The organism is Bombiscardovia coagulans, assembly GCF_002259585.1.
Taxonomy (GTDB): domain Bacteria; phylum Actinomycetota; class Actinomycetes; order Actinomycetales; family Bifidobacteriaceae; genus Bombiscardovia; species Bombiscardovia coagulans.
Genome location: NZ_MWWS01000007.1, coordinates 57,672 through 108,065, shown reverse-complemented (window position 1 = coordinate 108,065; position 50,394 = coordinate 57,672). Strand labels below are relative to the sequence as shown.

General features: G+C 47.3%; 40 protein-coding genes and 2 pseudogenes (1 of these 42 cut by a window edge). 29 read left to right on the top strand and 13 right to left on the bottom strand.

Annotated features, from left to right (window positions below; all coding sequences use genetic code 11):
• Positions 1–1,669: InlB B-repeat-containing protein (locus BOCO_RS06295; protein ID WP_148140073.1), on the top strand; the 1,669-nt coding region annotated here is incomplete at its 5' end.
• Between the two features lie 219 nt (positions 1,670–1,888).
• Positions 1,889–4,615 (top strand): ATP-dependent chaperone ClpB, encoded by a 2,727-nt coding sequence (gene clpB / locus BOCO_RS06290; protein WP_094723338.1) that lies wholly within the window; start codon positions 1,889–1,891, stop codon positions 4,613–4,615.
• Here the strand turns inward: clpB and BOCO_RS06285 are convergent.
• On the bottom strand, positions 4,551–6,413 hold the full coding sequence (locus tag BOCO_RS06285; RefSeq protein WP_094723336.1) for an HAD family hydrolase: 1,863 nt from the start codon (positions 6,411–6,413) through the stop codon (positions 4,551–4,553). The genes clpB and BOCO_RS06285 overlap by 65 nt on opposite strands.
• A gap of 174 nt (positions 6,414–6,587) precedes the next feature.
• On the opposite strand from BOCO_RS06285, the gene BOCO_RS06280 reads away from it, so the two are divergent.
• The 14 genes and pseudogenes from BOCO_RS06280 to BOCO_RS06220 all read left to right on the top strand — a co-directional run bounded on the left by BOCO_RS06280 (position 6,588) and on the right by BOCO_RS06220 (position 21,171).
• Positions 6,588–7,946 (top strand): DNA recombination protein RmuC, encoded by a 1,359-nt coding sequence (locus BOCO_RS06280; RefSeq protein WP_094723334.1) that lies wholly within the window; start codon positions 6,588–6,590, stop codon positions 7,944–7,946.
• A gap of 121 nt (positions 7,947–8,067) precedes the next feature.
• The gene (locus BOCO_RS06275; protein WP_211278696.1) at positions 8,068–8,823 is read left to right on the top strand and encodes a type I phosphoribosyltransferase; all 756 of its coding nucleotides are present in this window, start codon (positions 8,068–8,070) and stop codon (positions 8,821–8,823) included.
• Between the two features lie 10 nt (positions 8,824–8,833).
• A pseudogene (locus BOCO_RS07700) lies at positions 8,834–9,287 on the top strand (RNA methyltransferase); the annotation flags it as partial.
• Positions 9,269–9,625 (top strand): TrmH family RNA methyltransferase, encoded by a 357-nt coding sequence (locus BOCO_RS07695; protein WP_476727132.1) that lies wholly within the window; start codon positions 9,269–9,271, stop codon positions 9,623–9,625. The pseudogene BOCO_RS07700 and the gene BOCO_RS07695, both read left to right, overlap by 19 nt.
• Positions 9,626–9,683: 58 nt before the next feature.
• A pseudogene (locus BOCO_RS06265) lies at positions 9,684–10,622 on the top strand (ATP-binding cassette domain-containing protein); the annotation flags it as partial.
• A 215-nt stretch (positions 10,623–10,837) separates the two neighbouring features.
• Positions 10,838–11,800 carry a hypothetical protein gene (locus BOCO_RS06260; protein WP_094723328.1) on the top strand — a complete coding sequence of 321 codons (963 nt, stop codon included), beginning with the start codon at positions 10,838–10,840 and terminating at the stop codon, positions 11,798–11,800.
• A gap of 131 nt (positions 11,801–11,931) precedes the next feature.
• Positions 11,932–12,228 (top strand): Asp-tRNA(Asn)/Glu-tRNA(Gln) amidotransferase subunit GatC, encoded by a 297-nt coding sequence (gatC, locus tag BOCO_RS06255; protein ID WP_094723348.1) that lies wholly within the window; start codon positions 11,932–11,934, stop codon positions 12,226–12,228.
• A 3-nt stretch (positions 12,229–12,231) separates the two neighbouring features.
• On the top strand, positions 12,232–13,770 hold the full coding sequence (gene gatA, locus BOCO_RS06250) for an Asp-tRNA(Asn)/Glu-tRNA(Gln) amidotransferase subunit GatA (RefSeq protein ID WP_094723326.1): 1,539 nt from the start codon (positions 12,232–12,234) through the stop codon (positions 13,768–13,770).
• Between the two features lie 24 nt (positions 13,771–13,794).
• Positions 13,795–15,291: an Asp-tRNA(Asn)/Glu-tRNA(Gln) amidotransferase subunit GatB gene (gene gatB / locus BOCO_RS06245; RefSeq protein ID WP_094723324.1), complete on the top strand. Its 1,497-nt coding sequence runs from the start codon at positions 13,795–13,797 to the stop codon at positions 15,289–15,291.
• Positions 15,292–15,381: 90 nt separating this feature from the next.
• Entirely contained in the window at positions 15,382–16,542 is a 1,161-nt protein-coding gene (locus BOCO_RS06240) for a GNAT family N-acetyltransferase (protein WP_094723322.1), read from the top strand.
• Positions 16,539–16,850: a DUF2469 domain-containing protein gene (locus BOCO_RS06235; protein WP_094723320.1), complete on the top strand. Its 312-nt coding sequence runs from the start codon at positions 16,539–16,541 to the stop codon at positions 16,848–16,850. Before BOCO_RS06240 ends, BOCO_RS06235 begins: the two co-directional genes overlap by 4 nt.
• Positions 16,851–16,983: 133 nt before the next feature.
• Positions 16,984–18,573: an NAD(P)/FAD-dependent oxidoreductase gene (locus BOCO_RS06230; protein WP_094723318.1), complete on the top strand. Its 1,590-nt coding sequence runs from the start codon at positions 16,984–16,986 to the stop codon at positions 18,571–18,573.
• A 258-nt stretch (positions 18,574–18,831) separates the two neighbouring features.
• Positions 18,832–20,679 carry a transcription termination factor Rho gene (gene rho / locus BOCO_RS06225; protein ID WP_094723316.1) on the top strand — a complete coding sequence of 616 codons (1,848 nt, stop codon included), beginning with the start codon at positions 18,832–18,834 and terminating at the stop codon, positions 20,677–20,679.
• A 153-nt stretch (positions 20,680–20,832) separates the two neighbouring features.
• Positions 20,833–21,171 carry a chorismate mutase gene (locus BOCO_RS06220; RefSeq protein ID WP_094723315.1) on the top strand — a complete coding sequence of 113 codons (339 nt, stop codon included), beginning with the start codon at positions 20,833–20,835 and terminating at the stop codon, positions 21,169–21,171.
• A 92-nt stretch (positions 21,172–21,263) separates the two neighbouring features.
• Here BOCO_RS06220 and valS read toward each other — a convergent pair whose 3' ends face one another.
• The 4 genes from valS to BOCO_RS06200 form a co-directional block, all read right to left on the bottom strand.
• Positions 21,264–24,017, bottom strand: a complete 2,754-nt coding sequence (gene valS, locus BOCO_RS06215; protein WP_094723313.1) for a valine--tRNA ligase — start codon at positions 24,015–24,017, stop codon at positions 21,264–21,266.
• 94 nt (positions 24,018–24,111) lie between these two features.
• The gene (locus BOCO_RS06210; protein WP_094723311.1) at positions 24,112–25,638 is read right to left on the bottom strand and encodes an ABC transporter substrate-binding protein; all 1,527 of its coding nucleotides are present in this window, start codon (positions 25,636–25,638) and stop codon (positions 24,112–24,114) included.
• 82 nt (positions 25,639–25,720) lie between these two features.
• Positions 25,721–26,425 carry an endonuclease III gene (gene nth, locus BOCO_RS06205; RefSeq protein ID WP_094723346.1) on the bottom strand — a complete coding sequence of 235 codons (705 nt, stop codon included), beginning with the start codon at positions 26,423–26,425 and terminating at the stop codon, positions 25,721–25,723.
• 65 nt (positions 26,426–26,490) lie between these two features.
• Entirely contained in the window at positions 26,491–27,303 is an 813-nt protein-coding gene (locus BOCO_RS06200; RefSeq protein WP_094723309.1) for a winged helix-turn-helix transcriptional regulator, read from the bottom strand.
• Positions 27,304–27,510: 207 nt separating this feature from the next.
• Between BOCO_RS06200 and BOCO_RS06195 the strand changes: the two genes are divergently transcribed.
• On the top strand, positions 27,511–28,329 hold the full coding sequence (locus BOCO_RS06195) for a hypothetical protein (RefSeq protein WP_094723307.1): 819 nt from the start codon (positions 27,511–27,513) through the stop codon (positions 28,327–28,329).
• 8 nt (positions 28,330–28,337) lie between these two features.
• Here the strand turns inward: BOCO_RS06195 and BOCO_RS06190 are convergent, their stop codons facing one another.
• The 3 genes from BOCO_RS06190 to BOCO_RS06180 form a co-directional block, all read right to left on the bottom strand.
• Complete coding sequence (locus BOCO_RS06190) at positions 28,338–28,994, bottom strand: DUF421 domain-containing protein (RefSeq protein ID WP_094723305.1); 657 nt, start codon at positions 28,992–28,994, stop codon at positions 28,338–28,340.
• 1 nt (position 28,995) lies between these two features.
• A complete protein-coding gene (locus BOCO_RS06185; RefSeq protein WP_094723303.1) occupies positions 28,996–29,442 on the bottom strand; it encodes a DUF3290 family protein in 447 nt (148 codons plus the stop codon).
• A gap of 84 nt (positions 29,443–29,526) precedes the next feature.
• A complete protein-coding gene (locus BOCO_RS06180) occupies positions 29,527–30,753 on the bottom strand; it encodes an ArgE/DapE family deacylase (protein WP_094723301.1) in 1,227 nt (408 codons plus the stop codon).
• A 973-nt stretch (positions 30,754–31,726) separates the two neighbouring features.
• Here BOCO_RS06180 and BOCO_RS06170 point away from each other — a divergent pair.
• The 3 genes from BOCO_RS06170 (at position 31,727) to BOCO_RS06155 (ending at position 34,123) form a co-directional block, all read left to right on the top strand.
• The gene (locus tag BOCO_RS06170) at positions 31,727–32,902 is read left to right on the top strand and encodes an MFS transporter (RefSeq protein WP_094723297.1); all 1,176 of its coding nucleotides are present in this window, start codon (positions 31,727–31,729) and stop codon (positions 32,900–32,902) included.
• Positions 32,903–33,743: 841 nt separating this feature from the next.
• Positions 33,744–33,944 carry a hypothetical protein gene (locus BOCO_RS06160; protein WP_094723293.1) on the top strand — a complete coding sequence of 67 codons (201 nt, stop codon included), beginning with the start codon at positions 33,744–33,746 and terminating at the stop codon, positions 33,942–33,944.
• Positions 33,944–34,123, top strand: coding sequence for a hypothetical protein (locus BOCO_RS06155; protein WP_148140072.1), 180 nt, complete (start codon positions 33,944–33,946; stop codon positions 34,121–34,123). The genes BOCO_RS06160 and BOCO_RS06155 overlap by 1 nt, the downstream gene beginning before the upstream one ends.
• A gap of 97 nt (positions 34,124–34,220) precedes the next feature.
• On the opposite strand, the gene BOCO_RS07605 is transcribed toward BOCO_RS06155, so the two are convergent.
• Positions 34,221–34,376, bottom strand: a complete 156-nt coding sequence (locus BOCO_RS07605) for a helix-turn-helix domain-containing protein (RefSeq protein WP_275542071.1) — start codon at positions 34,374–34,376, stop codon at positions 34,221–34,223.
• Between the two features lie 223 nt (positions 34,377–34,599).
• Between BOCO_RS07605 and BOCO_RS06145 the strand changes: the two genes are divergently transcribed.
• From BOCO_RS06145 to BOCO_RS06135, 3 genes are read left to right on the top strand one after another with little or no spacing between them, the layout of a single operon-like run.
• Positions 34,600–35,574, top strand: a complete 975-nt coding sequence (locus BOCO_RS06145) for an ABC transporter ATP-binding protein (protein ID WP_158520432.1) — start codon at positions 34,600–34,602, stop codon at positions 35,572–35,574.
• A complete protein-coding gene (locus BOCO_RS06140; RefSeq protein ID WP_094723285.1) occupies positions 35,561–36,325 on the top strand; it encodes an ABC transporter permease in 765 nt (254 codons plus the stop codon). The genes BOCO_RS06145 and BOCO_RS06140 overlap by 14 nt, the downstream gene beginning before the upstream one ends.
• A 53-nt stretch (positions 36,326–36,378) precedes the next feature.
• Entirely contained in the window at positions 36,379–37,089 is a 711-nt protein-coding gene (locus BOCO_RS06135; protein ID WP_148140071.1) for a hypothetical protein, read from the top strand.
• A 113-nt stretch (positions 37,090–37,202) separates the two neighbouring features.
• Here the strand turns inward: BOCO_RS06135 and BOCO_RS06130 are convergent, their stop codons facing one another.
• On the bottom strand, positions 37,203–37,694 hold the full coding sequence (locus BOCO_RS06130) for an inorganic diphosphatase (RefSeq protein WP_094723281.1): 492 nt from the start codon (positions 37,692–37,694) through the stop codon (positions 37,203–37,205).
• A 286-nt stretch (positions 37,695–37,980) separates the two neighbouring features.
• Here BOCO_RS06130 and BOCO_RS07485 point away from each other — a divergent pair, with 286 nt between their 5' ends.
• The 3 genes from BOCO_RS07485 (at position 37,981) to BOCO_RS06120 (ending at position 43,348) form a co-directional block, all read left to right on the top strand.
• Positions 37,981–38,178, top strand: coding sequence for a hypothetical protein (locus BOCO_RS07485; protein ID WP_158520431.1), 198 nt, complete (start codon positions 37,981–37,983; stop codon positions 38,176–38,178).
• Positions 38,179–38,215: 37 nt separating this feature from the next.
• Positions 38,216–39,001 (top strand): hypothetical protein, encoded by a 786-nt coding sequence (locus BOCO_RS06125; protein ID WP_158520430.1) that lies wholly within the window; start codon positions 38,216–38,218, stop codon positions 38,999–39,001.
• 120 nt (positions 39,002–39,121) lie between these two features.
• Positions 39,122–43,348 carry an LPXTG cell wall anchor domain-containing protein gene (locus BOCO_RS06120; RefSeq protein WP_094723277.1) on the top strand — a complete coding sequence of 1,409 codons (4,227 nt, stop codon included), beginning with the start codon at positions 39,122–39,124 and terminating at the stop codon, positions 43,346–43,348.
• 455 nt (positions 43,349–43,803) lie between these two features.
• Here the strand turns inward: BOCO_RS06120 and BOCO_RS06115 are convergent, their stop codons facing one another.
• The 3 genes from BOCO_RS06115 to BOCO_RS06105 are packed head-to-tail and all read right to left on the bottom strand — an operon-like array spanning position 43,804 to position 46,216.
• Positions 43,804–44,154: a hypothetical protein gene (locus BOCO_RS06115; RefSeq protein WP_094723275.1), complete on the bottom strand. Its 351-nt coding sequence runs from the start codon at positions 44,152–44,154 to the stop codon at positions 43,804–43,806.
• A complete protein-coding gene (locus tag BOCO_RS06110; RefSeq protein WP_244568771.1) occupies positions 44,151–45,017 on the bottom strand; it encodes an ATP-binding cassette domain-containing protein in 867 nt (288 codons plus the stop codon). The genes BOCO_RS06115 and BOCO_RS06110 overlap by 4 nt, the downstream gene beginning before the upstream one ends.
• A gap of 5 nt (positions 45,018–45,022) precedes the next feature.
• Positions 45,023–46,216, bottom strand: coding sequence for an ROK family transcriptional regulator (locus tag BOCO_RS06105; protein WP_094723271.1), 1,194 nt, complete (start codon positions 46,214–46,216; stop codon positions 45,023–45,025).
• A gap of 267 nt (positions 46,217–46,483) precedes the next feature.
• Between BOCO_RS06105 and BOCO_RS06100 the strand changes: the two genes are divergently transcribed.
• The 3 genes from BOCO_RS06100 to mmsB form a co-directional block, all read left to right on the top strand.
• Positions 46,484–47,638: a substrate-binding domain-containing protein gene (locus BOCO_RS06100; RefSeq protein WP_094723269.1), complete on the top strand. Its 1,155-nt coding sequence runs from the start codon at positions 46,484–46,486 to the stop codon at positions 47,636–47,638.
• A gap of 97 nt (positions 47,639–47,735) precedes the next feature.
• Positions 47,736–49,265, top strand: coding sequence for an ATP-binding cassette domain-containing protein (locus BOCO_RS06095; protein WP_211278697.1), 1,530 nt, complete (start codon positions 47,736–47,738; stop codon positions 49,263–49,265).
• A gap of 62 nt (positions 49,266–49,327) precedes the next feature.
• Positions 49,328–50,394 carry the 5' portion of a multiple monosaccharide ABC transporter permease gene (gene mmsB / locus BOCO_RS06090; RefSeq protein WP_244568772.1) on the top strand. The gene runs 103 nt beyond the window's last position, so 1,067 of the gene's 1,170 nt are visible here — the first part of the coding sequence; it begins with the start codon at positions 49,328–49,330; its stop codon lies off the right edge, out of view.

Genomic DNA, 50,394 nt, shown 5'->3' with positions numbered 1-50,394 from the left:
AAGATACTCTTTAAGCTTTGAAGCTAAAAATATTAAGGGTAAAGGTAATTTTCAGGGCACTGTTAACCAAAATGTCCTTGCCAAGGTAGAATTCTTGGATGAGGCTGGTAATGAAATTACTACAACGGAACCAGGGGCAACGCCTTTCCCGACTCAGATTACTAACGGTGGAACACCGTCAACTGTCACATTTCCTAAAGTGAGCAAGCCAGGTTATACACCATGCTGGAAAATTGACACTTCTAAGGCAGATTGTATTCCAGAAAGTACAGTATTTGATTCGATGACTCAGGTGCATTTAGGATGGGTTCCTAACAAGTACACAGTTTCGTATGACACACAGTTACCAGGTGTTACCCCTCCTGCTTCCTCTGAAATAGTACATGATGGTAGAGTTACTCAACCCACTGATCCAAGTGCTCACGGTTATAAGTTCCTCGGCTGGTCTACAAGTCAGAATGCTCCTGGAGGACCATATTATGATTTCGCTAATACACCTGTAACTGGTGATGTCAAACTCTACGCCCAATGGGAAAAGCTTCCCTTCCCGGTGAAGTTTGTGGACGCTGTAGATGGTACTCCAGCAGCGCAAAACCAGAGTGTTTTGTTTGAAGATAAAGCAAATAAGCCAAGTGACCCAACAAAGAACGGGTATACTTTCCTTGGCTGGACAGCTGATCAAGCTGGTACGATACCGTTTGATTTTGCTAATACTGGAATTCAAGATGCCACCACTGTTTATGCTCAGTGGAAAAAGAATCAGTACACCGTTTCCTTTGATACGCAAGATCCTCAGGTAGCCAATCCTGCATCGCAGACTGTGGAATACCAAGATAAGGCCACCAAGCCTACTGAAGTAGGAAATAAACCAGGCTATGTCTTTGCAGGCTGGACTACAGACAAAGAAGGTAAGCACCCTTACACGTTTGACACCCCAGTTACTGGCAACATCACAGTCTACGGGCAGTGGACGAAAGCCAAAGTTCACTTCGATGAACAGACAGAAAAGCCTGTCGTAACCACTGGAATCAATTCCACTGGTCTTCCTGACAAGCCTGTAGATCCAAAACTAGAAGGTTCAACGTTTGTGGGTTGGTCTCTGACTCCAGATGGGTCAAAGCCTTATGATTTCTCCACTCCCGTGCCTGATGGTACAACTCTCTACGCAGTATGGAAGCCTATCGAGAACACAGTGACGTTTGATCCACAAGGTGGTTCAGCTGTTAATGAGCAGCATGTTCAGTACAAAAAGCCAGCAAATAAGCCCGCAGGTCCTACTCGTGAAGGCTTTAAGTTCCTCGGCTGGACTCTTGATCCAGAAGGTAAGAACCCATTTGACTTCTCGACCAAGATTAAGGCAAATACTAAAGTATATGCTCAATGGCAGAAGATAGATGTACCAGCTTCTTCCTCCGGATCGGCTTCTCACAGTGATGGTGCTCAGGGGCATAGTGCTAAGGATCCAGCTACAAATGTAGATCCAGATGTAGCTCCAAGGGATACCCCTAAGACTGTCGGTTCTGCGACCGAGTCAGCGCCTTCGCAGGAGGATCCAGGCATTCTTGCCAGAACTGGTTCTGATGTATTAGGAGTCCTTGGCCTTGGTTTGACCATGTTAGTGGCTGCTTTAGCTGCCATGTGGATTTCACGAAAGCGTTCAGCTAAGTAAAACCAGTTATTGCCAATAAAAAGCAGTAAGTTCAAAGGCCCTCAGGTTTATATCCTGAGGGCCTTTGCTATCTTTTATAGATACCCTTACCATAAAACTTGAGTGACAACAACTCAAGTTTTGGGAATAGATGATATGAAACTCTGGTTGACTTTGGTAGATAAAGACAAAAGGGTCTTGCATAAAGAGTAGGCAGGACCATCAGCGCTTGGAGGAAGAATGGAACACAACTTTACCACCATGGCTCAAGAGGCCTTGGGAGATGCTATACAGTCTGCATCTGCGGCAGGTAACCCACAGGTAGATACATTGCACCTGCTGGATTCGTTGATCCGACAGCAATCAGGAGTCGTGCCTAGCCTCTTGCAGGCAGTCGGTGCTGATCCTCAAACCATCGGTGCTGCTGTTCGCAATGCATTAGTTGCTCTGCCTTCGGCATCAAGTGCAAGCTCAGCACAGCCATCAGCAAGCCGTCAGCTAACTAAGGTCTTATCGGATGCTGAACAAGAAATGCGTCGAATGGGAGATGAATATGTTTCTACTGAGCATCTGCTTATAGCTATAGCAGAAGGAGATGCTCAGGCATCCACAATTTTGAAACAATCTGGTGCCACTGCTGAAACTCTACGCAAGGCTATCCCAGAAATTCGTGGAAATGCTAAGGTAACCAGTCAGGACGCTGAAGGTACATACAAAGCACTGGAAAAATACTCAATTGATCTCACTGCTCAAGCAAAAGAAGGTAAGTTAGATCCAGTTATCGGTCGTGACCAAGAAATCCGTAGGGTGATTCAGATATTGTCGCGGCGTACTAAAAATAATCCTGTATTGATCGGTGAGCCAGGCGTCGGAAAAACTGCTGTAGTTGAGGGGCTAGCGCAGCGGATTGTGGCAGGAGACGTTCCCACAGGTCTCGAGGGAAAGAGATTAATCTCTCTAGACCTGTCGTCGATGGTTGCAGGTTCCAAATATCGTGGTGAATTCGAGGAGCGTCTTAAGGCTGTACTCAATGAAATAAAGGCAGCTAATGGGCAGATAATTACTTTTATTGATGAGATTCACACAATTGTTGGTGCTGGTGCTAGCGAAGGGTCAATGGATGCTGGCAACATGCTCAAACCGATGTTGGCACGCGGAGAACTTCGCCTTATTGGTGCGACAACGCTGGATGAGTATAGGGAAAATATTGAAAAAGATCCCGCTCTAGAACGACGCTTCCAGCAAGTCTTTGTCGGTGAGCCATCAGTAGAGGATACTATCGCTATTCTTCGCGGGTTAAAGCAGCGGTATGAAGCCCATCACAAAGTGACTATAGGAGACGATGCGTTAGTTGCTGCCGCCACCTTATCTAATCGGTATATTACTGGGCGCCAGCTTCCTGATAAAGCCATTGATCTGGTTGATGAAGCAGCTGCGCATTTGCGGATGGAATTGGATTCGCAGCCAGAAGAAATTGATGAACTCCAGCGTAAAGTTACCCGTCTTGAGATGGAAGAGATGCAGCTGAAAAAAGCAGACGATTTGTCGTCTCAAGATCGGTTGAAGAAGTTGCAGGCTGAACTCGCTGACACCAAAGAGAAACTCTCTGGTCTCAAGTCTCGTTGGGAGCAGGAGAAGGCAGGGCACAATAAGGTAGGTGATTTGCGTGCCCAGCTCGATGCTCTGCGAGTTGAAGCAGATAAAGCCACCCGTGAAGGTGATTTGGAGAAGGCTTCGAGACTTCTGTACGGTGAGATTCCCACTATCCGCAAGCAATTAGCTCAGGCAGAAAGCGAAGCAGATAAGGACAAAACCGCTAGTGGAACTGAGGCTGATAGCAGTAACGAAGAGCAAGAACCCATGGTTCCTGACCATGTGGATGCCGACTCAGTGGCTGAGATTGTTGCGGACTGGACTGGTATTCCAGTAGGCCGCCTCATGCAAGGTGAGAACGAAAAACTCTTGCATATGGAAGACTACTTGAGCAAGAAGGTTATTGGACAATCAGAAGCGATTCAAGCTGTCTCCGATGCTGTCCGGCGCTCGCGTGCAGGAATATCAGACCCTGACCGCCCCACTGGTTCCTTCATGTTCTTAGGGCCTACGGGTGTTGGTAAGACTGAGCTGGCTAAAGCTCTTGCGGATTTCCTCTTTGATGATGAGAAAGCCATGATAAGAATAGATATGTCTGAATACATGGAAAAGGCTTCTGTTTCTCGTCTCATAGGTGCCGCTCCAGGCTACGTCGGGTATGAAGAGGGAGGACAGCTGACGGAAGCTGTGCGCAGGCGTCCATATTCAGTGGTGCTTTTTGATGAGGTTGAAAAGGCCAACCCTGAGGTTTTCGACATACTCTTGCAGGTGCTTGATGATGGGCGCTTAACGGATGGTCAAGGTAGGACGGTTGACTTTAAGAACACCATTTTGATTATGACCTCTAACTTAGGTTCACAGTATTTGGTGGATGAACAGATGGATGCTGAGGCTCAGCACAAGGCTGTCATGGACATGGTTCATGCCTCCTTTAAGCCTGAGTTCATCAATCGTCTCGATGATCTTATTGTCTTCCATCCACTTACTCGTGAAGAGCTAGGCAGCATCGTTGATATTCAGGTTCAGCAAGTGGCTAGTCGCTTGACTGATCGTCGCATCACACTCGATGTGTCGAATTCGGCCCGTGAATGGTTAGCCAACATGGGATATGATCCAGCCTATGGGGCTAGACCACTACGTCGATTGGTGCAAACTGAAGTGGGTGATCAGTTGGCGCGAATGCTGCTGGCTGGCAAGGTGCATGATGGAGATACAGTACTGGTTGATCAGACTGGCGGCGAACACTTAGAGCTCTCCGCATGGTCTACTGACCAATTAGTGGCTGACGATATCCAGGTGGACAGTGTTGCTACTGACGAGTCTGGTCAGGAACAGGGTGGTCAGCAGGGTGCCACTCAGCATTCTCAGAACTGAGGTTATAGGTGCGGTCGGCGTCTGCAATGATTTGTGGGCGCCTGGCTGCCAATGTGGGTAGCTCTTCAGGTTTAGCCTGTGCTAGGAAATGCCAGCGCTTACTCAATCTTGTATGTTTGCCAAGCAGTAAGAGATTACCAATCGGTATTATGGCAGCAATAAGAGTCGCAACAGGTGCCACCATGGGGTTAAGCATCCATCCCCAAACTGGATATGTAATTCCAGTAGCTAGCAGCACCGCTAGCAGGTTATACGTGTATGCCCATATAAGGTTGAGGTGGCTAACTTTTTTGCTTGCTCGGGCTAATTCAATGGCCTGTGCAATCCCATCTAAATTCCCGGTTTGTAGGAGAAGGTCGATACTCTCTTCCGGATGAGCCTGTGCATTGCCTGCCAAGGGGGACAGATCAGGGGATAAAACAATATGTGTTTGAGCAGCTGACTGTGCTTGTGGTTCTGCTCCAGCTGCTGCTGCAAAGGCAATGAAACCTGCACTCTTGCTGTTATTTGAATTGGTGGTTGGTTCCATTTCTACCATGCGATGCAAGTCATTGCTAAAGCGCTGTGTCCAGTGGGCTTTGCGCTTGTGGTCTACACCGGTAAAGAGGAAATCGACACCAGCTTCCCGGGCGGCTTTCTCGATATAGTCACCTTGTTGTGATGTATCGGAGTTCTCTTTTTCTAGAACTACAGAGGTGACTCCTATGCCCCGCAAATGGGTGCTGGTTCTTGCTAGTTCGGCAAATGATGGCTGGCCGGTATCGGATTGAATCGTGGTACCTATAGCAGATTCATCGATAACGACAGTCTGTGTGGCTGCTAGCTGATTCATGGCTTGGTATGAAGTATATAATATGCCGTGGTTCAAACCGGAACTTAAGGCTGTTGTAAAAGACAATGGTATAGAGACTGCAATAGCAGTTGGACAGGCGATAATCAGTACGGATACAGCATTGGCTACTGCATGAGCAAGGTGCGGTTGTGGGCCTACAAGAAGCCAGATCATAAATGTCCACACAGCTATAATCATTACGATTGGTTCGGCTTTGGATAAGAACTTGTTAGCTTGACTTTGGCTATCAGATTTGCTGGAAAGTGCCCTATAGATAATTCCCTCGAACTGCGATGAGATTTGATGAGAGGTATCTGGGTGATTGGTGAATATGTGATTCGTAGTTTTGTTGAGGAAGAGTTTACCGGTCAATGCACGGAGACGAGCATTTTGCTCGCTGAGACTAGCAAATAGTGCCAAAGTGGTAATCGTTCCAATTACATCAAAATATGGTTGCTGGGACCCTGTGGGAAGTAAATTGGTAAAAGCACAAGCTGTAAGGCTGTACGTATAGGCAAGTGCTGTGGCAATTGTGACTAAGGAACTTAGGTTTGTTTGGCTGTGCCGCAACTGTTGCCAGCCATCGGCATATATAGGTCTGCCGCAATAGAAAACGACTGGAGTAATCACAATTGCTTGAATCCAGGGGCTTGTAAGCCATGCTGGCAAGACAGCAGGGTTTAGCAGGGTGCACAAGTCTATGAGTAAGACGGGTGCTGTTAGAACGGCTGAAATAAGAGTTAGCTTCTTGGTCTGCTGGCTCTTCATCCGTAAGCGGTGTATACGCTCATCGTGCGTCATGCTGTCTTGAATTACTTTTCCTGACCCTTGTGTATCTAAGAAGCCATGAGCTTGGTCGTTGCTCTCTGTTTCGTGTTGGTGCAGGAGGAAATACCAAATAATGAACCATGTTAATGCTGCTGCTATGAGAATGTCGGCGACGGTCAGAAATATGTCGATTCCCATGGGGCCTCCTTATTGGCTGGGCCTACGAATGAGTTGCCTAACGGGCTGTCATTCATACTGTGCTGTTCTCTATTGTCCTCCAATCAAAAGTATAAATGTGCATAATGCCGTGAATCATTGCGGAAAAAACGAATTGGTTGGTATTCGTCTAAGTCTTGTGATTGTCTAGAACATATGTTCGATACTGTCTCTGTGATCATCCTTCTTGCAGCGGTAATCTGTGCCTTGGTAATAGGTCTTGTGCTTGGGATGAGTCTAGGTAAAGCTCGCGCGCGTGAGGCTCTGCAAACAACTCAGCAGCAGGCAAGTCGAGATACAGACGATTTAGTTGACCAGTTGAGAGAACAATTGGCTCAAATGCAGGGGAAAGTGGTGCAGTACAAGACACAATTTGAGGCTACAACCGAGCAAGTCTCTTTTCTGAAATCCCAGCTCGCTCAGGCTCAGCAGGCAGAGCAGATGCGTTTAGCTCATGAGCGAGAACAAGCTCAGGCCCGTGAAGAAGAGAAGCGTAAGCAGCAGGCTGACGCCTTACAAGAGCAGAGCAAAGTACTTTCTGCCCTAGCTCCCGTGCAGAAGAATTTGGACGCTTTACAACATAAGGTCGCTCAGATTGAAGAGGGGCGCAAGCAAGAGATGGGGGCTCTAGGACAACAGTTAAAGAGCCTCGGTGAGCAACAGGGAAAGCTGGACAAGGAAACTAGCTCATTGGCTTCAGCCCTTCGTAATAACAAGGTTCGTGGTTCATGGGGTGAAGCTCAACTCAAGAATATCGTAGAATCTGCTGGGCTCATTGAGCATGTAGATTTCGATACCCAGGTAGTGGTAACAGCTTCTGATGGCAGGGTTCTGCGACCTGATATGGTAGTTCACCTGCCTGGAGGGAAAACTATACCAATTGATGCTAAAGCTCCTTTTTCTGACTACCAGCGTGCTTGTGAGATTTCCGATACTGCGTCTGCTGAAGAATTAGCTCGTAAGCAAGAGCTGTTGAAAGCACACGCCAAAGCCTTACGCGACCATGTCAAAGCTTTAGCTGATAAAGAATATTGGAACGCATTTGACATCACTCCTGATTTCGTAGTTGCTTTTATCCCAAGTGAATCCTTGCTTCAGGCTGCTTTGGAAGCTGATCCTTCGTTGATGGATGATGCCTTTGCTCAGAAGGTTGCTTTGACTTCACCAGTGACCCTCTGGGCAGTGTTGAAATCAGTAGCTTACGCCTGGCAGCAGCAGTCCCTCACTGACGATGCTAAGCAGCTGTTTTCTCTTACCCGTGAACTGTATGAGCGCTTTGCTACTTTGGGTACCAAAGCGAATGCCTTGGGAACTGCTATAACCAGGACAGCTAAGGCCTATAATGCTTTCGCTACAACTCTAGAGAGTCGTGTGTTAGTTACTGCAAGGAAACTACAGAATCTGGAGCCTACGAAAATTATCGATCAGGTCAATCTTATTGATTCCGAGCAAGCAGATGTGCGCGAACTTACAGCACCTGAGACACAGTCGTCATTGGGATCTGACTTCTTGTGATGACTATCCGGACCTACAGGATGAGCGCTGTTGTTTGGTCGTGGTGAGTAGTAACTAGAACATAAAATGCCGGGAGATTAAAAAGAATGAGTTATTTTCGGTCTTGCGATAAGCTACAGTTATGACGGTACAGAGCCAGAAAAACGATTCACGGACCAGTAACGCAGTAGCATCAGCTGATGGTGACTGTGTCTGCAAGCTGGGAGTAGCAGAAGCTCGCAAGGAATTGCAGAACATGCTCGCGGTAGAGATTAACGGAAGGCCTTTTACTGAGCTTGCGGGTGTTACTTTTCATCACAGGGGTGCAGAACTAGCCGGTCAAGTACTTTTAGATGCTTTACAGGAGGCTGGCTATTCCGCAGCAGATTTCGATGCAGTTGGTGCCCTCACAGCTGCTGCAGTACCACTCGTTGATGCCGTGCTCCATGCTGCTACCCAGCGAGGACAGAAGTTAAACGCTTTTGTTATGGATTTTGTATACCCTTCAATTAAGGGTCCTTCTATCGCTGGCAAGAGAGTATTGCTCTTGGATGCTTGGCTCAGTGAAAAATCATATGTGCAGACGTCATCGTTAGTCACCTTGCGCAACGGCAATGAGTTAAGTTTAGATTGTGGGATTGTGAGCAGACAAGGTGCCAGCATAGTCGCAGTTATTTCCTTGGTCGGAGGAATTGGTATCCGTGAATCGTCTGATTCTGTATCTTCTCCATCGCAACAGTTAGCAGAAGATCCTCTGCGAACAGCTATAAAGATTGTTGACCCGATAGACGCTCATGAACAGATGATACCGTTTGTATGTGCCTTCGATGAAAGTCTGTTTGAACCTGATGTGGGAGAAAGTCAATCAGCAGACAATGACTGTGAACAGATGAGGTAAAAGGGGTTGCATGACTAAACCAAACCCGATTACGCAGGCGGCTATGGACTCTGGCGAACCCATATTTCGTGAAATTGGCGTGGGGCCTTGGGCCCAGGAACATTCCGGTCAGGTTAGGCCAGATAATCCGGAGGCTCCAAACTATGATTCACGCATGGATCCTGACCTGCTCGATAATGGAGACAGGCGTAACATACTAGACCGCTACCGCTATTGGAAAGTGGAAGCCATACGCGCAGACTTAGATCTTCGAGGGCGGAATGGATTCGAGGTAGCGGTAGAAAACTGGACTCACGATTTCAATATCGGTTCTATGGTTCGTTCGGCTAATGCTTTCGGCGCGGCGAAGGTTCATATTGTTGGTCCCCATAAGTGGAACCGCAAGGGTTCGCTGATGACCGAACTGTACCAGCATGTGGAGCACCATCCAACCATCGAGAGCTTAGTGACCAACTGGCGCAACGATCGGCAAGAGGAAGTGCATAGCTTAACTGTTCAAGCCCACAATACGGATCATCAAGCGGAACGTGATGCTTTGCTGGCTACAGCTCGGGTTGCCTCTGAAGCTAGGGTGATTGCTCTCGATATTGTGCCAGGTGCTGTGCCGATTGAGACGTATAAGTTCCCTGAGCGCTGCCTCCTCCTTTTTGGCGCTGAAGGACCAGGGCTCTCTCAGACGGCGCTTGATTTGGCAGATACTGTAGTCTACATTTCTCAGTTCGGATCAGTTCGTTCTATCAATGCCGGAGCTGCTGCTGCTGTGGCTATGCATGCATGGGTATCTCAACACTTCCAGGGGTAGTTGATGTACGTATGGAATAAGTTATGAATTGGAAGTAAGGGAATGCTATGCTTTGTAGATGATAACTATTGAGCATCTGACAAAGATATTTGGTGCAAAGAACGCCATAGATGATGTGTCCTTTACTGCTGAAGATGGTAAGGTCACGGGTTTTCTAGGACCGAACGGCGCTGGAAAATCAACCACTATGCGGGCGGCTCTAGGGTTGATTCGCCCTACTTCGGGCACTGCCCTTATTGATGGTAAACCCTTTAGACAGATGAGCTCTCCGATGAGAGAAGTTGGTGCTGTCTTGAATCCTCGTTCAGCTCATAAGAATCGCACGGCCCGAGCTCATTTAGAAGCTCTAGCTTTGAGCAATGGTATTTCTAAGCATCGAGTGGATGAGGTGATGGAACTCGCTGGCATCACTTCGGTAGCTAAGAAAAAGGTAGGTTCTTTTTCGTTAGGTATGGGTCAAAGACTTTCTATAGCTGCCGCGCTTCTCGGTGATCCTCAGAACCTGCTTTTTGATGAGCCAGTCAATGGGTTGGACCCCGAAGGTGTTTTGTGGGTTCGTCAACTTTGCCGTTTTTATGCTTCACAAGGCAAATGTGTACTCTTGAGTTCTCATCTCATGAGCGAAGTGGCACAAACTGCTGATAACTTGGTCATTATTGGGAAGGGTCATATTTTAGAACGTACAACAGTTACACAGTTCATATCTGAACACTCGTCCCATGCGATTCGTGTAGCGACGCCTGAGGTCAATCGCTTGCAAGGACTGTTACAGGGGCAGCCAGGGGTTGCTTTCCAATTGCTTCCATCGAATGTTCAAGATTCTTCAGGTGCTCAAATCTTGAGAGTTACTGGTATGGAGCTAAAGCAGTTGGCACAGATGGCGGCAGCTCAGCAGATTGCTCTGTATGAGATACATGAGGAGCAAGCATCCCTCGAGGAAGCTTACATGGCTTTGACTCATGGGCAAGAGGAATATAAGACAGCCCCCCTGCCTACACCAGAATCAACGCACTATCAAGCTCAGCCAGTACAACCTCATTCGCAGCCTATATCGAGTGCTCCCAATAGCTATCAGCAGCCTCCAGTTCAGTCTCAGATGCCAGCTATGCCGATTCCTCAACACATACCGCCCGATGCCAGACCATCAACGCAGCAGTACCCAAATGAGATTGGTAATCAAACAGGTAACCAGAACGAGGAAGGAGGTGCGCGATGAGTCAACCTACTATGCCAGGTGATGCAAGCATGAACGCTCCAACTGGAAATGTCAGCCAGGATTCTGCCGGTAACTATCAGACATCTCGTTCCGAGATGAGTCAGCGGGTTCATGTGAGTTTGTGGCACTGCATTCGCAGTGAATATATCAAATTTACTAGTTTGAAATCCACATGGATCTTGTTAATTATTAACGCTTTGCTTATACCTATGGGGGCTGCCTTAGCTGCGTGGTCTGTGCAATTGGCAGCTAGGCTAAGTATGGAGGCTGAAGGTGGCAAGGGTGAGGCCATGCCTATTCCAGCTTCTGTGCCATGGCAATCGATAACTACTTTTGTTACGGTAACAACGATAGTGGTAGGTATCTTCGGAGTGATGAGCATCACTTCTGAATTTGTTTCTACTTCGATTGATGCTACTTTAACTGCTAATCCTCACCGTAATATGGTGTTAGGAGCTAAAGCAATCGTTGCATCAGTCTTTACGTGGTGTTCGACTCAGCTTGGTATTCTACTTTCTTGGACAGCTGTAGGGTTAATTTTCCGTGGTATTACAACTTCTCATCTCAAGTCTGAGCTAAGTGCCCTTCCTTGGGTAAGTATTTTGGGCGCGCCCATAGTTGATGTCTTATTTGTGGTTATGGCGATTGGTATCGGAGCTTTGTGTCGGTCAACGGTAGCTGGAGTTTTTGTACTTATTGCTATTGATATGTTTTTGCCCGCAGCTGTAGCTATCCTATCCAATCTTGGTAATGCCTTTGCATGGCTGCAAACCCTGGGCAGATTGATGCCGCTGCAGTTGATGTCCACTTTCCTAGCTGGTGGCCTCAATGATGTACACAATGGTCCGGTGTCTGGTTTCTACCCCTCTTGGTGGCAGTCAGGTCTCTTGCTCTTGGTCTGGACTGTGATCTTCTACATCTGTGGAGCAGTAGTTCTTGACCGCCGCGACATAAAGTAGTCAAGTTCCTATTACACATAGTTACTTCTGAGAAGTCCTGGTAAATTCGCTATCGCTGCAGTTTACTAGGACTTCTTTCATGTTATCTATGTGGCGTACGGGTGTCACGCGAAACGCATAGTATGGTTGCTATGCCTACATTTACACGTGAAGAGATTGAGAATTTGGGGCGTTTAGCCCAGATTGCCTTGACGGATGGGGAAATTGAACGTCTTAAAGGTGAACTCAACGTTATAGCTGAATCGATTACTAAAGTGCAGGAGGTGGCTGGCAGTGACGTACCACCCACTGCTAACCCAATTCCAATAGAGGCTTATTTGAGGCCTGATGAAGCAGAGGAGCCTCTGAGCCAAAAGGAAGCGCTAGCAGGTGCTCCTGAGACCGAAGCGGGCATGTTTGTAGCCCCACGCATCCTAGGGGAAGAGTGAGGAATGACTAATACACAAGAACTCGTGCGGCTGTCTGCGGCACAGATGGCTGAGAAAATACGTTCAAGAGACATTTCCTCCCGAGAGCTAGTAGAAGCGGAATTAGAGGTTATTGAAGCAGCTGAGCCAAGTATCGATGCCTTCCTGCATGTCTCTCGTGATGAGGCGCTTGCACAAGCTGATGATGTTGATAAGAAGCTTGCATCGGGTGATGCTGAGAGTTTGCCTGAGTTGGCAGGTGTGCCAGTTGCTATCAAAGACATGATTGTCACTAAAGGCATTCCTACCACAGCAGCCTCTAAGATCCTGGAAGGCTGGATACCTCCCTACGATGCGACTGTGGTAGAGAAACTCAAAGCTGCTGGTATGCCAATCCTTGGTAAAACTAATCTTGACGAATTTGCTCAAGGATCCTCTACCGAGCACTCTGCTTTCAAACGTACTTGTAATCCTTGGGATACGGACTGTGTTCCAGGCGGCTCTGGTGGTGGTTCAGCCGCAGCTGTCGGTGCCTTCGAATCTCCGTTAGCTTTGGGTACTGACACGGGCGGCTCCATTCGCCAGCCTTCTGCTCTTACCGGTACTGTAGGCGTCAAACCTACGTATGGTGGGGTCTCTCGTTATGGTGCTATTGCTATGGCTTCATCCTTGGATCAGGTTGGTCCCGTCGCTCGTACAGTATTGGACGCTGCCCTTCTTCAAGAAGTGATCGGTGGTTATGATCGAAGAGATTCCACTTCCATCCCAAAGCCAATACCTCCGCTAGCACAGGCTGCACGCGAGGGAGCAAGGATGGACCTACATGGTATGAAAGTTGGATTAGTTAAGGAGTTGGGAGGCAAAGGCTATCAGCCTGACGTTGAGGCTCGCTTTAACGAAGGCGTTCAGCTTTTGCAAGATATGGGAGCAGAAGTCGTTGAGGTTTCTTGCCCTCACTTCTCATACGCCTTAGCTGCTTATTACATCATCATGCCTTCTGAGGTATCTTCCAATCTCGCTCGGTATGACGGTATGCGGTACGGATTACGAGTTATGCCGCCCGAGGGAATGGAACAAACAGCAGCTAACATGATGGCCGTTACCCGTGAAGCTGGTTTCGGTGATGAGGTTAAGCGCCGCATAATTCTGGGAATTTATGCTCTGTCTGCCGGCTATTATGATGCTTGGTATGGTTCTGCTCAAAAGGTGCGCACACTTATCATCCGTGATTTGGAAGCGGCATTCAAGCAGGCAGATGTGTTGATTTCTCCAGCTTCACCGACAACAGCTTTCAAGTTTGGTGAACGTATGGACGACCCATTGGCTATGTACTTGAGCGATGTGGCGACAATTCCCGCAAACATGGCTGGTTCCCCTGCTATGTCTATTCCTGCTGGTCTTTCAAAGGATGGACTGCCTGTTGGCTTCCAATTCTTTGCTCCTCAAATGCGTGATGATGTCATGTACAAGCCAGCTGCTGCTCTAGAAGCAGCGCTCGAAAAGCAGTGGGGTGGTTCTATATACCAGAGTATGAAAACCCCATGGCTGGGTGAGAACAAGTAAGCATCGGAAGGCAAGGAAGTTCAAATGGCTGAAAAACTGATGAAGTATACCGATGCTGTGGCCAAGTATGACCCAGTCTTCGGCTTGGAAGTACATGTGGAGTTATCTACTAATACTAAGCTCTTCTGCCCAGCGCACATAGAGTTTGGTGGAGAACCTAATTCCCAGCTGACTCCGGTATCGTTAGGTCTACCGGGATCTCTTCCAGTGGTAAATAAAACTGCAATTGACTACGCCATCAAGTTGGGTTTGGCCCTGCACTGCGATATTGCTGAGTGGAGTCAGTTTGCGCGTAAAAACTATTTCTATCCGGACATGCCTAGGGATTATCAGATTTCCCAGTTCGATAAACCTCTCAATGGTGAAGGCTACCTTGATGTGGAGCTTGATGATGGTTCTGTCTTCCGTGTGGATATTGAGCGTGCTCATGTGGAAGACGATGCAGGTAAAAACACACATTTAGGTGGTTCCGATGGACGAATTGAGGGCGCTAACCATTCCTTAGTGGACTATAACCGTGCTGGTGTGCCCCTGATTGAGATTGTGACGAAGCCCATAGCGGGTGCCGGTGAACGTACTCCTGAAGTGGCAGGTGCTTATGTGCGAGCCATTCGGGATATCGTTCGTGCACTCAACATTTCTCACGCCCGCATGGAGCAAGGAAATATGCGTGCTGATGTGAACATTTCTCTGCACAAGAAGGGTGAGCCGCTAGGAACAAGGTCAGAGACAAAGAATGTTAATACATTCAAGGGCATTGAGAAGACCTTAGTGTATGAGATCCGCAGGCAGGCGGCCATTTTAGAAGACGGAGGAGAAGTCTTACAAGAGACTCGTCATTGGGACGAATCTAAGCAGGCCACGGCGGGCGGTCGTGCTAAATCGGATGCTAATGACTACCGCTATTTCCCAGATCCTGACTTGGTGATGGTGCACGTAACTCGTGATCATATTGAAGAGCTCAGGAAACAAATGCCTGAGATGCCTCGTGAGCGCCGTGCCAGGTTGAAGGAAGAGTGGGGCTTTACTGACTTGCAGATGCGTGATGCACTGAATGCTGATGCCCTTGATTTGATTGAAGAAACTATAGCGGCCGGTGCCCAACCGGCGGGTGCGCGAAAGTGGTGGCTGGGAGAAATTTCTCGTGAGGCTAACGAGCGTGGAGTTTCCTTGGAAGAGTTGCCTATTACACCTCAAGATGTGGCAGAGGTTGAACAACTTATTAAGTCTGGGCAACTCAATGACAAGCTCGCTAAGCAGACAGTATCTGGTGTTCTATCCGGAGAGGGTAAGCCTAGCGAAGTAGTTGCCAAGCATGGCTATCAGGTTGTGTCAGACGATGGGGCACTGGAAGCAGCGGTTGACGATGCTTTGAAAGCTAATCCGGATATTGTGGCTAAGCTCCAAGCGGGCAATATGAAGCCTATGGGAGCCATCATTGGTGCAGTTATGCGAGCCACCAAGGGACAGGCTGATGCAAAGACTGTTAATAAAATAGTGATGCAACGCATTGCAAAATGAGGTAACCAGCACGCTTCACAGATTTCTTTGTGGAGCGTGCGGTATACTGTCTCCCCGTTATCATCGTGGTAGCGGTTTCGGAGGTGACTGATGTCGGGTGCAGTGAAGAAATTAGCTGGTGATACTGTGAGCGGTGAAACGGAAACACGTGAGTTACCAGTGCAGATCGATATCCCATATATCAATGGCGAGATGGTGCACCTACGTCCAGCAACTATTGCTGATTTGACTCGTATGGACGACTTGCAAGCCTTCTATAATTCCACAGGAATTACCGGCAAAGACCCGCAGGCAGAACGTGCCTTAGTCAATGCTTGGGTTCGTCGGTCAGTGTCATGGTCCAAGGGAAATGCGCCTTATGAGCATGGTGTTGGTGATCCTGAGGCAAGGCGTACGGTCGCTTGGTCTATGATTGCTCACACAGATTCAGACGGAGCGGAATCGAATATCGCAGGCCCTACAGATGGTCTTATCGGTATGGTGTTCCTAATTGATATTGACGGATGGTCTCGTTCGGCGCGAATTCAAGTGGTGCTAGGTAAGGATTTCCGGGGACGTGGGTATTCACGTGATGCTATGCCCCGAGTGATGACATATGGGTATGCAGCTTCGCCAGAAGGTCTCGACTTGCATAGGATTTGGGTGGCTGTTCCAGAGAAAAATCCCCGAGCTATTTCAGTCTATCAATCCCTTGGATTTGTACTTTCTGGTACATCTCGAGACGCACTTTGGGATGAGGAAGGGGGTAAGTACCAGGACCAAATTGTCATGGATGCTTTAGCAGATGAGTATGATCCGATCCAGTCTTTGGAAGCCTTTGGTATGCATTTAGTAGAAGGTAATCCTGGTGTAGATAATGCTGTAAACACTCGTAAAGGCAATAATAATACTTCCGGGCGGTCAAAAGAAATAACTGAAGAAGAACCTGTAAAACCTAACAATCACGGAAAGCCTGCATTGGCAGAGCTGGACCACTTCTCAAAGACGCACATGGGAGGAGAGGACTCAGCAGAGGTAGCAAAGTTTCAGGTTGAAAGCGAACATCGTACCACCACTGAAACAACAGTGGTGCTTCCACTTGATGAAGAAGTTAAGACTGAGAGCGGACAAGATAAGCAAGCTGATGAAGGAACGGAAGATAATGCTACAACATGGGCTTATTCTGACTCAAATATGAAAAAGAGTTCCAAAAGAGCTTGGTGGCGCAATTTAGGTCACAATATGAAGGGTAACTCAGGAGGTAACAGTTGAGCGCTGAAGATCTAGACAATTACGAGACTGCCGCTGAACTGGCTCTCTATCGAGAATACCGTGATGTTATCAAACTGTTTACGTATGTTGTGGAGACTGAGCGTCGCTTCTACCTTGCTAATAAGGTCGATTTTAATGTACGCTCAGCTGGCCAGGATGTTTACTTCGACGTTCAGCTTACAGATGCATGGGTTTGGGACGTATACCGTTCTTCCCGTTTTGTGAAAAAAGTCCGTATTGTAACCTTCAAGGACGTCAATGTAGAGGAAGTTCAGAAAAGTGACATTGATATTCCAGATTCACTGTAAGGCAGCTATGCTAAGGTATAGAAGATTCTTTATCTAATAGGGTCTACAGTTCGTTAAAGTTTCATAGCGTAGTTCATTGGATTTGCGCTGTGTGCAACATAGTGCAGCAGGTGTTCTCGCTCGGGAGGTAGATATGGCGGAAAAACAGTCAGTTATTGTCATTGGAGGTGGGCCGGCAGGGCTCACGGCAGCTTGGGAGCTGGTAAAAGATGGTGGTAACCAGCGTTATGACGTGACTGTGCTTGAAGCCACTTCGATGTTCGGCGGTATTTCTCGTACAGTGCGCCACAACGGCAACCGCATGGACATCGGTGGTCACCGTTTCTTCTCTAAAGATGATCGAATTATGGATTGGTGGAAGGAAGTTCTGCCTTTGCAGGGCGCACCTTCTTACGATGATAAGAAATTAGGCAGGCACCACGATCTTGAGCCTGGCGGACCGGATCCAGAGAAAACCGATCAGGTAATGCTTAAGCGCCATCGCGTTTCTCGTATTTATTGGAATCGTCATTTTTTGGATTACCCAATTTCTTTGTCTCCAGGTCTCTTTAAGGCTTTAGGTTTCAAAATCACCTTGGAAGCTGGCTTCAGCTATTTGGCCTCCATGTTCCACAAGCTTCCAGAAGACAACTTGGAGAACTTTTACATTAACCGTTTCGGGCGCAAACTATATTCGTTGTTCTTCGAGGGATATACCGAAAAGCTTTGGGGCCGTCATCCCCGTGAAATTTCAGCAGACTGGGGAGCTCAGAGAGTCAAAGGTCTGAGCATTTGGAGTGTCTTAAAGAATGCCTTCCAGAAGTTGCTGCCCAAGAAGCGTGACTCTCATGAGATTGAGACTTCGCTTATCGAGGAATTCTGGTATCCCAAGCTAGGTCCAGGCCAGCTCTGGGAAACTGTAGAAAAACGAAATGTAGAGCAAGGTGTCAAGGTTATTACTGACGCTAATGTAGTGGAGTTTGACCAAGAAAACGGTAAGATTTCTGCGGTTGTTTATGAAGACAAGGACGGCAAACGCGTAACTCTCAAAGCTGACCACTTCATCTCTTCCATGCCGATCAAGGATTTGGTGAACGCCATTGCTGCTGCTCCTTCTGGAGCGCCTAAGGACATGGTTCACGTGGCAAACGGTTTACCTTACCGCGATTTTGTTACTGTGGGCTTGTTGATTAAGCACTTAAAAATTCGCAATACAACGGACATCCCTACGTTGGGTAAACCTCCTATCGTACCTGACTGCTGGATATATGTGCAGGATCCAGGTTATAAAATGGGGCGTTTCCAGATTTTTAACAACTGGAGCCCATACATGGTTAAGAACGTGGACGATACCGTCTGGATTGGTCTCGAATACTTCTGTGAAGAAGGCGACGACTTCTGGAATATGTCTGATGAAGATGCCACGGACTTTGCCATTAAGGAACTAACTCGCATGGGTGTAATCGGTGGAGCCGCAGACGTAATGGACTCCCACCGTGAGCGAGTAAAGAAAGCATATCCTGCTTACTTTGATACATATGCCCAGATGCCTGAGTTGGTTGAATGGCTGGACTCTTTCGGCAACCTCTACTGTGTAGGTCGTAACGGTCAACACCATTACAATAATCAAGATCATTCGATGGCAACTTCTATGGAAGCTGTCAAGAATATCCAGACCGGACGGACTTCTAAGAGAAATGTCTGGAATGTGAACACAGAGAAGTCCTATCATGAACAGAAATAGGATTTAGTGCTCTCATTGTCCATTTACAACGGTTCGTGTGCTGTTATTGCACGGACCGTTTTTTGTATCTATCAGCGAGGAATGTGTGTTGACGCACACGGCGCGGCGAATTTGCGTCTTTTTATGGAGCGTTGTACGCTTAATACAGTTCGGTTTGCTGGGATAGCACCGAGCATTCATGAGCAGTTTATCTGCAAACTTCTTGAAGCTAGATATTAGATTGTTGAAATGTTCTAGCGGTAGGAAAGGCAATATACAGTGGCAACAAGCCAAGATCTTCACACTATGAAACTGCCTGAGCTTAAAGAGCTGGCAAAACAGTTAGGCCTACGCGGGATTTCTAATATGCGCAAGCCAGCCCTTATAGAAACTATAGAGGCGGCTCGTTCCGGAGGCACAGCTCCCGCAGGAGTAAGTGTACGTCCAATGAGTCAGGCTTCTGAAACGCTTCAGGATGAGCAGCATACAGTAGAACCCGTAACTGAGCAGATCGCTCAGACAACGACGCCATCGGATGCAAATGTTGATGAGGGCTCCTCCAAAAAACGAACCGGTAGAGCAACAGCGTCACCAGAAGTTGGTGATTTGTTTGACGTCCTTGGTATTGATGGAAAATCAAGCAGAAGGAACCGTAACCGTCAGCATCGTACTGTTGCGGATGACGAGTCAGTTATTATCAACCGTCGTCGTCACCGTAATAATGACGGTCATTCGCGTACACACTCACAGGAGGAGCGCGAAGAATATGCTCACAGTAGCAAAGTGAGAGACTTGGACGATATCCTCGCTGCTTTACCAGCTAGAGATACTCACAACTCACACAAGCGCAGCCGTGATGACAATCATGATCGTGACTACCAGCATGGTAGCTACGACAAGTATGAGCGCTCGGAGCGTAACCGCGGTCGCAACAACCGAAGGGTAAATCGCGATTATGAGAGCCACGAAGACTTCAAAGATGAGGACCTGGTACCTGTAGCTGGTATCGTGGACGTTTTGGAGTCGTATGCTTTCATTCGTACTTCAGGTTATTTGCCTGGTCCCAACGACATTTATGTATCTATGGGGCAGGTGAAAAAATATGGCCTGCGCAAGGGTGATGCCGTTCAAGGCTTTACTAGGCCTCCTCATGACGGTGAACGTCGCAATCAGCGACAGAAATTCATGCCTTTACAGTCTATCGAGACTGTGAATGGGATGAGTGTTGAAACTGCTGGAGATCGTCCTAACTTCAGCAAGCTGACACCCTTGTATCCGCAGGAACGTATGCGGATGGAGACAGATGCCAGTCAGGTAACTGGAAGACTCATCGATATTGTAGCGCCAATAGGTAAGGGTCAACGTGGCCTGATTGTTTCACCGCCTAAGGCCGGTAAGACTATTACCTTGCAAAACATTGCTAAGGCCATAGCAAAGAACAATCCTGAGGTACATCTGATGGTGGTTCTTGTGGACGAACGACCTGAAGAAGTTACTGATATGGAGCGCACAGTTCAAGGTGAAGTGATTGCTTCTACCTTTGACCGCCCCGCCACGGATCATACTACTGTTGCTGAGTTAGCTATTGAAAGAGCCAAGCGTCTTGTGGAATTGGGACAAGATGTGGTGGTGCTCTTGGATTCAATGACGCGTTTAGCTCGTGCATACAATATTGCTGCTCCCACATCTGGCCGTATCTTGTCGGGCGGTGTAGACGCCCAGGCATTGTATCCACCTAAGAAATTCTTCGGTGCAGCACGCAATATTGAAAACGGCGGATCCTTAACCATTATCTCCTCTGCCTTAGTTGAGACAGGCTCTAAGATGGATGAAGTGATCTTCGAGGAGTTTAAGGGCACTGGCAATATGGAACTGCGGCTCTCTCGTGAGCTGGCAGACAAGAGGCTCTTCCCAGCTATTGATATCAATGCATCAGGTACCAGACGCGAAGAAATGATAACCTCTGCTGATGAATTGGCAGTGGTCTACCGTCTCCGCCGTCTCTTAGGTGGCATGGAAATTGAGCAGGCTTATCAGACGCTCGTTCCACGTCTCAAAAAGACGGCAACCAATCGTGATTTTCTCGGTGCGATTACGCAGACTATGCTCGGGCAAAAAACAAACTAACCTAGCTAGATGTCTTAGTGAGGGTGTCGAAATTACCTTACAGGTATTCGGCACCCTCATTTGCATTTCTTTTCTACATCGTTGCGCTACTGGCCACGGTGACTCATGATTGGGATACAGTAATGAACGAGCGAACTGAAGGAAGGGGAATGCATGTCTGAGCATGAGACAGATACCAGGGAGACTGTAGTTGATAAGTATACGGCGACTAATTCGTTCGCTGCACAGATACAACAACTACGACAATCAATTGATGGTATCGATACAGAAATTGTGAAATTACTAGCCAGACGTTTTGCTATAACGGATACTGTAGGGCAGCTTAAAGCCCAAGCTGGATTTGCACCTGCTGACCCTGATAGAGAGCACCAACAGGTTGCACAATTACGTGCTCTAGCTGAGCAAGAGGGTTTAGATCCTATGATTGTTGAGCAGTATCATGCCTTAGTAGCAAGCGTTGCGAAAGAGCGGCATGCCCATATAGCCCATTAACAATTGGAACGTTAATTGTATACAATACGGTCGTGTGCGTAACACTTCTGCACACGACCGTACTGGAACAAGTTGTTAGTTTTATATGCAGCTCACGACCGGGCTTTTTTGGCTGGCGGTTCACCCAATTCGCTTGTTATTACTGTAACTCCACTTGTTTTTTCTGTTTCTGGTCCGCTTTCAGCACCAGCATTTGCTTCCAAGCTGGTATCCTCAGTTATGTTGATTGTGCCAGTGACCCTGCCTGCCTGAGCAATATCGTTAACGGAAGACTGCACAGCCTTAACACCAGAAGGTGCCACTGCAAGACTGACGGATAAGATTGGTGTCTTCATAGAGACTTTTGCCTCTGATTTGATCTTGCGTAATTCTGCTAACGCGGTGCCTGACCAAGCTAACACATCTGCTGATACACCCTGAGCTGCTTCAGCGTATGCTTGTGCCTGTGGCCAAGGGGCTTTGTGGACGGATCCTTGACCGGCATGCATCCACTGCCAGACTTCCTCAGTGGCGAAGGGTAAGAAGGGTGCGAAAAGACGTGCGAAGGCATCTAGGGCTAGTCCCAGTGTAGTTCTAGCGGATACCACATCAGCTTCGGCAGGGGTGTGGCCTTCTTCATCAGGCTTGCCGTAAGCCCTGTTTTTAGCTAATTCAATATAATCGTCGCAGAAGTCCCAGAAGAAGGATTCAATCGTTTCTAAAGCTTTCGAGTGTTCGTATGATTCAAAGGCTTTGGTAGCTTCTGTAATGACATGAGCCAAGCGAGCAAGTACGCCTCTATCGAGTTCCACAGTAACTTGTGCAGGATTCCAAACAGCCTGAGCTGCTTGTCCAACATGATGGTTTTCGTCTTCGCGGCCGATAGAAAGGGCAAACTTAGTAGCATTGAGCAGCTTTATAGCAAGCCTGCGACCGATTTTCATCTGCCCTTCGTCATAGGTAGCGTCAAGGCCTAAGCGAGCGCATGCTGCCCAATAACGGACAGCGTCTGCTCCATATTGTTGAATGGGCTCATCCGGGACGACTACATTCCCCTTTGACTTGGACATCTTCTTGTGGTCAGGATCGAGAATCCAGCCTGAGAGCGCAGCATGCTTCCAAGGCAGGCACTTATTTTCAAGGTGGGCCCTATCCACAGTGGAGAACAACCATGTGCGGATAATGTCTTGACCCTGGGGGCGTAGATCCATGGGGAACGTGGCCTTAAAGAGGGCTTCGTTTTCTTCACCAGGTTCAGACCAGTGGGTTACGATCTGTGGGGTTAGTGAGGAGGTAGCCCATGTATCCATGATGTCTGGTTCAGCTGTGAATCCACCAGGCTGGTCTCTCTGGGATTCTTCAAAGCCTTCCGGTACATCGTTTGTGGGGTCAATCGGTAGTTGATCCTCAGTGGGAGTAATGGGGTGCTGGAAATCGGGGTCACCGTCTGCATTAAGGGGATACCACAGAGGGAAGGGAACACCAAAGAATCGTTGACGGGAGACTAGCCAGTCACCGTTGAGACCTTCTACCCAATTCTGATAGCGAACACGCATGAAGTCCGGGTGGAATTCTAACTCGTTGCCGCGTTGGAGTAGCTCTGCATTGAGTTGTGAGTCAGTTCCGCCATTGCGTAAATACCACTGACGAGAAGTGACGATTTCGAGTGGTTTGTCGCCCTTCTCATAGAAGTTGGTCATACGCTTGGTGGGTTTAGGTTCACCCTCCATGTCCCCGGATTCGCGTAGAGCATCAACAACCATCTTACGGGCAGTAAAAGTGGTCTTGCCTTCAAGCGTTTCGAAGAGCTGTCGACCAGCCTCGTCCGTAATCCAATCCGGTGTAGTCATTATGATACGACCATTGCGCTGAATAATAGAACGGGTTGGCAGTTTCAGGTCGCGCCACCACTGTACGTCGGTCATGTCTCCAAAAGTGCAGCACATGGCAATACCAGCACCCTTGTCTTTTTCTGCGGCAGGATGGGCCACGATAGGAACTTCAACATGGAACAAGGGTGAATAGATTTTCTGCCCAAAGTAAGGTTGGTAGCGTTCGTCATCTGGGTGAGCAATAAGGGCAGCACAAGCTGGTAAAAGCTCTGGACGAGTGGTCTCGATGTAAAGGGGAGTGCCGTCGTCAAAGTGGAAGGCTATACGGTGGTAGAAACCGTCGTATTCTCGCGATTCGAGCTCAGCTTGAGCTACTGCTGTTTGGAAAGTTACATCCCACAGGCCAGGGGCTTCTTTTTGGTAGGCTTCGCCTCGGGCAAGATTGCGCAGGAATGCTTTTTGTGCAACCCTTCTGGGGTGTTCGCCAATCGTGTGATAGGTTTGAGACCAATCTACAGACAGTCCTAGAGATCTCCATAGTTGTTCAAAGTGCTTTTCGTCTTCGACAGAGAGTTTTTCACACAATTCGATGAAGTTTTGCCGAGAAATAGGCACTTGGTCCTTGGCTTGGACCTTCTTCCCTTCAGTACCTTCGAAAGGTGGTTTGAACGAGGGGTCGTATTTCAATGAAGTGTCTACTCGTACTCCATAGTAATTCTGTACCCTGCGCTCAGTGGGCAGGCCGTTATCATCCCAGCCCATGGGGTAGAACACATCATAGCCACACATGCGCTTAAACCGTGCGATGACATCAGTATGGGTGTATGAGAAGACATGGCCGACGTGAAGATGCCCAGATACAGTTGGGGGTGGGGTATCAATTGAGTACACCGAAGAACGGTTGCGACTACCTCCGAATTTGTAGGTTCCGCTCTGTTCCCAGTTGTCACTCCATTTAGCTTCTAGGCCATCCACACCCACTCGATCAGGTAAGGGGGTCAGATTGGCTTCTACGATTCCTTGTTTGTCAGACATAGGCTCAGTTTATGGGCGAATCTTGACAAGAAAGCGGGCAGAGTTACGACCTGCCCGCTGATGTTATAGTACTTGGTTGTCTTGTAGGTTATTGTCAGGCCTTGAGCTCCCATGCAGGGATGTAGCGGTCACCCATGTTGTCAGGTAACCCTTTGAGCTTGTTGGACTTTGCATTAACAGGCGTTTTTTGCGTGAGCCACACGCTGGCTTGTTTATTGGACAGTGTTTGAGCAAATTGTTTGAGCTGAGACGCATAATCTCCGTCAGATTTTGCGCCTGTAACGAGCCTGAAGAACTGTTGGCATTCGGTATCGTCGAAAGCCATAGGTGAATGAGGATTAGCGAACTGTGACACATCATCATTACTCATATTGAACAAGGTCAGTTCATAATCGTGCTTGTTAATGACTTGCTCCTGAAAAGCATCATGATCAAGCATGATAACTTCTATTGGCATGTTGGCCTGTGCCAGCTGATCCTTGATTGTGTTTCCTATGTCTTGACCTAGGCTCTTGTCGTAAACCAGACGGAGGTGGCTACCGTAGGCGGACTGGCTAAAGTATGAAGCTAGTGAGGCTGCCTTCTTGCTGTCATGCGGCAGAGCCTTATAAGCCGGATCGTAGCCAACGCTCAGTTCGTTTAAAGGGCCTTCAAGCACTTTCTGAGTCCCGCCTGAAGCGTCAGCTATTACCTTCCTATCGACAGCATGACTGATAGCTTGTCGGACTCGTTCATCCGAAGTGATAGCAGTCTTGGAATGGTTGAAGGCTAAGACCACATTATCGTCTGTGAGACCGGTAGAAAGCTTGAGCTCAGGCTTACTGGTTTTTGCTGCACTAATTTCACTTGCACTCAGATCCACTGCCGCGTCTAGCTTTCCTGATGCCACCTGTTGTGCTTGACCCTTAGAATCCTGCGAATAAGAAAAAACAATCTTGGCACTTTTCGCTTGATGAGGGCCGCGGTATGTTTTACTCTTGCGTAAAACGAGTTCCTGGCCCGGCTTGAAGGAATCGACGGTATAGGGTCCAGAACCGGCAGACTCCTTGTCGTAGTTAACACGGGCTCCCCGGTTATAGACAATGCCTGGGCGACCAGCCAACTCATAGGGCAGTTGTGCATCGGGGTTTTTAAGCTCGATAACTACTTCATTGGCAGTAGGGTTCGTTACCTTAGCTAGGTTGTCAAAATGTTGGTGGCCAAGGTACTTGTTTTTCATGGTTTGTTCCATGGACCACAACACTGCACTTGAGTCCAAGGGACTTCCATCTTCGAATGTTTGGTTCTCACGAAGGTGGAAGGTATAAGTAAGTCCGTCAGGAGATCGCTCCCAGCTCGAAGCAATTTGGGGTACAGGTCTTGCGTGTTCATCCAACCCGACTAAAGTCTGATAGACATTACCTAGCAGGGCTTGGGTGACGGCATTACCATCTTGGGTACGTATGTCCAATGAAGCCGGAGCATGACCGGCGCCAATACGAACTGTGCCTCCTGCTTGTTCTGCGGTAGAGTGCTGCCAGCGGTTTAATAAGGGCCAACTAATAGCAGCAATTAAACTCAGCACAACAAGTGAGACAAGAAATACCAAGTTGGGTCTGTATCTCTCGTGAGTTTCCTTCATAACATATGATTCTAGCTGGCAGGGTGCACTGAGCTTCAGGTTTGGCTACAGCTATGAATTGTGAGAGGAGTTACCAGCGCCGCTAATCATGCGGATAGTTGGTGAGTAGCTGCCCGCTCGAATAGACAGGAACGGTGTCTGCATCTACTGGAGCTCCCAAAAATAATTCTGCACTTGGGCAACTGGCAGCTAGTGGACAATGTGAGCAGTCTGGCTTACGAGCATGGCATGTGGTTCGTCCGTGAAAGATAAGCCGGTGTGATAAATCAGTCCAATCTTCAGGGGGGAAATATTGGCATATTTCGTGCTCAATGGCAACTGGGTCGGGATGGGTGCTACGCCAGTCATGGCGCCAGCGGAGACGTCCAGTCACTCGCGTCACATGTGTGTCGACTGGAAATCCTGGGATATTGAAGGCATTACCGAGTACGACATTAGCTGTTTTGCGTCCTACTCCTGGAAGTTTAACAAGTTCATCCATATCTTGGGGAACTTGACCTTGAAAATCATCAAGCAGCATTTGTGATAAACCGATGAGGTGTCTGCTTTTAGCATGATAGAAGCCTACTGGATGGATGATCTCTTCTATGCTGGTTTGGTTGGCGTGAGCCATGTGTTCAGGGCACGGGTATTGACTAAAGAGCTCGGGAGTGACACTGTTCACTCGTTTATCCGTCGTCTGTGCGCTTAAAACAGTCGCTACCAGTAGTTGGAAGGGAGTATTGAAATTCAATGCACATTCAGCTACTGGAAATTCTTCGCACAAGATGGCATATTCTTGTTCCATCCGCTTGCGGAGGCTACTTACGCTCTCACTCTTTGCTGGTAGAGGAATTCGAGATTGGGTCATTGTCAACGTGACTTCTTGTTCCCGTGTGCTCCCGCATCGTGTGTCTTCTTCTTGGAAGTAGTGCTAGCGCTTGACGGGTCGGTATCTTCTGCCTTGTGTTCACCGGCAGGAGCATCTGAATTAAGGGGGTCGAACCGGTAACCTACATTTCGTACCGTACCGATGAGGTGTTCGTACTCGCCACCGAGTTTAGCTCGGAGTCTGCGGATGTGTACGTCTACAGTTCGCGTACCGCCGTAATAGTCATATCCCCATACCTCTTGCAGGAGTTGTGCTCGTGTGAATACGCGTCCAGGATGCTGTACAAGATATTTGAGGAGTTCGAATTCCTTGTATGCTAAGTCAATGGGCTTGCCGTGTAGACGGGCAGTATAACCATTCTGGTCTACTACTAAATCACCTGAACGAATCTGTCCGTCAGCATTGTGGCTCTGCTTTCGTTCCTGCAAAAGTAATTGTTGTGGTTGACTATAGTGTTCGTGCGCTAAACGGAGGCGAGCTTCAACTTCAGCAGGCGATGCCGTAGCCACAATAAGGTCAGCAAGACCCCAATCACTATTGATAACGGTGAAGCCGCCTTCCCTGAGGATAAGAATTACTGGAATATGTATGCCTGATGCTTTTAACAGGTTGCATAGGGTTTTTGCTCCAGCTAGATCATCGCAAGCATCGACGAACAATATAGTGTGTTCTGGTAGCTTAACCAAGGAAGCTGCCTCTAGCGGCAGTACGCGTACCCTGTGAGACAACAATGTGAGAGCGGGCAGCACAGTAGCCGGATCCTTGGCCAGAGTCATTAAGGTTATATCCGTCACTACTGTTTCCCTCCTTCTGCTCTTAGGGTAGGCAGCTACTTTAAGGGTATGGGCTTCATTGTACAGTCTGGGGTACGAAAAGTTGAAAGTTATAGTACTGTGAGTTGGGGGCACAGGAAGTGAACGAGGTAAATTGTTATATTGTAGTTGAGGCAGCTCTCAGAAGTTCTTGTACCAACTGGGCGGAGTCGTAAAGGAAAGTAAACGATGATCAGTTTAGATGAGCATGTGCGAACCGTAGGGTTTTCTGACGAAAACTCCTTTGAAGATGAACCATCCTCAAAGCCGGATCGGCACGATCATCGTAATACATTGATTGTTTCTGGACAGATTCTGATGCTGGTGCTGCTTATATTGCCTAGCTGTTTTGCGTATATCAATTCAGAGAATCACAGGTTACTGGAATTTGCTGGGGTCTTGTGCCTAGGAGTAGTTGTGGTCTGCTTGTCTACATACTCGTTAGCTAGCGGGGGAGCAGATAATCTGTTTGATAGTCTTTTCCCTTTTATTCTTGGCGCTATTTCACTTATCGGTGCGTGTTATTGGAGCATGGTATCGATCGTAAGTGGTTATTTTTCCCTCGTTGAGCAATGGCGTGTGGCTCGCCAGTGGGTTGCTATGGTGGCAGTGTTGTTGGTGATACTAGTAGTTTGTACTTTTGCATGCCAGATGCTGCGCTTGCATCGCACCCATGTCGTCCGTAGTTTGGCGCGCAGTATTTTTAACGGTTTAAACTGCATAGCCGTAGCTGGTTGGAATTTCATGCCTACCTTAGCGGCTGAATATGCTGTTGGACTATCGAATGGAGTATTCAGTCAGGTTGGCCGCAAATTGGTAATAATGGCCGTCGCCGCAGTTGCCATCATGGCAGGTTTATGCTGTTCTTCTTGGCTTTGGTGGTCCGACCGCTTAGGAGTGTCAACCAGTTCCCCCGATAATTCTTGGATAGCTGTAATGCTGACACCAATTATGCTATCGGGGGCGTTGGTTGTACTAGTCTATGTTGGGACTCATCGCCTCATCTGAAATGAGGTTCACTTGCTGTAAGATTGACCAGAATAAGTGACAACGTTGAGTTTATGGTTTTGATATTTGGCTATGAATATATCACTGACCTTCTTTACGCCTAGTTCTTTAAGCTGCTGATCTAGCCAGTTTTCGTCGCGCCCCATCAACTCAAGTACATCTGGATTCGTTCGTCCATCGACGATAACAGGATAATGCACATCCTTGTCTCCCTTTTGGATGATGGTGAAACTACCATTTTGCTCCACGATGGCGCGTTTGACATCAGTAATGTCGTTTACGCCGCCGCTGCGCAGTTTGAAGTCAATATCTTTAGCGGTTAGGTGTACTTTGAGACAGTTTTGGACTATGAGTTTGCCGTCACGAATAATGGTTGTTGGCTCACCGTCGATGTATTTTCCTACTAGATGGATGTGTGTTTTAGCATAACGGGTTATGAGGATTAATGCAGACCAAATGAGTAGGATAACGATGTACTGAGCCATGGTGATCGACGAATTATAGAGTACGCCGCCGACGATGCCGCCTAAGACGTAATTCTGTAGTTGATCCATAGTCGATGTGGGTGCTAAATTACCTTTGCCCGTTACGTTGATGAGCAGGGTTATGAAAAGTAAGCCGATGACCAGCTTGGCGGCAACATCAACATAGAAATTTATATCCATTTCATTCTCCTACTACAGTGATATCGGGTTCGTACAGGTTGACTTTAGACAGCAGGAATTCAGAACCAGAGCCATTGAAAATTAGCTGATAGTATCCTTCTGGAGTTTTGATCAGCATATCGGTGTTGCGAGAGGTGTCGTTGATGGCAATACTCTCGGGTTGTACTCCAAGTTTCTTAGCTGATTTTTCAATAATGACGGTCAGCTGCCCGCTCTGCACACTCGCCGTATGCATATTTGTGAGGTCGCTGTATTGAATGGCAGCTGCCAACAGCAGCAAAGTAGCCAAAATGATCGTGAGATCCCTGTATTTCAGGTCCCACTTGTTGCGGAAATATTTAATCAAGAAAATCAAGAAGGCTACAGCCAGCAAAGCGATTATTGCAATTCTGACAATACCCCAGTTGGTTTGTCCGCCTTTGAGATAGTTGTATGAATAAAAGGTCATGCCGCCACCCTTCGTTAGACTCGACACCCCTTACGAAGTAGTGTAGACCCGACATGGCCCATATTCAAAACGTAAGACCATGGATTAGGAGAGATAGGCGCTAAACAACTCCTGGTAAAGGTCGATGAAGTCCAGATATGCGGCCTTAGAAACGTACTCATTGTCTTGGTGAGCTACTGAACCTGTTCCAGGGCCGAAAACGAGGAAGGAGAAGCCTTCGGGATGGTTGATAAGGAGCTTGGAAGCATCAGTCGCCCCAGAAACACCTATGAGTAAAAGCTTGTCAGGATTGAAGGTAACTCCCAGCGTCTTTTCGGCTGTTTGGATATGTTTCAAGTTAGCAGGTGTCTGTTGCAACCGAGCCATATGAGCTGGTGTCAGTTTTTGGGCGAGTTGAATAAGACGGCTGTCCTTGTCACCAATTACAGGAATGATATTCATCTCAACATCCATGCTGATCTGCGCCTTGGAAGAACTGTTAAAGGAGTCAATAGTGGCCTGAATGGTTTTGAGGATTTCGTCATTTGGTAGCTCGGGGATAACGCGGATATTAATCTCTGCTTCGGCGCTAGCTGGAATAGCGTTCACCTGATTACCACCATGGAAGGTATCTATATTAAAGACGGTGTCACCTAGAACTGCATTGTGTGCTTTTTGCATCCTGTCAGCAAGCTCTTCTTTAATTTTTTGCAAAACTTGCAACATGGCTTCTACTGCATTGACACCCAGTTCTGGCATGGAACTGTGAGCAGCTACTCCAGTGGCTTTCACCCGCACATCAAGTTCACCTTTGCTGGCGTACACTCCAATATAACCTGATGGTTCGCCGATAAGTAGGGCGTCCACATCGTCCATATATCCTTTGTCCTGCAGGATTTCGGCACCCAGCTGGCCTACTTCCTCTCCTGAGGTAACAAGTAGTTTGATACTGCCCTTGAGTGGAGTGTTTTTTCGCTTCATCTCAATCATGGCAATAAGCATGGCAGCTAGACCACTTTTCATGTCTGTTGTGCCTCGACCGTAGAGGGTGTCACCGTCATCGCTAGGCGTGACAGTAAAAGGATCTGTATGCCAATTGCTGGTGTTTACATCGACGACGTCCATATGTCCGCAGATTGCTAACACAGGGTGACCTGAACCCATCGTGGCAACCAAATCAGCTCGGTCGTCACCAGTGGGCACAATTTCTGAGGTAATACCTTCTTTGGTTAGAAGAGACTGGATAAATTCGGCAACGGGCAGCTCGTGTCCGTTAATTGTCTTGAACGCTACCAGTTTGCGCAGGAGGTCTAGTTTTTCATTTTCACTCATGTGATGCTTCTTTGTTTGCAGTTTTGTGCTCCCCCTGCACTTATGGTGTGTGTCTACTATATAAGCTTTTCTTCTTGCCCGTACATTTTTGTCTACATGCTGAATAATTACAGAAGATCCGCCAAACTAACTGGCAGCAGATCGCCAGCCAGAGACGCACGTATATCATGCGTGAATTCTGCCAGTTTTCCCGTCCCTACCGCACTCTCACTAGAGCTGAGCCCTGGATCCGGTACAGTGGCAGCAGGAGTTCCCAAGCAGTCAACAGCTCAAGTGATCAAGGTGCCCTCATCACGGACTATAGAAAACACTGTTTGTCGGCGGTTGACGAAATTCATGGAAAGTACTCATAAAAGAGACGATTCTTCTATGAAACATAGTTTACTTGTAAACTAGTCTTATAGTTCTCTATTTTCATAGTAAACTAGCGGGACAACCTTACTGGTAGAGGAGAGTTACATGGCACAGTGACTGAATTATTCTCTGAGATTGCTGAAACACGTACATCGCAATTGCTTACGGAAAAATATAAAGGTAATGAAGAAATACTGTCTCTTCTTAGGGAAAATGCAGTAATTCGGTTTAAGGATACCGTTCTGAACCCGGTTATTAATACAAAATTCGAGCTTAGCAGCTATACAAATGAGACAAATCTATGTGATCTGAATACGTTCAATGAGTATTATTACTGGGCTTCAAAATCAATATATGGCACATCACCGAACTGTAAAGTCATAGAAGAAAACGCGGTAAATTGGGTAAAGCAATCACATATCTTTAAACCTTTTTACGACAGTTCATATGTGGTAAGTTATTTTCTCTCTTTCTCCGATTCATTATAAGTTGAAGATCTTCAGAGCATAGCTGAAGCTGGGGCAATGGCAGATGAGGCGGAATTCGTGAAACTCATATTAGATAGCTATGAAGGCGATATTAGTCGGCTTATTTCACACGTGCTAAAGGAACTGAACTAATGGGAAGATCGGCTTTACGGACATTATATGTATATGCATTTTTTGGCGCATTATTCTTTGAACGTGCCGTTTGGATCAATTACCTCAGTCATGTAGGGTATAGCGTTGCAGAAATTGGCGCATTGCAAACACTGCTCACATTGGCTGCATTCGCTTCTGAATTGCCATCAGGCATATTGGCAGACCGATTTGGATCGCAGAAGGTCATGATTGTAGGCCATTTGCTAATAGCCGTTTATATCATTTCCATGCTGTGCAATATAGGCTATGTTGCGCTGATATTGGGATTTGTTTCGTATGGTATCGGTCTATCCCTTATTTCAGGCAGCGATCAAACGCTTCTGCATGCAACCAATCCAGAGCAAAGCTATCAGCACAAGATAGGTATCTTTGAAGCAATTTCTATCCTTGGGTTAGCTATAAGTTCAGTCATAGGAGGATATCTAACTACAGTATCTTGGGAAGCGATCTTTTGTATTGAACTCATCACACAGGCCATAGCAATTGGTCTTCTGCTCTTGATTAGGGTTAATACTTGCCGGCAAGTTTTGGCAGACGAGAAGAAAATGACCATTAAGCAGTCTTTGATTGAACTGATCAACGTACTGAAATCACCAAAGACAAGCCTAATAGTGATTACTATTTCTCTGTTTCAAAGCTCTATGTCGGTGCTACTGAATTTTGTTCAACTGCTTCTTGGTGATAAGCATATCTCTCCATTTCTTTCCTCGATTATCATTACTATTGGATTTGTGTTTTCGGCGATTGCCTCACTATCTATCGAGAAAATCTCCAATAAGATCGGCAATCTGGTATCTATAACAGTTTTCATGGGTGTAACTGTTTTGGCGCTGCTTTCGTTCCTGGGCAATGGCGTTGTGTTAATAGTTGCGGCATTCATTCTATTGAGATTTGGGTTTGAGTTTGTTGATACCTCGTTGAATGTCATCATGCAAGAACATTCAACTGATGCGGTGAGAACATCAGTTATCTCAAGTGTAAATACTCTAACATCGGCAGCGATGTTCGTTGAAACAATTCTGGTGACTTGGATTTTCTCTGTGTGGAATGTATCTGTAGGCTTTGCTGTTTTTGGTGGTGTCTGCGTAATGCTGACAATTATTCTGTTCTGCTGTTATATGCATCTCATTCGAAAGGAAAGCGCAGCTAATTAAGGTGTAGCTGAGTTTCGTCGATCCGTTTCCGTCTTTTTTTGATGGTTTATTGATGAGAAGGTGAAACGTCTCGGTATCGTTCAGGTCTGGGACCACCGACGGCAGAGTCCTTCATGGTGGCATAACCGCCAGTAAACATTTCCGGAGCACACCCATATGCCCGGTCGCCCGAATGTGCCTGGTGCGGCCAGCGCGATATTGTAATCAGCGACCAGCAGGATCTCAATTCCGATTCACTTGTCCCGGCATGCAGTCACCGGCCAGTCAATGTGACTCTTGGTACCTAACTCGTTGCTGACAGCTTTGCACTAAGCCTCGCCCGATATGCGGACCGTTCATAGCTAGGTCCTCAGCTATGCGGTCGGATAAGTCTCTCTGAGGCTGAAAGGGGAATTAGGGGTTGGGTGTTGGAACTTAGGGCAGAAGTGCGTCGGGGTGACCCGTCTACAAGATGCTCAGCCAAGCATGTGCTTCTGCGCAGCATCCTTTAACAACTGGACAGTTCCATAGAATATTTGCATCGCAATTGGCAGGGAAAGAAGGTGAGTAGGAACAAACAAGACGTCTTGAGTATTTTGACACAAATGGCCTTTTTGGCGCAATCCCTAAAGCATACTGTCTTAAGTATCAGCTTTCTGATTTTGTCCCGGCACGATTATCTTGAAGGTTTAAAACAGCTTTATCAAAGAGCGCTGTTGGGTAGAGCTTTCTGGAATGATCGTCTTCCGAAAGTGTAGTACATATCCAATATATGGACAGATACTGTCACAGCGACAACTTTCTATTACCATTGTTATACACACAAGTTGTGCATATATGTTACGACGGCAAAGGAATCGCTATGAGACATATATCTTTGGCGCAAAAACTATTTACTGCAGTTGCCGTTCCGACTGTTCCCGTCATGTGTGCGAGCACGGCATCGGCATCACCCGTATCCTTTATGGACGAGACTGAAGTTATTGCGCAGAATGCTTTGCGCGGTGCCGATGCTCGCGGCTGGGTTCGTGTTGGCGATGCAGTTGTTGGATGCATTGCATAATGTTCGATAAATCAATAGTTATTGCTGTCAGTTTTTTCGGACTATCGTTAATCATTGCTCATATTATATCGTTTGTCACTGATTCACAGTTCTGGGGTTTATGCACTTACCCGGCAGCTTGGGTGATGATGATTATCTTTATGGCAATAGAACGCCGAGGGAAACACGATAAAGACTAGCGTCATTTGAAGATACTGAAATGTGTAAATTGGGAGAACTGCTGTGAGTTTTACAGTTCGCCCTCTTCGCATTTTCTTATGTGCTAGTAATTCGTGGCTAAATCACTCCATATACAGTTCCCCTTGAGGTGCCAAACCGTTGTGCAATCTCATTGACCGCGACACTTCCGGAAGCGTAGAGCTGCCTGATCATGGCCTCATCACGCTTGCCGAGTTTGCGGCGCCACGCAGGCAGCTTCGCGCTAACAAGCAACGTTTTAATTGAGCAGGTGAAAGAATATCCGGTTGAGCACTTTGGCGTGCACTATAACAATTCAAATTCAGAGGCGCAATCAGCCTATTACAGCAATGCGCAAAACTAAAAATAATGTCTTGAGTCAATCTAGGGAGTAGGGATACTGCACATGTGGTATAAGCTGATTTGAACAACGATGCTCTCTGATTGGTTAACTTTATTAAGGAAAACGGTTAGTAGAATGACACAAGTACTCCAATTAAACCATGTATCGCGTGATTTCAACAAGGGTCGGACTCATGCTGTGCGCGATGTTTCTCTGACTGTGAGAAAAGGGGAGATCCTTGGATTGGTCGGTGTAAACGGTGCAGGAAAAACAACCATCGTAAAAATGTGCTCTACTCTGCTTATGCCTACTTCTGGAGATATAAAGATTAATGGCATAGATGCTGTTCGGAGCCCGGAAAAGGCACGTGGTGATATTGGCTTAGTGATTGGGGGAGATAGAGGATTTTATCCCAGAGCAACAGTGCTTGCCAATATGAGATTTTTTGCTGACCTAGCGGGTGTCCCCTATCGGCATAGAAATGAACAGATATCTCAGCTACTGAAAGCCGTATCTTTAGAGGCAAAAGGTAACTCACATGTTAACGAGCTGTCTAGAGGTCAGAAGCAGCGACTCCACATAGCTCGGGCACTTTTAGGTAATCCTTCACTACTTCTGTTGGACGAGCCAACAATCGGTCTGGACCCTGATGTTGCTCTACAAATGCGTGACCTTATACGGATTATGTCAAGTAAAGGCGTGGGAATTCTCTTGACAAGTCACTCTATGGTTGAGGTAGAGGAATTGGCTAACAAAGTTGCTGTATTGGATAGCGGCGTCATTCGTGTGCAGGGAGAGTTGAATGATATATACCGTTATGCCCACATCAGCCGAACTTCCACTTTTAGTTTCACTCCGTCTGGTTTATTCCGACCAGAGACCGTAGCTGAATGGTTTGCAGGTAAAGGACAGGTGATTTATCGCGCGGTAGGGTCCACTTGGTTTTTTACTGTTCTATGGAATCTGTCATCCCTTCCTTTTGACCACCTGATTACTACTGCTTTTCAATCGAATGGACTGACTGCGCCCGTTGATATATATACTAGGAAAGTTACTTTAGAGGACGCTTTTCTATCCATATCACAGAAAGGTGTTTATGAGGACGCTTAGACAGATCGCATTTCACTTCAAAGAATTCTCTACTACCAGCTATTTCTTGCAGTTAGTAGCAGTAGGGACGATTGCGGCCTGTATAATTCAACGCTTAGGTGTACATGCTTGGGGAACGAGCGCATATACTGGCTTCTTACGTTCTTTTATCATCGGAATGTGGACTTCCTGCACGTCTGCAGCTGGAATACTCGGCTTTGAGAGACGCAAAGGAACTCTGATTTATCTGCTTGTAAGTCGGACAAATCCGTTTCTCACCCTCTTGGCTGTAATTGTGCCAACTGCCACTTTTGGTTTATTTGCGCTTCCTCTGTCATTAGTGATATGGAGCATACCGGGATCTGCTGCTTTGCATATTCCTATACTCATGTGTCATGCATGGCAGATAGTGCTTGGAGGACTGCTGTTATGGGTCAGTATGTTGTCGATAACTTTCGTAATCTCAGCCATTTTCATTATCACTCCGAACGCTACTACTTATGAGGGTATGATTCTGGTTCCTGCACTATTTTTCTCCGGTACTTTTGCTCAGACGGGCAGTACTTCTGTGCTGCTTCAAATCGCAACATATTTTCTTCCTACGACATCGGCGGTGACATTTTTGTATGATCCTGAGCCGACAGTGACAAGCGCGTTGAGACAGGTATCGATAACTGTCATTCTCTCTTGCATATGGATAATGATTGCATACCTTTTTGGGCGTCACGCTATGCAACTAGCTCGGAAAGACGCCACGTTGGAGATTATATGATATCTTTGCTTATCCGAACTCTGTCTACAGCAAACGTAAGTAGACAATCATCTATGCTATTCGCGGACGTAAAGACTGTATTAGTTTCCGTTATTGTTACCCCAGTTCTTGATATTATCTTTTCCGTTCTCCTGGGAGCAAGCCTTGCATCACCAAATCTGATAAGAATAGCCTACGCGGGTACAATTATTTCCATAGCAATGACCACGTGCACTGCCATGTGCACAACAGTTTCTTTTGATAAGGATCAGGGAATAATACAGGACGTACTGTCTAGACGGGTATTTGATGGAGCTTACTGGATAGGGATATCAATTCCTGCTGCATTTGCCGGCTTAAGTACTGGTATTGTCTCCATACTCGGAATTCTGCTAGTAGATCCAATTCATGATATTCAGACATTTCATAGAATCACAGCACTGTTTCCCTCTGGAATAGCGGCTGGAATTTTGCTAGGAGTATTTGTTGCCGGTCTTGGTCTTCCTCTGAAGGACTCATATGCGGCGCTAAACACCATAACCCCCCTCATCCCCATAACTGCAGGAGTGGTGGTACCTCTGAGATTCTATCCTGATTGGATTCATCCTTTACTCAATGTTCTCCCTCTATCTACATCTGTCGAGGCAATCCAGAATACAAACTCATGGTATATCGTGCTACTACGAGAGGTATGTATTGGAGTCGCTTTTGCTGGTGTAGGAATTCTTGCCTCACGTTACGCGACAATTAGCCTTAGAAAAGGTACACTACGCGAGATGAACTAGCATAAGGGCTTTTTAAATTTACACCCCTGACAGCAGTGCTTATGATACATAGCTGTCAGGGGTGGAAAGCGAGTGTTATTTACGTATTGTCTCGATAGACACAAAAAGGCAGTTTACTGCTGGTCAGCTAGGCGCTTGCGGGCTGCAATAATCTCTTTCTCAGCAGCCTCAGCGTTAGTCCAGAAATCTCCAGGCATAACTTCTTTACCTGGCTCCAAGGCCTTGTATTGCTCGAAGAAGTGCTTAATTTCTGCCTTGTGGTAATCCGATACATCATCGATGTCTTTGATAGAGTCGAAACGCACATCTGCAGGTACGCACAGAACCTTGTCGTCACCGCCAGCTTCGTCCACCATGTGATACAGGCCAACAGCGCGGCATTCAACTATGCATCCCGGGAAAACGGAATTGGGGAGCATGACTAGAGCGTCGAGAGGATCTCCGTCTTCGCCTAGCGTGTTCTCGATATAGCCGTAATCATCGGGGTATCCCATGGAAGTAAAGAGCGTTCGGTCAAGCTTGATGCGGCCGCTTTCGTGGTCTACTTCATACTTATTGCGTGATCCGCGGGGAATCTCTATGACTACATCAAAGGTTTCTGCCATGGTTTTGGTCTCCTTCATCCTTGGTGCTCAATGCTTGGCACATATGCGGTTTCTAGCTACATTGTACCGCAAACTCATGCCTAAATCCTTATTAATCTATCGGTGATTTGCATAGGGTCTGTGGAAACACACGCAGCGTATCCATAAAAAGCTCACTAAAGCACAGTTGACCACATAGTGGGTGGAGTCTTTTCCTGAAACGACATGAACTGACAGACTAATCGACATGGCCAGTGAGACAAGGTAACGGAACATACGTTATTTCAAAAAAGGAAGGTGATGTGTTTTGATAGAAAGCAACGGAAAGTGCTATCAGACAAAGATGCAGATAGAGGGGCACAATGAGAAAGGTACCGCAGTCCGAAGGCAATCCAACTCAGCACAACAGGGGCAAGAAGCGATGGCTGAGCATCATACTCGTGCTTGTGCTAACGGTCGTAACAGTTTGTGGGGTTGGAGTTTGGCACCATCGCCAACAGCATGAGCAAGCATTTGCTAGCTGTCAGCGAGAGCAAAAGCACATGCAAGAAACGTACACCCGCTGGCAGCAGGAAAGGGAACAAGCCCTTCAACTGCAAACCATACAGCCAGAGGAAGTAATTGAATCGGAAAGTGTTAGTACATTTCGTGCTGCTGTCAAGAATGAGCCTAAGACCCTGCAAGGTAATTGTAAGGCAAGCGATTCAACGGCTGACTTGGAACATGCAGTATTGCAGTATCAACAGACTCAACAATCTTCTCAGAAACAGGCGAAGGAGTTACAGGCTGCTGTGAAGAAGTTGTTGCGCTCGCGTGATGCGAAGGTTTTATCTGATGGTAAGGCTGCTTTGCAGGCTAAGAGTGATGAGGGGTCGAAGTTGTTGGCTGATTCTGAGGGCAAGGTTGCTGATAATGCGTGTAGGGAGAGCTTGCGGCAGGCTGTAGTTGATGCTGGTAAGGCTTCTGCTTCGTCGGTTGTGGCTGATGTTGATAAGGCTCGTTTGAATGTGCAGGGTGCTATTGATGCGGTGAATGCGAATATGCAGGCTAAGGCCACGGCTGACGCTCAAGCCGCCACTGCTGCTCAGGCTGCTGTGCCAGCACCATCATGGACTCAAACACAAAAGCCTGCACCTTCGTATACTCAACCTCAAGGTCATCGAAACTATCAAGCACCAGCCGCTCCAACACCGGCTCCAGCACCTGCACCAGCTGCACCAGCGCCTAGTACCAGTAGTGGGAACGGTGTAAGCCCAAGCGTTAACGATTGGATGAACCAGATAGGTCAGCCGGTTTGTGTAAAGGGTCAGGCTTGTGGTATTGGCTGATTGATTAAGAATGTGCCAGTGAGATGGAGCACCCTGAGAAAGTAATCAATCTCACTGGCTTTTAATTGTGGACGATCGTAAATGGTCGTCCCCTTCATACTAGTAGAAGGGTAATGAAATATGAAAATGACAGGAAAGTTCAAGGGATGGGCTGAAAAGACTCGTCACTTGTGTTCCACTGCTAAGGGTAAGAGTGTTGCGGTTGCGTCTGCTGCTGTTACTGCTGTGTTAGTGGCTACTGTTACACCGTCTGCGTTTGCTGGTGGTGGCGGTGGTAGTGATACCGGTGATGGTACGACTCCTATGGCTACCCAGGTGTCGTGGGCGTATCGGGATAATAATGATGGTGGTTTTGGTGGTGCTGATATAGCTAGTATCAACACTGCGTTTGCTTCAATGGGTGTAAGCATGCTGCCAACTGGCCAGCCTAAAGCAATGAAAGCGTTAGATGAAGCGAATCGTAATTGTCAGGCCCGGTTTAATGAAGCACACCCAGACCAAGCAGGACAAGGTCAATGCCGTGTGACCGGTGTTGGTGTGATGACCGGACCAAGTAAACAATTCAGTGGCATGGCCCACCACCTGAAAAGCGACTGGATTAGCGCATGGTCAGCGACCGTGCAAGGCAAAACTTACAGCAACAACGGAACAAGCTATCAAACTAATAGTCCTTTTGCTGATCAGCCAGATACATCGGTTAACAGACTGGTGGATCAGTATACGGCTGATGACACTACGATCGTGGTGATCATGCTTAATAAGTATGAGCCTAAAGGTGTGTCTTCGTATCGTTTGTCAGTGGAGACGGATCAGCAGGCTCCGGCTGATATGAAGGTGGGGTCCACGGCTGCGGTGACTGACGTGTTCCATGCTCAGGCTTCTACTGATATTCGTGAGGATGTGAATGCTCATTGGATGCTGCATTATGATGGGCATCCTGATGGGTATATCAGCGCGAAGAGTGTTGCTAAGGATGTGCCTGTACATAATCATGGTGATACACCCTTAGCGTTTACTCCTGCTGATCTCGGGTTGCCACACTGGATGGAGGGCTCGTATTGGTTTGATGTGCAGGTTACGAAGCAGGGGCATATGGAAGCTGCCGTTGATACTGCTGACCGGGATCCACGCGAGACGTTCCGTGTGAGTGCTGTCCCTCCTTCGGTTCCGGTGAAAACTGTGGAGAAGGGTGTGTCAGCTGATCAGATGGTGAACCGGACTCGAATCAGTAGTAGTACCGGTCGTGGTGGTTTTGAGATGCATGTCGTGGATTCCATTGATCCGGCTGGTAAGTCCTATCGTGTAGACAACCTCAAGGTCACGGACATTACCGATGGTCGTGATATTTCCAATGATTTTGTTATGGCGTGGGACCAGACTGCACACAAGGTGACAGCCGATCGTGCGAAGGACAAGGGTGAGATGCTCTTGGACCATATGGTTGAGTTCAGTTTCGATGTCATCATGGCGAAACCTGATTTCGGTCAAGTAATTGACCATGCCTCGGTGCAGTGGAACCATCACCCTAGCGTGGATACGGGAGCTAAGAAGTTCCCGACTTGGAGGCCTGCTCCTGATAAGTCGTGGATTAAGCTTGATCCTACTACTGGTAAATGGGCCGCTGTCATCGATCCTGACCACACCAATACCACTGGTGGTGATAACAACACCTATCTCGATGGGGACAAGGTTGCTAGTGTGGTCAATGGAACCGTGGCTGCTGATCTGATTCAAGCTCCTAAGACTTTTACCTTTAAGGATGATTGGTCTCGTGCTGCCTACATTTTCAAGGCCGATGATGCATCTAAGGTTCGTGTGTATCAGGCTGAGGCTGGTTCCGAGACCAAAAGCTCGGTCAGTGATATAGACAATCAAGGTGTTGACGTGACAGATCAGTTCGATATTGTTATGAATGGCACCTCGGTCAGTGCGACAGCTAAAAACTCGTATCGGGCAAAGCTCAAGGGACTAGACAAGCCTCTTCAGGTCACTATGTTGGTTCCTGGCGTGATTGATTTTGCTCAAGGTAAGGGAGCTGAGCAGGTTCGTAAGGATTTCGGTAAAGCTCCTGGTGAGGAACTCACGTTCTGCCAAGCACCTGCTCCTAGCGCGGGTGGTGCTGGTGCTGATTTAATTAACAGTGCTTCACAGATGGTTAATGCTCACGAAATTTCAACCAATCAACCCAAGATCTGTGGTTATGTGCCCCCAGTTCATAAGGACGTGATTGGTGAGTCTTCTCAGGGTGGCAGTCAGGAAAGCGTCGACGGCAAAACGGTTCTGCCTGGACAGAAACTGGAATATACGGTTCGTGCTGACCCAACTATTCCTGACAACGATGCCTACGATATTACGAAAGTGGTTGTCGCTGACACTTACGATGAGCAGACTATAGCGGATAAGCAGACCCTGGAGATCACAGACTTGAACACTGGTCAAATCATTCCCCGGTCCCAGTGGACCGGTATGTGGGACGATAATCGGCACCAATTCACTGCCAGCTTCGCGGACAGTTGGGTGCAGGCGAACTGGCATAAGGGCTCACATCCGCGTATTCTTCTGCGCTTCGAAGCTCGGGTGAAAGCTGATGCTCCTGCCGATCATATCATCAACAACCAGGCATGGCTGACTATCAACAACTCCGTTACCCCATCGAACACGGTAAATAATCGGCCACCTCAATTGAAGCCTAATAAGGAAGACACTCAACAGGATGCAACGATCAATATTGATGGTAAGACCGCTCTCTTAGGTGATCATTTGTACTATCGGATTACCCTTGATGCCAGCGACCTATCCACCACCGCATATAAAGTGCAACGACTTGGCCTTATCGATGATTACGATGAGCAATACGTGAAGGTCGACGAGGCTAACATTCACGTGCTCGATCCAGCAGGTACTGATGTTACTGCTCAACTCAATATTCAGGTCAACAATGGTGCTGTCTACGCCTTTTTCAAGACCGTAGACACTGTGATTCCAACAACAGGAGAAACCCTGAAAGGTGAACCGCAGCCCAGGGAACTGGAAACGTACAGTAAGCAACCCCTGGATCCCTTGAAAGACCCGTATATAGACCAAACAGTATTGGGTAAGAAATACCAGTTGGTGCTGCCAGTGACGGTGGTTAAAGCTACTGACGGGTACACCGTCAAAAACACTGCACGGCAGATTACGAACAATCGTGAAAGTGTCACGAACACGGTGAGTAATCCCCTGAAACCTATGAATCCATACAAGGACGTGGTGGTCAATGTTGGTGGTACGAGTGTTAACAAGCATTCAATTTACCTACATCATCAGTTCTTATACCAGTTAGATTCTTCAGTATTGCCTCCAAAGCGAGCCTATCCGAAGGTTACTGAATGGTCGATTGTGGACAAGTATGATGCAGAACATGACAAGCCAGCCGGACAGTGGGCGGTCTATGCTAACCGCGACTTAGTAGACGTGTCAGGCAAGACTATTGCTAAGCGAGGGGAGCGGATAGGAGGTAGTGACTTCGATGTGGTCAAACAGTTAGGTGTGAAGGCTGAGCTATTTAAGTATGAACACAAGGATGGTAAAGAAGCACAAATAACAATTACCGCCACTCAACCATATTTGGATATGGTCAGTTCAGATAGCAAGGAGCAAGCCTGGCGTGCGTATGTGCAAATGACGCGAATTAAAGCCGGTGACAAGATCGTCAACACGTTTACTGAAACCATCAACGGTGTACCACGCCCCTCAAACGAAGTGGAGACCTCCACTGCTCAGTTGCAGGCAGCCATATCAATTAAAAAATTCGACCAGACCAGCGGACCTGATCGGGGTGACCGCAACACTCCTGCTGAAGCGCTGGAAAATGCAAAAGATGGAATTCAGATTGTCTTTCGTATTACGAATACTGGTCAAGTTCCTCTGACATCACTTCAGCTGAGGGACCAAACTATTAAGGGATCTGGTCGTGTTGAACATCTTCTCTATCCAAAGGATTTTGACCGGTTTATACTGCGGCCTGGAGACTCTATAGACATCACTGGTGAACTAACAGGGGTAGAGGAAGGCGATAGCCATACTGACCGTGCTGATTTGAGTGGAGTTCCTCTCGTTGACTGCCCAGTGGTAGATGAAAACCCATGGGATGATATCCCCGGAGTGAAACAGGCAGGCACGTGTAAGGGGCAGGAAATTGTTGCGCAACCAGATGATTGGAATGGGAAGCGGCCCCGACCACGAGCCTCTGACCTTCCTCAAACCGGTGCAAATGTACTAGTTCTTGCTTTACTGGCGCTCTCTTTACTGGGAGCTAGTATTCCCTTCTTCACGAACGCTTTGGGTAGGTTCAAAAAGAGAGCATGAAAGCAGAGCTTGCCTTTGATAGTCAACAGTAGAAGACTGCGGCAAAAATTGGTAGTTGCTCCTGCCGCAGTCTATCTCCGGTTCGATTGGTTCTCACTTGCCACCTGGTGTGATGAGCAGCTCGTTTCGCGGTTGGTTGTTAAGTGCAAGCAGTGAATTCCAAAAGATATGAATATTGTTACGTAGCACTGGTACTGGCTAGAGTATTACTGCTGTGAACTTGTGTAAGAGTAGGGGGTGCATATTGGTTTGATGCTCTTCATATCTTGGGCATTGCTGGCAGGTATGTGCAATATATCTATTGTTGTTTATGATTTTTGGATATTCCTCGTATAAAATCTGCTGTCTGGCTGTATTCCTGACAGGTGTAAGCAAAGGTTGGTCGATTGTGTGAATAATCGAAGTGTTAGCAGGAAACTGGGGGAATATTAATCAGGAAACAAGTTGTTTGCTATTCACTTATCTTGCCTATTGTTGTTACCTTTTTCCATATTCCGGCTTTTGTTGGAAGTTGGTTGTGGGTGGAACCAGGAAAAACGGGTAAGCATGGCTCGTTTGATGGGTGGAAGTATGGCAATAAGCAGTCCTAAGACCATCGTTCCAATACATATCCAAGAGGCAGTGTTCTTTCCAAGAAAAATGAGAATGACAACGAGTCCAATGCCAATTAACGAGACCACTTGGGACCATGACTTCTGCGAAGAAGTCAGTTGATCGTTCTGTAAGGGGAGTAATCCTAGGAAGAAACCGACAAGCAAGGTGATGGCGCCTGGAATGATAATAATGGCATAGTCGATTGTTGTCATACCGATTCCTGTTCTCTTGGTTCGTTTAATGGTAAAGTGCGGGTGCCTTTCAAAGCTTGTGTTCGAGCCGTAATATTGGTCAGTGCATCACGATGCTCTTGTTCGTTCATAACTTCTCCGGGATCCATCCCAGATAACAAGGCAATTATGGTCTCGTATGAGGTGTGAGCAGTATTGAGGGCGCTCACCAACCGTCCCTGTCTCATGACAGCTATACGGTCTGCAACTGCGAAAACATCAGGAAGATCATGGCAAATCATGACTACACTGCGACCTTCTGACTTCATGCGCTTAATATAGCTCAGTATTTCGGCTGTTTGCATGACTGATAATGATGAAGTTGGTTCGTCCAAGAGAATTAAATCTGGGTTATTTAATAAGGTTCGGGCTATTGAAACTGTTTGTTTTTGCCCTAGCGATAGAGAGGACATAGGTTGTCCGACCCGGATTGCGGCAGAAAGAGAGTGAAGGATTTCCCTGCTTTTTTTCTGCATAGCTTCATCATTTCGCCGCAGATGCTTGTTGGTGAGTTCTTTGCCTAAGAATAGGTTGGCTGAAACATCCAAATTATCGCAGAAGTCTTGGCTTTGAAAGACGGCAGCAATACCAAGTTGTGCTGCTGCTCGGATGGTGGGTATGCTGACCTCTTTGCCCTTCCAAAACAGTGTGCCAGAAGCAGGGTGAATGAGTCCTGACATAATTTTAACTAGAGTAGACTTTCCAGCTCCATTGTCGCCAACGATGGCTAAAACTTCGTGCCTACCTATAGATAGATTTACTTGCTTAAGAGCTGGTACCAATCCAAACTGTATCGAGATGTCACTCATCTCCATTAATGGTGCGGCATCATGCAACTCAACCACCTCCTTTACGATGATTGCTCTGTGGACTTGGTGGACACTGCTATGTGTTCGTTTACCCTGTCAACTGCCATCATAGCTGCTCCGAGAGCTGATCCGGTTATGGGATAGCGTGCAGGTAGAACTTCCATAGGAACCATGGCATCTGGGAATAACATTCGTTGTAGTGTTTCTTGTAAGGGATCTAAGAAGACTGAACCAGTGGCACTGAGCATGCCACCGAGAATGACTACTTGGGGATCTACGGCGTTGCATAAGTCTGCAACAACGTTGCCGATCCTGATAGCTGCATCAGCAACGATACGGCGGCAACCAGGATCCCCCTTATTGACGCTGCCCACGAGGCTCTCCATATTCATGGCTCCATGCGTGACACTTAAAAGTGAAACAAGTCTGTTTTCGTTCACCACTGTATTGAGGCAGCCTCTGTTTCCACAAATGCAGATATCGCCGAGAGGGTCTACCTGCACGTGACCGATTTCACCTGCAAGGCCAGTTGTGCCTCTCCAGATTTCGCTATTCATTACTATGCCAGCTCCAACGCCGTCATTGGCTTGAACGTAAACAAAGTGTCTTTTACCTGTTGCTGCCCCTAATCGCAATTCCACGAGTGCAGCATAATTTGCATCATTGTCGACGTTAACTGGAACATTGAGTGCTTCTGCAAAAGCTCCTTTAACATCTTGGTTATCCCAGCCTTTGAGAATGCCAGGAATGGCCAGCTGGTGTGTCCTGCAATCCACTGGAGCGCCCAGGGCTATATCTAAACCAACGAGTTCATCTGCTCGCGCTCCAATGGAAGTGAGTGTTTCTCCAATGAGGATTACAGCTCGCTCTATGGTGGTGTCTGGCTTGTGATGGTTGGGCAGTGGTAGATTGTGCTCGGACAAAATGGTGTGCGAGGAATCGATAATTTCAAGTCTCATATCACGTCGGCCGATATACAGACCTGCTCCTATGCCTTTCTGCCTAGTGAGCATAACCAACGTTGCCCTTCGACCATTGTGGGTCGTTACCGATGTCTCCAGCAGACCTTGATCGCTCATCTGGCGGACGAGATTTGAAACGGTTGCAGTTGAAAGTCCTGTATTTTCTGCTAGTTCGATCTGCGTCATGGCGCCAAATCGTCTGATTGTGTCCAACAACAAGACGCGATTTGCTTCGCGCAGAGAGGTTTGGGATCCAAACAAACGATGTGCCATAAAGTACTAGTGTAATCGGGAGTGACGAAAGTGGTGCATTTATTGAGCATATGTATGGACGTGAGGGCACTGCTTCCTCGTTGTCAATGCATATGGGAGAGGGCCTGCACGTTCGTTTTAATTTACTATTCAAACTCATAGTGGTAATTTTTTACATATTGTGTTGAAGTCTTGAACGCAATATTGTATGCTATTACCAGACCTCAAAGAATGAGGATTCGTGGGCATGGTTGCCCACCAGAGGATTTCAAAGATGAAGGAGTTTCTATGAGAACCGTGAAGCGGGTCCTGGCGGCAGCATTGGGCATCACCATGTTGGCTGCTCTGGGTGCATGCGGTGGCACTCGTTCAACTAGGGGAACAGGTAGTTCCGAAGCAATGGAAAAGGGTGGAACTATCGGTATCTCTATGCCAACGAAGTCAGAAGAACGTTGGAATAAGGATGGTAACAACCTGAAAGCTAAGCTAGAGAAAGCTGGGTATAAGGTTGTGCTCTCTTTTGCTGACGACAAACCGGCCCAGCAAAATGCTGATATTGAGAATATGGTGAACAAGGGAGCAAAAATCGTTGTTGTAGCTTCCAAGGATGGAACCGCAGTGGGGCCTGCTGTTGAAAAGGCCAAAGACGCTGGTGCTAAGGTGATTGCCTATGACAGGTTGATTATGAACACCAAAGCAGTTGACTATTATGCAACGTTCCAGCTGGAGCAGACTGGAGTTTTGGAAGCAAACTGGCTGATCGATCAGCTTGGGCTAAAGTCAGGCGCAAAAGGTCCCTATAACGTCGAACTTTTCTCTGGTTCGCCGGACGACAACAATGCCAAGTTCTTCTTCAAAGGAGCTTGGGAGTTACTGCAACCATACTTCCAATCTGGTGTCTTGGTGAGCCCATCCCAGCATGGTGGTGGTGTAAGCAAGGACTTTAAGGTTGCTGATTGGCAGAAGATATCAGTACAGTCATGGAAAACTGAACAGGCGCAAAAAGACATGGAGTCTATCCTTGATTCAACCTACGCTCATGGCGAGAAGTTGGATGCTGTGCTCAGCCCTTACGACGGCATCTCTCAGGGAGTTATTAACGCAATACAGTCCAAGCGACCAGATATGCGGCCGAACTCAGATAACTGGCCAAAAATCACCGGACAAGATGCTATGGAAATTGCGGTGTCAAATATTTCAAAAGGCTTGCAGGGAGAGACAGTCTTCAAGGATGTGAACAAGCTGGCTGACGCTGTATACGACATGATTCTTGAAATAGCGCAAGGTAAAAACGTATCTGGACTTAATGGCAAGTTCAACAACAATTCTGTAGACGTACCTTCCAAGCTTCTTGAACCTCAGGGAATCACCCAAAAGAATCTCGCTGACCTCGTTAAGGCAAAATACCTTACTCAGGAACGATTCGACCAGTTGACCAAGTAAACGTAGATATGTCTGTCAAGCGGGAACTACCTGTACAGGTAGTTCCCGGTGAGGACAGGAGGTAATAATTGTGACTCAAGAAGACATCATCTTACATATGAATAACATCACCAAGAGCTTTGGAGCGGTTAAAGCATTGTCTGGTGTCACTATGGAGGTGCATAAGGGGGAAATTCACGCCATTTGTGGTGAAAATGGTGCTGGCAAGTCAACGTTGATGAACGTGCTATCAGGTGTATACCCATATGGTTCTTATGGTGGTGAGATCGAATTTGACGGTAAGCAATGCCAGTATCACACCATCAACGATTCTGAAGCTGACGGTATTGTCATTATCCACCAAGAACTGGCGTTGAGCCCTTTCTTGTCAATTGCTGAAAACATCTTTATGGGTAATGAACAAGCTAATGGTGGAGTTATTGATTGGAATGCTACCAGAGCTAAGGCCATGCAACTGCTGGAACGAGTTGGACTCGACGAAGACCCAGATACAAAAATCATGGATATTGGCGTTGGCAAACAACAGCTGGTGGAGATTGCCAAAGCTCTATCCAAGAATGTTCGGCTCTTGATATTAGATGAACCGACTGCTGCTCTTAACGATGAAGATTCCGAGCACCTTCTCAACCTAGTTCGTCAGCTGAGGGACGAGCAAGGTGTTACGAGTATTCTCATTACCCATAAGTTGGGTGAAGTAGGAGAAGTTGCAGACGGTATTACTGTAATCCGAGACGGTTCAACAGTGGGTTCGATTCGTATTGATTCCGAACATCCCCTTGACCAAGATGTCCTCATCCAGAAGATGGTCGGTAGAGAGCTGACAAACCTGTATCCGGTGCATGAGCCGCATATTGGCGAAGAAGTTTTCCGTGTAAAAGACTGGACTGTTTACCATCCTCTCGATACATCCAGAGTCGTTGTAGACCATGCAAACTTGGTCGTGCGACGCGGGGAAATCGTAGGGCTCGCCGGTTTAATGGGTGCAGGCAGAACCGAAATGGCAATGAGTATTTTCGGGCGTTCCTATGGTAGCCACATTAGTGGAAGCCTTGAAATAAACGGTCGAGAAGTAGAGCTGCATAACGTGCAGTCCGCCATTAACGCAGGCCTAGCATACGCTACAGAGGACCGCAAAGTGTACGGCCTCAATCTTTTGCAAAATATCAGAGAGAATGCTGCCCTCGCATCATTAGAAAAAATGAGTCGGTACGGGGTGATGGATGGAAATATTGAACGCACTGAAGTCGAAGAGTACCGGAAGGATTTCAAGATCAAGTGCAGCAATATTGACGTACCAGTTTCGACGCTTTCTGGTGGTAATCAGCAAAAAGTTGTTTTAGCAAAGTGGGTTATTGCAGACCCTGATGTGTTAATTCTGGATGAGCCTACTCGAGGTATAGATGTGGGCGCAAAGTATGAGATATACGAAATTATTGACCGACTTGTTGATGAAGGCAAGGCTGTCATCGTTATATCTTCTGAACTTCCAGAACTGATCGGCATATGCGATCGAATTTACACCGTCAGTCAAGGCGTAATTACCGACAATGTGGAACGTCGGAATTTCTCACAGGAATATCTTATGAAGGGCATGACCCAAGAAAAGAAGGGAGTGGCGACGCGATGAACTCGCCAGTTGCAAAGAAGAAAACCCCAAATCAGGTAGATGCTAACAGTTCAGGTGAAGGCATGCTGGCGTCGCTAGCCAGTAATGCTCGACAGTATGGCATCGTTGGTGCGTTAGTAGTTATTGTCCTCGTCTTCGAAGTACTTACGAAAGGTGTGTTACTAAAACCGAACAGCTTCGTTTCGCTTATTCAGCAGAATGCATATGTGATTATTCTGGCTATTGGTATGGTGATGGTTATTATTGCCACCCATATTGATTTGTCTGTAGGCTCTTTGGTTGCATTTATTGGCGGTGTCTGTGCCATCCTCATGGAGCATATGGGTGTTAATTGGGTAGTGGCCATCTTCCTTTCTTTGATTGTTGGTCTGCTTATTGGAGTCTGGCAGGGCTTCTGGGTTGCAATTGTCGGCATACCAGGCTTCATTACTACTCTTGCAGGCATGCTCATCTTCCGTGGTCTTGCGACCGTAATTGTTGGTGAGTCAGTTCCTATTACCTCCTTGCAGTTCAGGGGAATTGCTCGTGATTACCTTCCTAACATTCTTGGCTGGTGGGGTCCCTTCGACGGCTTGACCATTGTGCTTGGCCTTCTGTGCATTCTCGCATATGCATGGTCGCAGATTTCCAAGCGTCGTAAGACCCTAGCCGTTGGTTTAGTACCAGAATCTCAGGGACTCATGATTGGTAAAATCGCGGTAGCTGCGCTGGTGATTGCCTTCGTTACCTACCTTCTTGCGTCATCGGGCAATGAAACCCAAGGCGGAACCCCAATTATGCTGGTTATTGTTGCTGTATTGGTACTCGTGTACAACTTCATCCTGACCAGAACAGTTTTCGGTCGTCATGTTTACGCGGTGGGTGGTAATCGCAAGGCAGCAGTCTTATCTGGTATCAATGCCAAGCGAGTTGATTTTACCTTGTTTGTACATATGGGCTTCCTCTCGGCTGTGGCTGCTATCTGCATGCTTTCTCGCCTAGCTTCGGCAACTGCGCAAGCTGGTATGGAATTCGAAATGGACGCTATAGCATCTTGCTTTATTGGTGGAACAGCTGTTACAGGTGGTATAGGAACCATTCCTGGTGCTGTAGTCGGTGCATTCGTTATGGGTGTCATCAACCAGGGTCT

Coding starts and splice junctions, on each gene's coding strand:
- clpB (WP_094723338.1), top strand. CDS start 1,889: ATGGAACACAACTTTACCACCATGGCTCAAGAGGCCTTGGGAGATGCT.
- BOCO_RS06285 (WP_094723336.1), bottom strand. CDS start 6,413: ATGGGAATCGACATATTTCTGACCGTCGCCGACATTCTCATAGCAGCA.
- BOCO_RS06280 (WP_094723334.1), top strand. CDS start 6,588: ATGTTCGATACTGTCTCTGTGATCATCCTTCTTGCAGCGGTAATCTGT.
- BOCO_RS06275 (WP_211278696.1), top strand. CDS start 8,068: ATGACGGTACAGAGCCAGAAAAACGATTCACGGACCAGTAACGCAGTA.
- BOCO_RS06260 (WP_094723328.1), top strand. CDS start 10,838: ATGAGTCAACCTACTATGCCAGGTGATGCAAGCATGAACGCTCCAACT.
- gatC (WP_094723348.1), top strand. CDS start 11,932: ATGCCTACATTTACACGTGAAGAGATTGAGAATTTGGGGCGTTTAGCC.
- gatA (WP_094723326.1), top strand. CDS start 12,232: ATGACTAATACACAAGAACTCGTGCGGCTGTCTGCGGCACAGATGGCT.
- gatB (WP_094723324.1), top strand. CDS start 13,795: ATGGCTGAAAAACTGATGAAGTATACCGATGCTGTGGCCAAGTATGAC.
- BOCO_RS06240 (WP_094723322.1), top strand. CDS start 15,382: ATGTCGGGTGCAGTGAAGAAATTAGCTGGTGATACTGTGAGCGGTGAA.
- BOCO_RS06230 (WP_094723318.1), top strand. CDS start 16,984: ATGGCGGAAAAACAGTCAGTTATTGTCATTGGAGGTGGGCCGGCAGGG.
- BOCO_RS06220 (WP_094723315.1), top strand. CDS start 20,833: ATGTCTGAGCATGAGACAGATACCAGGGAGACTGTAGTTGATAAGTAT.
- valS (WP_094723313.1), bottom strand. CDS start 24,017: ATGTCTGACAAACAAGGAATCGTAGAAGCCAATCTGACCCCCTTACCT.
- BOCO_RS06210 (WP_094723311.1), bottom strand. CDS start 25,638: ATGAAGGAAACTCACGAGAGATACAGACCCAACTTGGTATTTCTTGTC.
- nth (WP_094723346.1), bottom strand. CDS start 26,425: ATGGAACAAGAATATGCCATCTTGTGCGAAGAATTTCCAGTAGCTGAA.
- BOCO_RS06195 (WP_094723307.1), top strand. CDS start 27,511: ATGATCAGTTTAGATGAGCATGTGCGAACCGTAGGGTTTTCTGACGAA.
- BOCO_RS06190 (WP_094723305.1), bottom strand. CDS start 28,994: ATGGATATAAATTTCTATGTTGATGTTGCCGCCAAGCTGGTCATCGGC.
- BOCO_RS06185 (WP_094723303.1), bottom strand. CDS start 29,442: ATGACCTTTTATTCATACAACTATCTCAAAGGCGGACAAACCAACTGG.
- BOCO_RS06180 (WP_094723301.1), bottom strand. CDS start 30,753: ATGAGTGAAAATGAAAAACTAGACCTCCTGCGCAAACTGGTAGCGTTC.
- BOCO_RS06170 (WP_094723297.1), top strand. CDS start 31,727: ATGGGAAGATCGGCTTTACGGACATTATATGTATATGCATTTTTTGGC.
- BOCO_RS06160 (WP_094723293.1), top strand. CDS start 33,744: ATGAGACATATATCTTTGGCGCAAAAACTATTTACTGCAGTTGCCGTT.
- BOCO_RS06155 (WP_148140072.1), top strand. CDS start 33,944: ATGTTCGATAAATCAATAGTTATTGCTGTCAGTTTTTTCGGACTATCG.
- BOCO_RS06145 (WP_158520432.1), top strand. CDS start 34,600: ATGACACAAGTACTCCAATTAAACCATGTATCGCGTGATTTCAACAAG.
- BOCO_RS06140 (WP_094723285.1), top strand. CDS start 35,561: ATGAGGACGCTTAGACAGATCGCATTTCACTTCAAAGAATTCTCTACT.
- BOCO_RS06135 (WP_148140071.1), top strand. CDS start 36,379: ATGCTATTCGCGGACGTAAAGACTGTATTAGTTTCCGTTATTGTTACC.
- BOCO_RS06130 (WP_094723281.1), bottom strand. CDS start 37,694: ATGGCAGAAACCTTTGATGTAGTCATAGAGATTCCCCGCGGATCACGC.
- BOCO_RS06125 (WP_158520430.1), top strand. CDS start 38,216: ATGCAAGAAACGTACACCCGCTGGCAGCAGGAAAGGGAACAAGCCCTT.
- BOCO_RS06120 (WP_094723277.1), top strand. CDS start 39,122: ATGAAAATGACAGGAAAGTTCAAGGGATGGGCTGAAAAGACTCGTCAC.
- BOCO_RS06115 (WP_094723275.1), bottom strand. CDS start 44,154: ATGACAACAATCGACTATGCCATTATTATCATTCCAGGCGCCATCACC.
- BOCO_RS06105 (WP_094723271.1), bottom strand. CDS start 46,216: ATGGCACATCGTTTGTTTGGATCCCAAACCTCTCTGCGCGAAGCAAAT.
- BOCO_RS06100 (WP_094723269.1), top strand. CDS start 46,484: ATGAGAACCGTGAAGCGGGTCCTGGCGGCAGCATTGGGCATCACCATG.
- BOCO_RS06095 (WP_211278697.1), top strand. CDS start 47,736: ATGAATAACATCACCAAGAGCTTTGGAGCGGTTAAAGCATTGTCTGGT.